This is a genomic window from Fluctibacter corallii, from assembly GCF_025751585.1.
Classification (GTDB): Bacteria; Pseudomonadota; Gammaproteobacteria; order Enterobacterales; family Alteromonadaceae; genus Fluctibacter_A; species Fluctibacter_A corallii.
Genome location: NZ_JAOWKX010000006.1, coordinates 70,770 through 128,440, shown reverse-complemented (window position 1 = coordinate 128,440; position 57,671 = coordinate 70,770). Strand labels below are relative to the sequence as shown.

The following is a 57,671-nucleotide window of genomic DNA, read 5'->3' as shown; positions in this document are numbered from 1 at the left end:
TGAAAAAGGCGAATTAGATTTCCCCAGAGGCTACCACTTTGAAATCGGCAGCGGTTTTGGTGAACCGGGAGCATGGGTATCGGGAGACTTAGATGGCTATGGCGCTCCTCTTAAAGCCAGTGTAAGAGAGCATTACGGTGCATACGTCGGATTTGCCCTACGTGGAGAAATGTTGCCCAACAAACATTCATACATGGAAATTGACGATAAGGTAACCGACAAATGGGGTATTCCCGTCGCTAAGTTTCACTTTCAGTGGGCCGAACACGAGCTTAAACAGGTTGAACATGGCCTAAAAACCGCTAAGAAAATTCTAGAAAATATGGGGGCAAAAGTAGGCGAGTTGCCGCCAGCTGAAAAAGCAATTTCTCGCGGAGGCCAGATTATTCACGAAGTGGGCACAACGCGTATGGGCAGTTCACCCAAAGACTCTGTCACAAATCAATGGGGACAAACGTGGGACTGCAATAATCTGTTTGTGATGGATGCTGGGGTTTTTGCTTCCAATCCGCATAAGAATTGCACGTTAACCATTATGACGCTCGCTATGCGTAATGCGTCTTGGTTAAGTGAGCAACTGAATAAGGGAGTCATTTAACATGTCTGAATTACAGCGTCACTTTATGTATCAGCCCGGACTGTCTCGCCGAGATTCGCTTAAAATTATGGGTGCAATCATTGCTGGTACGTCACTTGCCACGATGACAGGCTGCTCGGGGGCAGATCAGATTGTTAGCGGCCGTTCAGCCCATTGGCCAGACTTAACATTAGAGCCGATTACCGCAAAAGGGTACGGTACCGATCCCAATTTGGTTATTCCGCCCGAATCGCCATGGCCGAGAACAATGACGCCCGAGCAGTTAGAAGCCACTGCTATTTTGGCCGATATTATTGTGCCAGCGGAAGGTGGATTTCCGTCTGCGTCCAAGGTGAATGTGCCCGATGTGATTGACGAGTGGGTGAGCGCGCCTTATTCAGGGCAACAACGCGATCGCATTACTATTTTACACTTCTTAGCGTGGATTAACGACGAAGCCACCCTTCGTTTCGAGACGCCTTTCTTGTCGCTTGCTCAAACGCAGCGAATGCAAATCATTGATGATATCGCCTTCAGGGATAAGGTTAATGAGAAGGTCGAGCGTCCAGCTCGTGCGTTTTCACGATTGCGCAGTTTGGTTTTATCTGCCTATTTCTGCTCACGAGAAGGATGGCAAGATATTGGCTACAAAGGCAATGTTGCCATTGCTGGAGATTATCCGGGGCCGACTGAGGAAGCCAATGCTCACCTTAACTCTGCACTTCAAGCGTTGGGACTGACTGCCTATGCGTATACTGACGCGTAGCTGAATACGCTGTTTTTCTCAAAAAACACTCGGCTTTTTTTAAAGATCCTCAATGGTTGTGCATACAATGATTGAGGATTTTTTATGCCTGAATGATTTGTAATGTTTGGTCGTGTCTCGCAATTGTGATGCAAAGGGCGTGATGCAGGCGTGTACTTTTGCGTGGCGTCACCGACCAAAATATATACCCATTTATAGATAACAATACGGCATAAGATTCAAGTTACGTTCTCAATGTAATACACTGATTCCGGCTAAGGACTAACGTTCTTATTTAAAATCATTGTCAAGGAATTAAGACATGCGATATGCGCTTGCTAAGGGATTGGGCCTTTTCTTAACGCTAATCTCTCTATTTGTTTATGCCGATAATGTTTCGCTAGTAGAAGACGCTACCTTTATTCGAAGTAAAGGAGCTCCATCAACTGAGCATCTGGAGTTTGCCGGACATCCCTCTTCTAGGTACGTCGTTATGCAAGTGTATAATGGCGGGCTAAACCATAGTTCTACGCGCGTATCTGCGGCAAAAATCTGGTTAAACGGCAAGCGCATATTATCGGAACGTGATTTCAATAAGCAGGTGACATTGATCGAACGGCGGGTTTCTCTGCGTGATGTCAACCAACTTGCAGTGCAACTGAAAGGCACGCCAGGCGGAACGTTGGTTATTAACATAAGAGGTGAAATTGACAATCGATTACCCGTAATATCGTCTAAACCTGTCATGCAGGCGCAGGAAGATAATGAATATGGTTACCAAGTACTGGCCACTGATGCAGATGCACTCAACACTTTATCTTATGCTCTAAATAAAGCGCCTCAAGGAATGACAATTAATGGGGCATCGGGGTTGATTACATGGTTACCTCGTCAGCAAGATGTAGGGGCTGTCGAGGTGTCTATTTCTGTTAGTGATCCTGAAGAAGGAGCAGTAACACAATCTTTCCAGTTAACTGTACGTAATCAAAATGACTCGCCGAATATTACTTCAGCGCCATTAACACACGCGACAGAAGGTCGTGTTTATCAATATCAAGTGGTTGCGGAAGATGAAGACATAGAAGATACATTACGCTACTCACTTCAAAGTGCACCGAACAGTATGCAAATTGATGCTGCTACAGGGTTGATAACATGGTTGCCCGAAGATTCAGATGTTGGAGAGCGTTCCGTCGTTGTAACGGTAATGGATGCTGAAGGCGCTTATGATAGTCAAGCCTACACTGTCAATGTTTCAAATATTAATGATGCCCCGTATTTTACGTCTTTGCCGATAACACACATAAATGAAGATGCCGCGTATGACTATACGGTAACCTATAGGGATAAAGATATTGGTGATGAGGTGACGCTATCACTAATTAATGGCCCAGCAACGATGATGTTAGCGCCGACAACCAATAGTCTGACTTGGTTTCCTGTTCAGAAAGATGTTGGTATGCATAAGGTTGTCCTTAGGGTAGAAGATATAGCAGGAGCTTATGAAGAGCAGTGGTTTACGCTGACAGTTGCAAATGTAAATGACGCTCCTGAAATAGTGACAATCGAGCCTCAACAGATTGAAGCAACGCAAACCCTATCTCTACATATTGAGGCGACCGACGAAGATGGCGATAGTTTAACGTATAAACTCATAAATGCCCCACAAGGCGCTGTCATTGAAGATAACACGGGTAAGTTTAGCTGGACTCCTGAAGTGAGCCAGCAAGGACATTATCAGATTACGATTGCGGTTTCAGACGAACAAACAACCACCACTACAACATTTGACGTTGAAGTTATCGAGCCACCATTTAGTGCCCCAGTGTTTATCGATGATCCTAATTTGGTTACCGTGACAGGAAAGCCATTTGTTTATCAAGTTCAGCTTGAACAGTTTGAAAACGTGACGTTCCAATTGGATAAACAACCAGATGGTGTATCTATCAACGCTGCTACTGGCGAAATTTCATGGGATGCGCCCAGTGAGGGAGTATATTCGTTTGATGTCAAAGCCAGCATTTCAGAATCAATATTTACATCACAATCATATCAACTGAGCGTACTAAACGCTGAGCCTAGCCATGAAGGTTCAGATTTTTGGCTGGCATTTGGAACCAATCATTTATCTTCACACTCAGGAAACTTGTTTCTGTATGTTTCCTCTCAGCATCATGCCCAAGGAGTAATTGACGTTCCATTACAAGGACTATCTTTCCCATTCAATGTTGAGGCTGGGCAAACAAAACGCATTGATATTCCCCCTGAGGTGTATGCGAAAAACAGCCTCAAACGTTCTCAGGATGTTGGTATTCACGTTACAACAGATAGAAACGTTGTGTTGTATGCGTTGAATCAAAAGCCCGATTCAATGGATGGTTTTCTCGTTTACCCAACTGATTCGCTTGGCAGTAGGCACAGGCTAATGACGTACGATGGCGGTCAAGTATATTTCGTCGCAACGGAAGATGACACGCAAGTCAGTTTGACCTATCAAGAAACGGTAAAGTTAGTTGCTGATGGCAGTATGGGCAATACGACAATCCAGAAAAAAGGTGACATGTTGACGGTCGACCTAAATGCGGGTGAAGTCTACAGCTTGGAAGCCAATCAAATGAGTGGTGGCACGCTGACAGGATCGTTAGTTGAGAGTAATAAACCAATAGCTGTGTTTTCAGGTAATGAGTGTGTTTTTGTTCCAACGGGAATTCAAGCATGTGACCATTTGATTGAACAAATGCCACCGACTAAGTATTGGGGGCTGACTTACTACAGTTCACCATTTGCCAAGCGTTTTGGTGGAGACACTTTCCGAATAATAGCTGATACAGACAAGACGGAAATTAGTATCAACGGTGAACATATCATTACACTAGACGCTGGCGAGTACGTGGAAGACACGCTAACAGAAAATGCTGCTTTTTCAGCTAATCATCCGTTCCTTGTTGCGCAATACTCTAAAGGACTTGAAACCGATTACGACCAAAATCAAGCGTTCGGCGACCCATTTATGGTTGTGTTAACGCCTAAGGAACAGTTAGTCAGCCAGTATCAATTCGCAACAACTGATCAGAATATTGATTTTAATTTCGTAAATATCATTATCGAATCACGTTTGCTGCCTAGTTTGAGGCTTAATGGTGCTGAAGTTGACGCAACCTTATTTACCGACGTCCACTCGACGGGGCATGTAGCAGCTTCTTTGCTTGTCGATGAGGGAGCACATAAAGTAACGGCAGATGGGCCATTCTCTGCCTATATCTACGGATACGGTGATGCGGATTCGTACGGTTATCAGGGAGGTATTCGATTACCAAGATTCTCCAATTCACTCGAACTTGCTGTTATTACGGACACGTCCGACGCCTATATAGGTGAGCAAGTTTGCATTGATATCAGTGTTAAACGTGATGCATTACCCCTAATTGGTGCTCGGATAGATATTGACACGCCTAACGCAGCTACAAAGCGTTCATACTATGTTACCGATTCAAATGGCAAATCAAATCACTGTTATTACGGTCTATTTCCTCAAAAAGAAATCATTGAGGTGTCAGTTGGTGAAACAACCACGGCGCTGACCATCGACTGGCAAGCAGGCTCTAGCTCAGAGAATCGCCCACCTCAAATTGTATCTATTCCGAAAACCAGTGTTCAGGTAGGGAATTCATATCAGTACGACGTGTTTGCTGTAGATCTTAATGCAGAGGACACCCTTACCTACGAACTGCTCAATGGGCCTGATGGAATGCAATTGGTTGGTTCACAGGTGGTTTGGTCGCCCTTAGCCACGGATGTAGGAAAGCATGATGTGTTGGTGGGTGTTGTCGATGCTTCAGGTCTAAGTGGTACACAAGCATTTACGTTAAACGCTTTTGTAGGGAACCGCGCCCCTGAGTTGGTGAGTGACATCACTCAACTTAAAGCTTACGTAGGCGTTTTTTACAATCAACGTATTGCTGTAAATGATCCTGATGGTGACACTGTATATTGTGATATCACGGGTACACTCTATCAGCGGGTTGCTAATCCAGGCACGTGTGCTTCTGGCGCGTTGTCTTTCTTGCCTAAGGAAAGCGACATTGGTATTCATCAAGTGACTATCAGGTTATTTGACAGAACGGGGGCGGTGTCAGAGTATTCTTACGAATTAGAGGTTGTGTTAAACAGAGCACCTGAACTCATCGCCTATCCTCAGGCATATGCAAAAGTCGGCGATAGTTATCAGTCTGAGATAAAGGTGTCTGACCCGGATGGGGATAACCTTGTCTATTCGATAACCCGTGTGTTTAATCCCGGTACAAATTCTCTCGCTTCTCCAGCCAATCTTACTATTGACGCAGAGACAGGTGTAGTGTCTTTTACCCCAAGCAATGAGCGATTGGGCACATACGAGATCACAGTTCGTGCATCGGACAATATCACTTCACGCCTTTTTACGTTTCCAGTCACGGTATCTGCTCAGGAGCAACCTTTTACCGCTGGTATTTCGCCTCAATCCCATTTTGTAGCACCTTCACAACCCATCACGTTATCTGCATCGGTTAGCGGTGCTGCAAGTAATGTAACGTTTGAATTAACCGTTAACGGAGAGCAGGTTGGCTTAGATGAAAACGGCACAGTTGTATTTGAAGATACGGCCGTCGTCGGATTATACGATCTTTCGCTTGTCGCTACAGACAAGAGTGGAAATATAGCAACAGCCACTGGGTATTTCGCTGTGAGCGACGGGTCAGATACGGTAGAGCCAGTTGCGAAAATGCATGCTCCTGAAGATACGTCAACAGTTACCAAACTCAGAGATATTGTAATTACGGCAACTGACAATCAGCAGTTAGCTGAATGGCGCTTATATAGCCAATCTGTCTCCAGCAAAAACAACCCCGTATTAATAGCGAGCGGGCGAACACCAGTAGAGTCACAGTCGGTGTATGAATTTGACCCTTCTATGTTTACCAATGGCATGTATCGCATTCAACTTGATGTCTTTGATACAGCGGGTAACCGAACTACTGACGTTGCTAATGTGTTGGTAGACGGTAATCTTAAAGTTGGCAATTTCACATACTCAGTTAACGAATTCACCGTGCCATTGGCCGGGTTACCAATCTCAATCACGCGCACCTATGACAGCCGAAACAAGGGAGAGTTTGGTGACTTCGGCTATGGTTGGAATCTAGACTATAACTTGGTTAAAACTGAAAAAAGCAGGCAGCTCGGAAAGGCTTGGCAACTCAATGAGTTTACGAGCGGACCGCTTGGTGCGCTTCGCACTTATTGTGTTCAGTCTCAGGGCGATATTCTGATTGCAGTGACCCTACCAAACGATGATGTTGAACGATTCAAAGTGAAAGCCAGCCCTGAATGTAATGAGGCAGTGCCAATTTTGGATGTTGCATTGACGTTCGAACCAATCGGCGATACACAGTCCACACTTGCTTTGAAAAACAGCCGACAGGTCAGGTTGGTCAATAACCACTTAGAAGATTTGGGAACAAGCTTAACTTATGACGAAAACGCGTTTGTTTTAACATCGCGAGAGGGGTTTCAGTACGACTTCGTTGCAGGTGGAAGTGTCTCTCAGATTGTTGACCCCAACGGCAATACGCTTACTTTCGACAGCACAGGTATTACTCACAGTAGTGGCAAGAAAATCACCTTTAATCGCTCGAGTGATGGCCGCATTAATTCTATTTTTACCCCAGAAAATAAGCGCTACACTTATTCATATTCATTTGATAAAAACTTGATTCGAGCTCTAAAGCCGGTACGTTCAGAGTTTGAGGAATATACATATAACTTCCGCCACGGGCTGGTTGATATTATCGACTCGCTGGGGCGTACGCGTGTTAAAAATATATACGGTAGTGACGGGCGTCTGATTGCCCAGGAAGATACTGACGGCAATCGCACAGAATTTGATCACGATATTTCGGGTCAACAGTCAGTAATAACAGACCGAAACGGAAATATCACAAGCTACTACTACGATGACAGAGGAAACGTTACCACCTTAGTTAATGCCTTAAACGAACGCACACATTACACCTACGACGCTCGGGATAACCAGCTGACAGAGACGAACTCTCTTGGTCACACAATCACACGCACGTTTAATGCGCAGAATGACCTGTTAACAGTAAAAGATGAAGAAGGCAACGAAACGCGCTACACCTACAACGAGCGTGGTCAGGAGCTGAGTATCACCGATGCCAACGGTAACGTGTTTAACAACACATATGATGCAATAGGAAACCTACTGCGTGTTGAAGACCCCAACGGAAATTTGGCTGGAAATAGTATTAATCACGCGGGATTGGTAACCCTGACTCAGAACGGTCTCGGTCATCAAACGAAGTTCAGCTATGACGAGCAGGGTAATAAGACCCGCCAAGACAACCCTGACGGGTCAGCTACGACTTATACCTATAATGGTGATAATCAACTTACTACCAAGATTTTGTTTCGAACCACGGCCGATGCCAGCATCAGTGAGGATGCCATTCAATACCGTTACGATAACGTAGGGCGTTTGACTAGTGAACAAGATGGCGAGGGATTGCTACAAAGTGTTAGCTACGATGCGATGGGTAACAAGCGCAGTGAATACGATGGGTTGGTTAGTCTTAGTCATGAGTATGACGTTTATCATCGCCTGCTTAAAACTCACTATTCAGACGAAAGCTTTGAACAGTTCACCTACGATCCAGAGGGGAACAGATTAAGCGAAACTGACCGAAATGGAAACGTTACCACCCATACATATGACAAGCTCAATCGTGTAGTAAAAACGACTTACGACGATGGCAGCTTTATTACAATGCGTTATGACGAAGCGGGCTACTTGGCTTCAGAAACAGATGAGAATGGAAGCACCACCACGTTTACGTACGATAAAGCAGGCCAAAGAATTACTACAACCAATGCGTTAGGCCAAGAATGGCACTATGCCTATGATGGTAACGGTAATGTAATCACTGAAATAGATCCGCTGGGCCGAACGACTTCTTATACGTACGACAAATTAGACAGGCGAATTAGCACCACGTTCGAAGATGCGACTTCGTTATCTGACGGTTTTGACGCCTTGGGTCGAAATATTAGTAAAACGGATCAGAATGCGCGGACGATTCACTACACTTACGATGAAATCGGTCGACTTACGCTAGTAAAGGATGGGCTAAATCAGGAGACGCGTTACCATTACGACGAAGCGGGCAATAAAATCGCACAGATTGATGCTCAAGGACGCAAAACCCAGTGGGAATATGACAGCCGCGGCAGAGTAACCGCGAGAATTTTACCGATGGGCCAAAGGGAAACATTTGAATATGACCGCGCAGACAATGTCATCAAACATGTCAATTTTAACGGCCAAACAATCAACTATAGCTATGAAAGAAGCGCTTCGCGTGTAATGTCAGTCAGTGGACCAGATATTCGTGAGACGTTTCGCTACGATGCAAATGGAAATCGCACCTACGCTAAAAACCACAGTGGCGAATACCATTATAAATATGACAATCGAGACCAGTTAATAGAAGAGGTACAACCTAACGGCGCCACTATCGCATATGGCTATGATGCTGCTGGTAACAAAACCAACATGACTACAACCTATGTTAATGGCGATGTGCGCTCGGAAACCTACTCCTATGATGCGCTGAATCGGTTAATATCGGTTACGGATAACGCGCAGCAAACTACCACCTTCGCGTATGATGCGGTTGGAAACCAAACACATATTTATTACGCGAACGGATTAACCAGTGTGACCGCTTATGATGCGCTTAACCGGCCAACCTCGGTTACCACGATTGATGCGGACGAGAATGTACTGACCAGTTATACCTATACGCTGGATAACACCGGTCGCAGAACAAGCATTGTTGAGCATACAGGCCGACAAAGCACTTTCACCTATGACGATGTGTATCGACTCACTGCAGAAACCATAACTGATGCCTTCAATGGCGATTACAATGCAACGTACACCTACGATAACGTTGGCAATCGGACAAGTAGCCTTATCAATGGTGTGAGTACAACATACACCTATGATGACAATGACCGTCTGCTCTCAGAAGGAGATAACCGTTATACGTACGATGCGCAGGGTAATCTCACCGAACAAACCGATGGCGCTATCACCAAAACCTATACCTACAACACCAATCAGCGATTGATGCAGTTTAGTGATAGTATCAGAACGGTAGAATTTGAATACAACGTGGATGCTATTCGTGTCGCCAAGTCAATTGACGGCGTTAACACTGACTATATTGTGGATAGCAATCAGGCCTATCAGCAAGTCATTGCCGAGCAAGACGCAAGTAATAGCATTCTCAAAGAGTACCTCTATGGAAATGACCTCATTAGTCAAAACGAGTCCGATGCTTATACATACTTCCACTACGATAGTTTAGGCACGACGCGAACGCTATCTGACAGTCAGGCACAAATCACAGACGCGTATACATACGAAGCATTCGGTACACTCCTGAATCAAACGGGCTCAACAGATAACGACTATCTGTTTACCGGTGAACAGTATGATTCTGAATTAGATAACTATTACCTACGTGCACGTTATTACGACCAGAATGTAGGGCGGTTTACGCAGATGGATACTTGGATGGGTGTTGATGATGAACCAATTACACTCAATAAATATATTTACGCCTATTCAGACGGGGTTAACTTTATCGATCCTACAGGGATGTTTGGTTTGGGAGATATAATGGCCGCTCGAACAACTCAGAATATATTGAGAAATATTCAGACAGTAGGAAGAGCAATACCTGGTCACTCAGGTGCTGTAACTGGGCGCAAGTTAATTTGGAATGGCGGTTGCTTTATCGTGGAAGAGCTAGCTGAAAGCTATATCTCCAGAGCGATTGGTCTTTATGTTTTTGATGATACGAAGATCAACAAACCATACGTTGGTCAATCTAGAGCTAACGTTGTAACACGAATAAGAGCACACTTTAGGAAGAGCAGAACTGATATTGCGAATTTAACCCATATTTTACCTGTAGAAATTGCGCCTAGTGTTGCCGACAAGTTAGATGATGTTTTAGATGCTTTGGAGCAGTCTTTCATTGACGATTTGGATGGGCCTGGAGGCAAATCAAGCGGGAAAAATTCTCGAGGGAAATCAGCGAACAAACGCAATCAGTTCAATACTGAAAAAAGAAAAGACCTTGCGAAGTTAATGAAAAAATTCAAAATATGCCCGACAGGATAAAGCAGCATGGGTAACAAAATAAGACATAAATATTTGGAGTCTCTTGATCTTAACGAGTTGCAAATACACGGTAAGTTAGAAAAAGAAGATCTTGAAGAAATCTTTTCAAATAACTTTGAATCAATATGGGTGCCGCATGAAGACGTTTCTATACTTGGGACGATCACGAAAGAGTTAAATCATGTGAAAGCAATAAGATACTGCCCATATGAGAATCAAGATATATCGTGGATAAATGAATTGCCGAATCTTGAATACCTCTATTTAGAGGGACCGATGAAAGGTGTAATTGATTTTAATAACTTCAAGAAAATAAAAGAGCTAGACATTGAGTTCTGTAGAACCACAAAGTCAATTCTTACTTCGTCAATTAAGCCAAAAATTTTAGGTTTAAGTAAATTTAAAGGTCCGCTTGAGAGTTTGCCGCACAGTTTATTCGAAAGTGTTAACAGCTTGTTATTAGCTTCTTCCTCGGTAGGCAATTTAGACGGGCTTTCAAAATTTTCGAATATAAGCTCTTTGACTCTTGAGCGAAATTTAAAATTAACCAATATTGATGGGTTAGCTTTCCATCCTGAGTTGAAAGAGTTTTATATTTCTGGCTCAAATAAGATTTCTGACTATTCGGTTTTGAGTCTCCTGACATCACTTGAAGAGTTTTATTTTATGAATAAATCTATTCCGTCTCTTAAATTACTCAAATCAGACAAGCTAAAGTTCGTTGAGTTAGGAGACTCAACAACAGTTGAAGACATGGACATCAAAGCTCTTTTGGAAATCCCGTCGATGAGAAGAGCTATTTTTAGCAAACGAAAAGGTTACTCGATGGGTGCTGTTGAAATGAAAGAGATCTTAGACAAAAGAAATAATTGTTAATTGCTAATTTTTTTAGACAAAATTTGACATTGAATTTGGTCCAAAATAACGTCCTTTTCTGGTCCACGCGTTTATCACCTTGCGGTCCAAAACCGGTTCTGCGCTGGTCCAGAAGGGGTAGATTTCCCCGCAGCGCGTTAATGAATGGCTAAAGATTCGAAGATGTTTGTTGGATAGCTCAAAGTTGATCGACCTCTGTGGCGGTTGTTGATGAATTTTTTATAAAAACTGTCTAGTAAAGTCTGGTCGATCATTCGGTACACTCCTGAACCAAACGGGCTCAACAGATAACGACTATCTGTTTACCGGTGAACAGTATGATTCTGAATTAGATAACTATTACCTACGTGCACGTTATTACGACCAGAATGTAGGGCGGTTTACGCAGATGGATACTTGGATGGGAAATACCCTGATACCAAGTTCGCTGAACAAATTTGTTTATGCCGAATCAGATCCAGTCAACAATTATGATCCATCAGGGAACTTCCTGGTTAGCTCTGGATTAAATAATACGATCAGATCCGCATTACTAGCGGCTAGGATTAATGCGAAATCCTATATAAGTATATTCTCCAATCAGGTTGGTAAAGCGCAAGTTAAACGTAACTTCAGTCAGCTAAATAGATACACAAGAAGAAGTGGCATTAAAAAACGTGTCAAAGATGAAATTCCAACCGGTTTAGAAGAGGCGAAAGTTATGTTAGAAGTAAAACTTGGAGCAGGAATAGGTATTGGATTTAATGTGAAAGTGCTACCTAGATTAATAAGGGCCTATGGCGAAGGTAAGTGGATTAAAAGATCTCATGACAATGGTCAGCCTGGTTCAGGTAAAAAGAATAAGAGGAAAGGTATCGCGGGGCGCCGTGTCGAAGTGCATTATTTTTATAATATTACACATCGATATGGTGTGGAATATTAGTTTAAAGTTCGATTGGGGAAATGATAAATGTCTATATATTTGGTAGCGAGTCCCTCATCAATAGATGAAATAATAGAATCACAAACAGATATAGGTTTTTGCAACTTAGCTAAATCTTACGATGGAAAATACGGAGTTTACGAATTAGATAAGCGCCTAGATTTTAACAGTCAGGAATTAACGTATCTCTCAAAAGATCAAGAAGAAAAGATAGAAAAGTTAAAGATATCTAATCCCGTTATTCTAGGCATGGTGAGAGATGAAATGTTAGTTGAAAAATACATTTCTCGGTCGAAATTTTTGGCGGATTACTTTGAAAATGTTTCCTATTTTCTTGGTCAAGGTATTAAATCTATTAGGGTCAAGTGTTTAATAGATATCGCCGATTTTGAAAAAGGAGAATTATGTTGGGGTGCAGTAAACATTGAGAATGGAAAAAAAACAGTTGAAGTGCTTTCTGATGATTACTTTTTATACGAAACAGATGGCAATGATGTTGAGATAATTTAATTATGCTTTGTATTTTATGCTTTCCAGAAATTTTGTTTATACAAACTGATACATGAAAATTACATATGAAGCTTGGCAGGATGATAATGGTGTTACCTTTGCGGACCAAGAAGGAATAAAGCAGTTTAAGGACAAAGGGTTATTTTTTGGGAAAGCGAAGTTGCTACACACTATAGTCGCGGATACACCAGAGGAAGCAATGGCTGCTCATCATATTAAGATGGGTTGGGAACCTTATAAACCACCAGAGGATTAGTGACTTTATATAGTAAGGCAGTAATTGCTAGCTGGGTACATCTGTAACATGTCTGGTCCAAAACAGGTTCCGTGTTGGTCCAGAAGGCTGGGATTTGCCACCTAGATAATCCCTGATTTTGGACCAGCATGTGCTAATTGTCAGTAACACGATGATTATTGCCTTGGACCAAGTGTGGTGAAAACTTTTATCTGCGGCGCGTTAATGAATGGATAGAGATTCGTAGATGTTTGTTGGATAGCTCAAAGTTGATCGACCTCTGTGGCGGTTGTCGATGAATTTTTTATAAAAGCTGCCTAGCAAAGTCTGGTCGATCATTCGGTACACTCCTGAACCAAACGGGCTCAACAGATAACGACTATCTGTTTACCGGTGAACAGTATGATTCTGAATTAGATAACTATTACCTAAGTGCACGTTATTACGACCGGAGCGTGGGTCGGTTTACGCAGATGGATACTTATCAGGGACGAATGGGCGAACCGCTTACCCTGCATAAGTACATGTATACTCATGCTGATCCTATTAATATTATTGATCCGACAGGGCATTTTTCGATTGCTTCAACGGTTAGGGCGCTGGATGCTGCTGCATCTCTGGCAAGCCGAGCAAGTGTCGCTGTCGACGTGTTCAGTTCGACAATGAATAGTGAAGAAGTTACTCCACAACAAGTTGGTATGGCGACGTTAGTTGGTATGAGTAGTTCAGCAAAATTAGTCAAGCTTTTCGCTAAAAAACTATGTTCAAAAATTAGGTGTATAGTTCCTATTCTTGATGATAAGCACATATTTCATGGTGAAATTAAAAGAAGAACTGCCCAAGGATTTCACAGCACGGCAATAGTAGGTACTCAGCATAGTGCAGGTTCATCGCATGTCTCTGAAGTGCTTTGGAAGAAACCTAATGGCGTCTATAAAGCATGGGTTAACGTTGCAGACTATAAGACTGGCAGGTTTAGAAGAAAGAAATCAACTATGTTTCCTGATTCTTGGAGTAGATCTGCGGTCGGCGCGTCTCTATATCTTGGCTGGCTGAAGAATAGAGCAAAAAGTAAGGGAACTTTAAATATGGGAGTTGTAAAAGTTCAGTATTACGTAAAAGATGGAATTTGGTTACAAGGACACCCGTTGAGGTAATTAATCTATATGTCTATAAGTGTTTATGAATACAGAAGTGAAGAGGAACATGTAGGTAATCTAATGTTAATTTCTTCTGAAAAAAACATGGTTGAAATAAAAGAAATATTAAAAGCTCTTTGGATTGAAGCGGAAAACTACAGCTCCGGTACACCAAATTCAAAAAAAGAAAAAGACTTTGAAGATTTTTACCAGTCAATATCGTTAGTAAAAATCAGTAAGGCAGAAAGTGAGTATAAAATATCTTCTGTAGTGAATAGGTTATCTAAATTTGAGCCTAAAACAAATGTTCGTTTAGATGTTGCTCTAGTCAGAAACATAAATTTTGAAGAGTCATATTTAATCGAGGAAAGTTTTTCTAGCCTTCTTATGCTTTTTATTGGTCAGCGAGAGTGCTACATGTTTTCTTGGGTTGATGTTATTTAAATTCGTTTTTTAAATGGATAAATTGCAGCTATCAATATATTCAGTTTGGTCCAAACTGGTAATACTCTAAGGCAAGCTATTACAAATGCGCAAGCTTTAGCAAGTGCACGTTGTGTTAGTGGAACTCAAGCTCGACACTGTAAACCCCGTCAATGTTGGAAAGGCCGGGCGTTAATTCAGTGCCCAAGAGGAAACAACTAACTTATGATAAATAAATTACTTATTCGTTTAGTAAAGGGGTCTTATGAGCCTTGAATTTTTGAATATAGATTTTGATCTAAAATCTAAAAACAATATTAATTTACTTGTGGGTGAGCTGAAAAGTAACTTAGTAGTAATGAACGAAGGCTTTTTAGAGGGTCACAGTCATTATTCTTTTGAATTGGCAGGCTTGAACGGTGATGAGCAGTATTTGTTAGATATGTATTTCTCAATATTTAATGATTTATCTGAAGAAGCAAAGATGCAATGGAAAAGCTGTGAAACCAAGAATTTTGATTTTGGATATGAAGGACATTTAGAAAAAAGCTCATGCCAAATAGAAATTAGTGATTCGATGATTTCCAAAATGAATAAAATGGGAGCTAGTTTTACGGTGACACTATATAAATCAGATGCCATAGAATAAATAGAAGCGGTAGAACAAAAACGCCATGAAATCGCAAGATATTTGATTAAAAGCAGTGTTGATGCAAGGATAGCAAATGACGATGGAATTTCTCACATGAGTTTATTGAAGAAGTGTAGCAGTGTTTTTCACGCTGTAATGTTTGTACCTTGATTGGTCCACACGTTTATCATTTTTTTAGTCCAAAGCGGGTTTCTGCTTGGTCCAGAAGGGTGGGGTTTTCCACGTGGATAAACCCTGATTTTGGATCAGTATGCGCTAATTGTCTTTGACACGATGATTATTGCCTTGGATCAGAGAGTGACAAACAATTGGACCAAATACGGCAAAAAATTTCCCCACTGCGCGTTAATGAATGGCTAAAGATTCGAAGATGTTTGTTGGATAGCTCAAAGTTGAACGACCTCTGTGCCGGTTGTCGATGAATTTTTTATAAAAACTGTCTAGTAAAGTCTGGTCGATCATTCGGTACACTCCTGAATCAAACGGGCTCAACAGATAACGACTATCTGTTTACCAGTGAACAGTATGATTCTGAATTAGATAGCTATTACCTGAGAGCGAGATATTACAACCAAGGAGTCGGGCGGTTTACGCAGATGGATACTTGGATGGGACGTCTAACAAATCCAATTACACTTAATAAATATATTTACGCAGATGCTGAACCATCAAACAAATTTGATCCAACAGGGCATTTTAGTATGGCATCGACTATGAGAGCTGTTGATATTACAGCTATGTTAGCGACGAGAGCGAACGTTGTAGTTGATGTGTTCAGTTTTGGCTACCAATGGCGGTGACAATGCCTCTCCATTAAACATAGGCTCTGGAATCCTTTTAGGGATGCTACCAGCCGCACCTGCATTAAAGATAATGCGACTTTCCAATAAGCGTAAAAAGGTTCATGGAAATAGTAAAAATAGTGGGAAGCGACAACATTTATATAGAATTGATGATGTACAAGACTTTGATATTTACAAATATGGTATAAGTGGTGGTGCGTTAAATAAAAATGGATCGTCAAAGAGAGCAAATGCTCAGGTAAATAAACTCAATAAAAAGGTTAGAGCTAAAAGGTATGTGTCAGTTGTGATGTTTAGTGACCTACCAAATAGGTTGGCCGCATTGGCTGCTGAGAAAGCGCTAGTTTGTGCATATTATAAAGCTAATGGGCACAATCCTGAAGGTAATAAACGGCCAACTTGCTATTAAGGTAAAACAATGAATAAGTACTTACGTGAAATCGAAATACATTTATCTAAGCATTTTGGAAAAGAGGCCGCATTCCAATTTGCTACAGATACTAAAGAAATATCGGATTATCTATATAAAACACTTAAAAAAAATGTAACAGGTAACTTCGGGAAAATTGTAGTTAAGCTTTCTCGAAAAGAGGTTTTGGATGAATGGAAGTCTCCAAAATACATTGATGATGTTTTAAGCGGTGTCTTCATAATTCAATTACCCTTTGAATATGATACTTATTGTTGCGCTTCAATTGAAAATAAAAAGGCAATGGTTTCGAAAATTCTACAGAAAGAGATAGCCACTCTGCCGAAGCAATGTGGTATTGATAAAGAGAATGCTCTTAAATATCTGAAAAATGCCCTGAATAAAGCTGGTTATTACTAGCCTTACATACTTCGGAATCAATGTTTTTAAACAAGCCAAGAATGTACAGGCTCGAAGCAGCCAGCACGCTACCGCCGGCAGAGTAAAGGCAAAAGCGTTCTTAAGTAGTTTTCCAGTCACAGTTCGTGACAATGGAAAGATTAAGGATGCACTAGATATCTTGGAGAAGTGGGTGTTAGAGGTACTACTTGAAGAAGCTGGATACGACAAAAGTGGAAAAATTAAAAATGCTCCTGTAGGTAACCAAAAGAATGTTATTGGTAAAAATAGACCCAAATTACAAAAAGCATTAAGCAAGGCAAAGTTATGCGGTTAGATAGTGGGGCAAGATTTGAATATAGAAAATCAACAAGTGGCCACCCTGATTACATAGTTAATCAAGATAAATACGCTAGAATTTTAAAATTACTTGTGAAGTGGGATGACCGTATATTCGAAGAGATTGAAGCGGGAAAATTCGCTAAGTTGGAAATAGATTATGGCGAGTGGGGCAATCTGGACTTTCTCTGTGATCCAAGGTTTAAAAACATCCAGCACCTTGGTATTTCGAGAAGTGCAGAGATTACCTCTTTGGACAACATAAATTGCTTAACAAATCTGAATAAATTGGGCGTTGGGCTATGGGATAGAAAAAAAAGTATTGTTTTATCTCTACCTGAGCTTAAAAAGCTGGATTCGCTTAGTGTTTGTGATGTTAATTTGGATTTCAATAATATCGCGTCTGCAAATTCAATTATTGATTTAGATTTGGCAAATGTTGGTTTAAAAGATTTGGGCGTTCTATCCCAATTTGCCAGCCTAAATGCTTTTGGAATTGGCAATGAATCCAAAATTAAAGATTTAAGTGGTCTTTCAGTGCTCAAAAAATTGAAATACTTAAATGTAGGCTTTTTACCATGTGAATCATTGGTGTGTATCGATGAACTCCCTGTTCTAGAAGAGCTATGGATTATCGAAATGCGCAAGCTGGAAAGTGTTAAAGTTGAGTCAGTGCATTCTATTTTAAATAACCTCTTTATCAACGCTTGTGGCCGGTTAAATGACTACAGCTTCATCTCCAAATTTATAGGTATTGAAAAGCTGGGAATTTCTTGTAAAGAAGTTAATTCATTGTCTTTTATTAAAGATTTGCCAAAACTTTGTTCCTTTCATTTTGGTAATAGCAAGGTAGTAGATGGAGACCTTTCTTTTTTAGATGTACACAAAGACACCGCTGATATCGGTTTTGGCAATAAACGGCATTACAACCGAAAAAGTAACGAATATCGGAACTCCTAATCTCACGATAGTTAGAACTCAAAGCAGAATTAACGATCGCTGTGGTCCAATCCGATGTCCTTTATTGGTCCACGCGTTTATCACGTTCTGGTCCAAAGTGGGTTCCAGGTTGGTCCAGAAGGGTGGGATTTTCCACATAGATAATCCCTGATATTGGACCATTGTGTGCTAATCGTCTTTGACACGATGATTATTGCCTTGGACCAAGTGTGGCAAAATTTTTATCTATGGCGCGTTAATGTATGGCTAAAGATTCGAATATATTTGTTGGATAGCTCAAAGTTGAACGACCTCTGTGCCGGTTGTCGATGAATTTTTTATAAAAACTGTCTAGTAAAGTTTGGTCGATCATTCGGTACACTCCTGAACCAAGCGGGCTCAACAGATAACGACTATCTGTTTACTGGTGAACAGTATGATTCTGAATTAGATAGCTATTACCTACGTGCACGTTACTACGACCAGAGCGTGGGTCGGTTTACGCAGATGGATGAGTTCGAAGGAGTAGATACAAACCCAGCGTCACTACATAAATATTTTTACGGTAACGGAGACCCGATAAATAACTATGACCCAAGCGGATATGTCACTCTTCAGAACATTGGTATTTCATTAAGAATCAATTCGATACTCGTTAAATCATCGACTTCTGCTATTGGGCGATCGGCATTAACGAATGCACTTACTGGCACTGGAGGAAGAAAAGCTTTTGGTATAGTTGGAAACGAGATAATTGGTTTAGCAAAGTTTACTTGAGATTTTACTTCAAGAAGCTGCTGGCAGGACTTTCAAAAGTGCTGCAACCAAAGGAACCGCTGCCCAAAGAGAGTTTGAAAACTTGATTAAAGGAATAAATAAGAAGTATAAAAAGTTTGGGTTGCGAGTTGTGTCCGAAGTATTTCGTGATAAAGGAACAGGAAGCAAGGTAAAACGCAGACATTCGGGTTCAATAGGAATTGGCGTAGTCATTTTAGATATTTGAACTGGCAAAACTTTGTTGGCATTCGATTTGAAAACGGGTAGAGGTGGCTCTAAAAAGAGGAATTCTAAGTTGACAAGTGTTTTTGATGGGAGTGACATAATTGAAATTCTCGTTACTAAGAAGTAGTAATATCTATGACTAGCTTTGAATTCGACCAAAGTTTGTTGGCTGATTTACGCCTTAACGGATTCGAAAACCTTAAGAAAAACAAGTTCGTTAATGTAACAAATGATTTACTTTTTCTTATTGAAATTTGTATATCAAGAAAAGATGTGTTTGTTTGGTATGGTTGCTTTCCACTAACCGAAAAGGACATTTGGCTAGATGCTGTAGTCGTTGGTGGAAGGTTCCCAACTGTCGAGGAAAAAAAGAGTCTAGATGATCAGATTACACTAACCCTTAGAGACGGCTTAACCAAGGCTTTTTCAGAATTTGAAAAGCTAAATACTTTAGAAAAATTGCAAGCTAGTATTAGCAAGGAGGCAAAACCATATTTTCAATATGTTAAGGGCATATGCTTATCCACATTGGAAAGATATTCCGAGGCGAACAGATGTTTTGATGTCTTCTTGAATTCTGGCCTAAAAGGAGAGCAGTTCAGAATTACATCAGAAATGGTCGAGTTGATTAAAGCTGATGCAATAAAGCCATTTCCAGAAGAGAACAGGATTAAAAACATAAAAAAACTAAGATTAAGCAAGTTTCTCAAATAAATTGCCCAATAACCTAATGATATTTGTCAGTTCTATTTTGTTGAGTAACTTTATTCGGGAGCACATTAATTAAACTTCCGGAATGTATTTTGGATCTTCGTTTGTGACCTTGCCAGGCCCAAACCTTTGTCCTTAGATGTTCCACACGTTTATCATTTTCTGGTCCAAAGCGGGTTTCGGCTTGGTCCAGAAGGGGGGGATTTCCCCGCAGCGCGTTAATGTATGGATAGAGATTCGTAGATGTTTGTTGGATAGCTCAAAGTTGATCGGCCTCTGTGCTGGTTGTCGATGAATTTTTATAAAAACTGTCTAGTGAAAGCTGGGAAGTCCAGAGAGCCATATTGGCTGTATTGAAGACATGATGTAGAGAGCTGTAACGGTTTTGAGAAAATGGCGTCCCCACCGCGACTCGAACGCAGATCTAAAGCTTAGGAGGCTCTTGTTTTATCCAGTTAAACTATGGGGACGTAATTGAGAGAGCATTATTACTCACTCAATCAATGATTTAAAGCACTACTGACGCGCGACAAAATCATTTGGCTGTATATTCGCTAACAGTGAACCATCAATTGATTTCACCACCGCGGAGGTGGAGTAGGTGCGAGAGACTCTTACGCGGGTGGGGTGCACTTGGTATTGATAATGGAGGGTTCCGATAGGGTCATAAAATTGACTGACCTGTAGGAGCGTGAATTCATCGCCTTGTTTGACCCCTGCATTGCTGCCGAGGTTAATGTGAATCTCTTCATTTTTAACCGCCAGTACGCGACCATATGCTGGCGTACAGCTGATTGATTCGTCTACATCTTCTACGATTTCTTGCAGAATACCGTCAACTTCTCGACCAAAGCGAGATGACCACAATTCTTGTGTGTTTACGTCAACTTCGATGTGTTGATCGAATTCCCACTGTGCTTGTGTTGCATAGCTTTTTTGTAAAATCCTGCCGCCAGTTTGGCCCTCGTAAAGCGAGACATTCAACTTAAAGTGACGCAGCGGATAGTTGTCTTCCCAAAATGATAGCTTATCTGAAATTGACTCTTCAGAGTGCTCTAAACTGAGCTCAGTAATGGCCGCAAGTAATACATACTGAGTATTATGTTTGCGGGCAATCTGCACCACATGTTGTTGCAAGTTAATAATATCTGGATTGAGGTAATAAGGCTCCAGTGAAGACATCTCCGCGTATTGCCCTTGATTATCAAACGTGGATTGCAAACGAAGCGGAATATGGGCTCCGATGCCATAGATATTGCCTACGGCTGCGTGCTCTCGGTGAATAATAGGAAAGCGCGCTGTGCTGATGGTTTTTTTGTAATCGGACGCAGGGCAGTTAGCACCTTGAGGGAAAATGTCGGCACGTATGGATACTGTCACGTATCCGTCTTCGTAAGACTCATGAATAAGCTCAATAGCATTCACTTCTCCATGACTTCGAATTTCTAAATGATCGTCTTTAAGCAGGCCATTCGCCATTCGTTGCACACTTCTTACCGACGCGCCCGAATACAACAATGCTTGCTTTATGGCTTCTTGTGTGGCCTTCTCGCGCGCAAACTCCCGATTACCATTTTCAATGATGGCCTGTCCGGAAGACTCAAACCAAATAGCAAACGCGTTTGCACTTATGCCCAAGCAAAATAAAACAGTCAGTTTTATGAATACACGTTGCAGATTCAATTTAGACACCTTTACCATACCTTTACCACTGTCTATTTTTCGGCGTTACTTAACATTAATAGAGCTTCAAGCACAAACCATACCGTATTGTCGGTAGGCTACATCTCGATAGCTTTTCAAATATAAGGAAAAATGAGAAAGCGGCACGTAACTTGCTGCTATTCACTCAAGAAAGCAGGCAGGGTTGAACACCTGCAATAGTATTGTAGTGGTCATATTCATTAATAGGCTACAAAGATTAACGCGGTGACAGTGTATGAGTTCTACATTAAAACTTCTTCCCATTTTATCGGCACTTCTGTTGGGAGGCTGCTCTACTATGTTTGACAAGCAAGTTGAGTGGGAAACCATTGAGCCTGAAACCTACCCTGTTTTGCAGGCAATTGGTTATGCGCCAATTAGCCCACAACGAGGTGGCGATACTACAACTAAGACCTTGATGGCAATAAAAGCCTCTAAGCTTGATGCCTACCGAGAGTTAACAGAGCAAGTGTATGGCCAAAAAGTTGACGGTAATCAGACTCTCGCAAATTTGGTATTAACAGATACTAGCCTTAAATCGTCTGTGGAAGGTGTGATCAGAGGAGCGCGAGTCATAAAAAGCTACCCTGTTGGGGAAGACACCTATGCGACCGAACTGGAGTTAGATTTCGGGCGTGTTTACGCTATTTACCTTTCTACAGCAAAGCCGAAACGTATTCGAAAAGTGCATTACTACTAGTAGTCGAGTGAAGTGTACTAAAGCGGAGGCAACGGGTCTCCGCTTTTTTGTGAATGAATCAGATTACCCTATGCTTCGATGCTAGGACCCGACATCCCCCCTTTGGGGCGGCCGCTTTTGTCATACGTCATTGATTCTTTCGCTCGTGATTCGAGCAATAAATTTTTAAGGTGGGTAAGGCGTAATTGCCCTTGTTCAATCGCGCGTTGGTTTATTTCAGTGCGATACTTACACTCTTCAACTAAAGCATGGGCTTTATCAAATAATGGTTCTAGCTCTGCCTTGAGATCAGCGTCATCGGTTTTTTGGTAAAGATGTTTGATTTGCGTATCCGTTTGCGCAATGTCGTCGAGATTATGTGCTTTTTCTTCCACGAGTTTCATTAACGACTCGGGCTCTCTCGCGCTAATAAGATGCAGCTCGGTATCGAGCTGCACTTGAAGTGTTTCGAGTTGCTGAATTTGACCTTCTATGAGCTGTTTGAGGTTATTAGGCATAGGTTATTCAGTCTCTAACTAACGTTTGAGGCCAAAAATCTCCCCTTCAAGCGTGCTGATTTTTTGAGCCAATGCTTCAGGGTTGACTTTATATTCACCGCTTTGTATCGCCTTTTTCAGCTTATCGACTTTTTCTTGGTTTACAGGTGCGTCTGAACTGCGCTTTTGAACCTGCGATAATTGCTGAGCTGACTGAGTAAGCGATACAGAGTCAGTGCGTGGAGCCGTAGTAGCCACCTGCGCTTTTTGCGTTGCCGCTGCAGCCTGTTGATTGGCTGTTTGGTTTTGCGCCTGTTGCTGTTGATTCAGTTTTTGATTATCGATTGGGGCCTTGTTAATGCCGCCATTGATATTGTTGATAGCCATAATAACACCTAATACCTATTTAACCTCGTACCTTGTATCGGCCGACTTAAGGATAACTTTAACAAAAAATTGAAAAAAACTCATTAGGTAACGCAGCTATCTCTTTAAGGCTTAACCTGAAGTATAGAGTTTGTCTGCGAATAATGCACCTGAGACCTGTTTTAAATGCTAACAACGACTTCAGTTGGGTTGGTTACCCGACCATACACTTGTTTATTAGAGCGCGAGTTACGGATACGAATTGTCTCGCCAACCACGCCGTCTTCCTCGGCGATTCCTTGTGTTTTCAATACTAATCCGGCTGCATCAGCCTTAATCACGACTTGATCGCCTTTGCACACGTAGCAGAGAAGATCGGGTGACACTGGTGCGCCAGCGCGGCTTCTTCGCTTGATACGTGCGCCAATGACATTCTCTTTATCGGCAAAAGTGGTAAATCTTAACTGTTTTTTGTCAATGTCTACGACTTCCACGTGCGCGTCAGTCAAAATTGTGCCTGGGCTGACCATGGTTTTCAGCACCACAACGGGTTGAATGACAACGGTTCTTACCATGACATACAAATACCAATTATTTGCAGGGCAGGATGCCTTTACCGCAAAGTTTGATTGTTGTAGAGCGTCGTGGGAGGCAGAATAAACAAATTCTTCAGTACAGGCTGGGATTTGAATCCGAGGATCAATGTTTGACACGTGCACTTTTAGCGCTGCCTGATCAAAAGAGGCTAAATTTCTGTAAACAAATTCCTCTACCGAGTCGATAACATGTTGTCTCACCGAATTATTTTGGGTCTCAGCATAGCTGACACTTGGCAAAATAAGCGGAAAAAGACTCAAAAGAAGAAAAAAAATCTGTATTCTCATAATGCTAGGTAATTTTTTCATGTTCACTTGCCGTCATTTTGTCTATGCTTAATTCCATAGATCGGAAAAGTCTGTGAATGTGTCAAAATTCAGGCGCATTGTGAGGTACAAGCGCGTTAATTTTGCTTTCTTTTCGATTAACGCAAACATTGTGCCTAGTTTGAATATTTTTGGGGTGGTGTATGTCAGGTATTTTGGATTCAGTCAATCAACGAACGCAGTTGGTAGGACAGAACCGTTTAGAGTTATTACTGTTTAAGTTAAATACGCGACAACGGTTTGGTATCAACGTGTTTAAAGTGAGAGAGGTCCTGCAGTGTCCACCGTTGACCTCAATGCCGAAACTCAACGCGCTAGTCCGCGGAGTTGCACACATTCGTGGACAAACCATTTCTGTCATTGACTTAAGCATGGCGACGGGCGGTAAGCGCATAGAAGATTTAAAAAGCGCGTTTATCATTATTGCTGAGTACAATCGCTCGGTTCAGGGCTTTTTAGTGGGTTCTGTTGAACGCATTATTAACACCAACTGGGATGCGATTATGCCGCCACCACAAGGAACCGGACGTGCAAGTTATTTAACGGCCGTTACGGAAGTGGAAGGTGAATTAATTGAAATTCTTGATGTAGAAAAAATTCTTAATGAGATTTCACCATTAGATACTGATGTAAGTGAAGATGTAGTCAGTGATTTTGACAAGGAGAAATACGGTAGCAAAATCATATTTATCGCTGATGACTCTTCAGTTGCACGAAATCAGGTTAAAAAGGCACTCACCACATTGGGACTTGAAATAGAAGCAGCGAAAAATGGTCTTGAAGCCCTTAATCGTTTGAAAGAACTGGCTGCCGAAACGGGTAACGTGACAGACAAAGTAGGCGTGCTGGTATCAGACATTGAAATGCCAGAAATGGACGGCTATACCTTAACCGCAGAAATTAAAAATACACCAGAGCTTAAGAACCTCCATGTGATACTTCATACATCACTCAGTGGCGTGTTTAATCAGGCGATGGTGAAAAAAGTGGGTGCTGATGATTTCATTGCGAAATTTCACCCGGACGAACTTGCATCAGCAGTACAGAAATGGATAGAGCCGTAGAATAACAAACGGGTAATTATATACGTGGAAATGACAGAAGTTTCGTTGCAAACGTACAACGAATTTGGACAATTTCTAGAACGCAAGTGCGGTATTGTTCTAGGGTCCAATAAGCAGTATCTTGTTCGTAGCCGCCTTATGCCATTAGTGAGAGAAAAGTCTCTGCCTTCTCTCACTGCGTTGATAGACACCGTGATAAAAGAACGTGATCGAGAACTCGTCGAAACCGTTCTTGATGCCATGACGACAAACGAGACCCTTTGGTTTAGAGATACCTACCCATTTGACTTGCTTAAGCGTTCGTTATTGCCAGAGATTGCAACACGCGCCAGGAGTGTAAAAATTTGGAGCGCTGCATGTTCTTCGGGGCAAGAGCCTTATTCAATAGCCATTACGCTGGCAGAGTATCGACAAGCCAATCCCGGTGCTTTTAAAGATATGTCGTCTATATTAGGTACGGACTTATCGGCCGATATGCTCAAGAGGGCGAAATTAGGTGAATATGACAGTTTGTCGATTGCCAGAGGATTGTCGGAAGAGCGAAAGCGTCAATTTTTTGAGTCTTTGCCTTCCGGCGGCTACCGTATTTCTGACGAAATTAAACGGCAGGTGACCTTTCGACCTATTAACTTACTCAACCCTGTGTCAGGTATCGGTAAGTTCGATATTGTGTTTTGCCGCAATGTCTTAATTTACTTTTCGGCTGAGGTTAAACGCAAAATCCTGCAACAAATTGCCGCCTCACTCAATGAATCAGGCGTCTTATTCCTCGGGGCGTCAGAGTCTATTTCTGGTTTAAGTGAAGACTTTGATATGGTGCGTTGTAGCCCAGGCCTCTATTATCGTAAGAAAAACAGGTAGTTGCTCTAACTACCTGCCTTTAAATTTCATCTTATCTTCCGCATTGGCACACTGTTTGCTGTAAATTTCTCGTAAAGAGGAGAAGTTTATGGCAATCAGTCTCGATAGATTAGCGGGCTTTCATCATAAAGCCATTCAAATACGCACTGACCGTATGGAAGTGATAGCAGGTAATCTTGCTAACGCCAATACGCCAGGGTACAAAGCGCGAGATATCGATTTTCAAAGTGCGATGAAATCAGCCAAATATGCGCAAAAGCATTCTTTGGATCGCACCCATGAGCGCCATTTTCCCGGCTCTATGCAAACAAATTCTGAACTTCAGTATCGTATTCCAGCGCAACCAGACACGGGCGATGGCAATACCGTTGAAGTGCAAACAGAGCGTAATCAGTTTCTCGATAACGGTATGCGTTATCAGGCAGGCTTACAGTTTCTTGATGGCAAGTTTAAAGGCATGAAGAAAGCGATTGGTGGAGGTCAAGGCGGATGAGTTTATTTAATGTTATGGATATTGCGTCGACAGGTATGCATGCTGAAGGTGTGCGCCTTAATACCACGGCCAGTAATATCGCTAACGCTAACAGTATTAGTAGTAGCTACGATGCGACCTATAAAGCTCGTCACCCGGTATTTGCAGCAGAGATGGATAAAGCCTCAGCGCAGCAGGGCTTGGGAAGTGGAGTCAAAGTACTGGGTGTCGTAGAAAGCCCTAAGCCACTACAAATTGAGTATCGTCCCGGTCATCCTCAAGCCGATGAAAACGGTTATATCTATAAGCCCAATGTCAACGTGGTTGAAGAAATGGCAGACATGCTGTCGGCATCAAAGTCTTATGAAACGAATGTTCAGGTCGCTGATACCACTAAACGTATATTTCGTCGTGTATTAATGCTAGGGCAAGGCCGATAGTGGCTAAGTTAAGCAGCAAGAGGGCAAGCTTGTGACTACAGTAGACAACAATAGCGTAACTAACAAAGATCTCTATTGGCAGGAAGAAGGCGTCAAAATAGATGATGGTAGTCGTCAAAAACTAAGCCAAGAAGACTTCTTTGCCATGCTGACCGAACAGTTAGCCAATCAGGATCCCACCAAGCCCGTAGACAATGATCAGATGGTTGCACAAATGACCAACTTTACCATGGCTGAGGGCATCAATGATCTGAATGAAAAGTTTGAGGCGTTCTCTGCTTCTATGACATCAAATCAGGCATTGCAGGCATCAAGTTTGATAGGGCGACAAGTATTGTTGCCAGGCAATGTTGCTCCACTGCAAGAGGGAAGTGCGGGTATTTCGGGTGTAATCATCAACGAAAAAACCACGCAGGAAATGGAAATTTCTATTGAAAACGCGGCGGGTGAAGTGGTTAGAACGATGAAGTTAGGCACCCAGCCTGCTGGCAATATTGAATTTGGTTGGAACGGCAAAGATGCAGAAGGCAATCAATTGCCAGCCGGCAACTATGTGATCAAAGCACAAGGTTCGGTGAACGGAGAGCAAACTGCTATTCCAACAGCGATAAACCGTCAGGTGGCAAGTGTCAGTTTGGCGGGAAGTAATCAAGGTATTATTTTAAATCTGAATGGTGATCAGAGTGTGAAACTCGATGATGTCATTCAGATTGGCGGCTAGTCCGTATAACTGGTGACAGGAGAGAGTGAACAATGTCTTTTAATATAGCGTTAAGTGGTGTATCAGCTGCGCAGAAAGACCTAGATGTAACAGCAAACAATATTGCCAACGTAAACACGGTGGGCTTTAAAGAGTCTCGTGCGGAATTTGGTGACGTATATGCTGCGTCTTTACTTTCTGGTGGTAAAACGAAAGTAGGTGACGGGGTTTTGACACAGGATGTTGCTCAGCAATTTTCTCAAGGAAGCCTACAGTTTACCAATACTGCTTTGGATTTGGCGATAACCGGTAACGGTTTTTTTGCGACTGTACCCGAGCGTAGTTCTCGTGACTTTTCATTTACCCGTGCAGGGCAGTTTAAACTGGATTCTGACAACTTCGTGGTGAACTCCAGCGGTGATAACCTGTTAGGTTTTCCGGTGAATCCAGATGGTACGTCTGCATCTGTGGCATTGAGTACTACGGTGCCAGTAAGAATTCCTGATTCGTCAGGCTCACCACAGGCAACGACTGAAACACGTCCACGTTTTAACCTACCAGCGGGTGCTGATTCAAAAGATATCACGCTGTTTTCTCCAACTGACCCGAATACCTACAACGCAGCGACATCCATTACCATTTATGATTCGTTGGGTGATAATCATGAAATGACGTATTATTTTATGAAAGATTCGACGGCCGTAAACGAATGGGTGGTGGTAACGTATGTTGATAATCAACCGATTGATACCGTTGATTCAACAACTAACACAGTTCCTGGTCCAGGTGGTCCTAATGAAGCAGGAACAGCGACGGGTAACGCGATCAACGGTTTCCGAATGGAGTTTAGTAGCGGTGGCGATTTTATCGGTATTCGTGATGCGGCAAATAACCCGCAGGTGACAGGGGATATAGTGAGTGAGCCGCTAGGTAATCCACCGTTAACCAATGGTTCGGATGTGACCCAAACCATTACAACGAACTTTTCTTTAGACCCCGCTTTAGCGACGCCTGATGAACCTACACAGTTTGCATCGAACTTTGAAGTAACATCGTTAGAGCAAGACGGCTTACCTGTAGGGCGCTTGACGGGGATTGATATTGGCCCTGATGGCTTGGTTCGAGCGACCTTCTCTAACGGTACTTCAGAGCCTATCGTGCGAGTGGCACTGGTACGGTTTGCCAATGAGCAAGGCCTGACGCAGCAAAGTAATACGCAGTGGAAAGAGAGTATTTTGTCTGGCGAAGCACTAGCGGGTGAAGCGACAACCGGAACCTTTGGTGAAATTAACTCGTCGGCGCTTGAGCAAGCGAACGTGAATCTAACAACGGAATTGATTGACTTGATTATCGCTCAGCGTAACTTCCAGGCTAATTCTCGGGCATTGGAAGTGAATAACCAGCTCAACCAGACCATATTGAACATCCGATAACCCCTCATTTTGAAGGCCGCTTAGCGGCCTTTTTTCTGTCTACTTCCTCAGTTTGGCTTCATTTTAATCACGTTGGCATCTAAATTGCAGCGTATTTAGTTAAGTATTAACGGTAGTCAGAAAGTTGTCATGGACAAATTACTCTACATCGCCGCCAGTGGCGCTAAACAAGATTTACTCGGCACGGCAGTAAGAGCGAACAACCTTGCCAATGCACAAACCACAGGCTTTAAAGCGCAGCTTGAACAAGCGCGTGCGATGCCAGCCTTTGGAGAAGGCCTGCCCACCCGTGTTTTCGCAATGACCGAATCGCCCACCAACAATTATGAAGGTGGTGCGATGGTGAAAACGGATCGTGAGTTGGATGTGGCAATTCAAGGCAATGGTTGGTTTAGTGTTATCGATGCTCAAGGCAATGAAGCGTACACCCGTGCTGGCAGTTTACAAGTTGGACCCGATGGTGCGCTCAAAGATGCTCACGGCAATTTTGTTGTGGGTGATGCTGGCAATATTTTCTTACCGATACCTGTTTCAAATATCAATATTGCGACGGATGGAACCTTGTCAGTCAGGCCACAAGGTGCGCCTGTCACTGTTTTGGAAGAAATCGGCCGCTTAAAGCTGGTTAATCCTGATGTTCAGAATTTACAGCGTGGAAATGATGGTTTGTTTCGCCTGAAAGACGGGCAAATCGCAGATGAAGATCCCGATGTTCGTGTGATGACGGGCATGTTAGAAGGCAGCAACGTGAATGCTGTTGATGAAATGGTTCATATGATCAGCCTGCAACGGCACTACGAAATGCAGGTGAAACTCATGAAGAAAGCCGACCAAATGGATATGCGCGGCAATCAACTAATGCGTATTTTGTAATGCGCATTGAGATAACGTTTATAGGCGTGGAGGTATAAGATGCATCCGGCACTTTGGATTAGTAAAACTGGGTTAGACGCGGCACAAACTGACGTTGCCGTCATCTCTAACAACTTGGCCAACGCCAGTACCGTAGGCTTTAAAAAAGACAGAGCAATTTTTGAAGATTTGCTTTATCAGAATATCAACCAACCAGGTGGGCGCTCATCTGCTGACACGGAGTTACCCTCAGGGCTCATGTTGGGAGCGGGAAGTAAAGTGGTAGCCACTCAAAAAGCCCATACGCAAGGTAACATGCTAACCACAGACAATGCGTTAGATATGTCAATTCAAGGTCGAGGCTACTTCGAAATTTTGCAACCTGACGGTACGATCGCCTACACCCGAAATGGCCAGTTTACGTTGAATGATCAGGGACAAATAGTCACACCCGGCGCGGGCTTCTTATTGCAACCTGCGATTAATGTGCCCGAAAATGCGCAGCAGATCACCATTTCACAAGACGGTCAGGTTTCCGTCGCGGTTCGAGGTGAAGCTGAGCCCGCCATTCTTGGGCAGATTAACTTGTCAGATTTTATTAATCCAACAGGCCTTCAGCCAATTGGGCAAAACCTTTATGTTGAAACTGCGGTGAGTGGCGCGCCTATTCAGGGTGTACCGGGGCTTGAAGGCATCGGCAGCATTATTCAGGGTGCATTGGAAACCTCAAATGTTAACGTAACCGAAGAACTGGTCAACCTGATAGAAAGTCAGCGTTTGTATGAAATGAACTCAAAGGTCATTTCTTCGGTAGACCAAATGCTTGGTCAGGTTATTCAGCAACTATAGTAGGTAGCATTATGAAAATCATCGGCTTGATCTCTTTGATTGTTTTACTGGCTGGATGTCAGGCCACTGATCGTGTGTCTCCTTTACCTAATGATCCGTTTTACGCTCCCGTCATGCCTGAAGAGGCCATGCATAAAGTGGCCGAAGATGGATCTATTTTTCAGGCAAGTAACGCAAGTAGCCTGTATTCCGATGTTAAAGCGCGCAGAGTGGGTGACATCATTAGCGTCACGCTTCAGGAAAATACGAGCGCGAACAAGTCGGCAGGAACGAATACGAGCCGTGACAATGCGATCAATTACGATCCCATTATTGGCTTAGGTGGCAATCCTCTTAGGATTGGAAGTGAAAGTATCCAATTAGGCATCACGTCTTCTGACAGCTTTGAAGGCGATGCATCAGCCAATCAAAGCAACAGCTTGTCTGGCAGCATCTCTGTCACGGTTGTTCGTGTTTTGCCCAACCAAAATTTGATGGTTCGTGGTGAAAAATGGCTGACGCTTAATAATGGTGATGAATATATTCGTTTAACCGGCATTGTGCGTCCTGCGGATATTAGTCCTGACAATGAAATTGTCTCTAACAAAGTGGCCAATGCACGAATTCAATATAGCGGTACGGGCACTTTTGCCAATGCGCAGAAACAGGGCTGGTTGACCAAATTTTTCCAATCTGAGTGGTGGCCGTTATGATGTGGTACCGTCGTTACCTTACGGTGGGTTTGCTGATTGTTAGCTGCATATGTATAAACTCAGTGAGCTATGCACAGCGGATTAAAGATCTTGCCAGTATTCAAGGTGTGAGAAGTAATCAGCTGGTAGGTTATGGGTTGGTTGTGGGATTGCCAGGAACCGGCGAGCAAAGCCCGTTTACAGAGCAAAGCTTTCGTACCATGTTGTCGAATTTTGGCATCAAACTCGACAATAGCGTTAAACCTAAAATCAAAAATGTTGCCGCCGTTGCCGTACATGCCGACCTACCTGCATTTATCAAACCCGGGCAAACTATTGATGTGACAGTGTCTTCCGTTGGTGAGGCCGCGAGTTTGCGTGGCGGAACATTACTACAAACCTTTTTGAAAGGCCTTGATGGCAATATTTATGCAGTGGCTCAAGGAAGTGTCGTGGTCAGTGGTTTTGGCGCTGAAGGCGCTGATGGTTCGCGTATTGTGTCAAATACACCGACGGTGGGGCGCATTGCAAACGGTGCTATTGTTGAGCGCGGTGTAAAAAGTGGTTTAATGCAAAATGATTTTCTTACTCTAAACCTGCACCGACCTGACTTTTCAACTGCAAAAGCGCTGGCTGATACCATCAACATGCGCCTTGGCGCAGACCCAAGCAAAGGGTATGCACTCGCCACACCGATTGATGCTGCATCGGTTCGTGTTACAGCACCGAGAGATGTAGGGCAACGGGTTGGTTTTGTTGCCACTATCGAAAACTTTAATTTTACACCTGCAGACGCGCCTGCTCGGGTGATTATCAATAGTCGCACTGGCACCATTGTTATCGGTCAGGATGTAAGGCTGCTGCCGGCGGCGATTACCCATGGTGGACTTACTGTTACTATTACCGAAACTCAAAATGTTAATCAGCCTAACCCGCTTGCAGACGGGGATACGGTGGTGACTACTCAGTCTATTGTAGATGTGAATCTAGATGATACCCGCATGTTTAAATTTGAACCTGGCGTCACTCTCGATACGTTAGTTCGTGCAGTTAACGAAGTCGGGGCAGCGCCGGGAGATCTGATGGCAATACTTGAAGCGCTGCAACAAGCGGGTGCGCTTCAAGGTGAGTTGATTGTGATATAGGCAGAGGGCGAGCGATGGACTTTTCTTCAAATATGCAAAATCAGCTTGAGATGTCGCGAAATGTTCACGACTTCAAGGGGATCGATAATCTTCGCCGAGCTGCACAAGAAGGTGATGAAAGTGCGTTAAAAGAAGCGGCGCAACAGTTTGAAGCGATATTTGTTCAGATGATGCTTAAGTCAATGCGTCAGGCACAGGATGCTTTGTCAGATAAAGACAGTCCGTTCAATAGTCAGCAAGTAAAGTTCTATCGCGACATGCATGATCAGCAACTTGCCGTTGATTTGGCCAGTTCTGGTAGCATGGGCTTAGCCGATCTTATCATTCAACAATTGAGCCCAAATAAAGAAGGTTTCACGCCCGCGAGTATCATTCGACAAGATGGGAACTTATCTTCATTGTTATCAGAGAATCGCGTGAATCGTCGCGACAAACCAGCGTCTCCATTGGCATTGTCTGATGTTGATAATGCCTCAAATTCGCAGCCTGCCAAGCGACAAGTTTTTGATACACCTGAAAGTTTCATCGATGCCTTGGTGCCTGTAGTCGAGCAAGAGGCTGCAAAGCTGGGCTTGGATCCTCATGCCTTAGTGGCGCAAGCTGCCGTTGAAACTGGCTGGGGCAAGCACATGATTCACGGCACGAATGGGCAGAACTCCCATAATCTATTTGGCATCAAAGCCAATCAGGGTTGGCAGGGCGAGCGAGCGCATGTGGATACGCTCGAGTATCGCGATGGCGTAGCGAAAAAAGAAAAGGCGCACTTTCGTGCTTACGATTCTTTTGCAGACTCTGTAAAAGATTATGTGAGCTTTGTGTCGGAGAATCCGCGATATAAACAGGCTATTCGCCAAGTTGAACAGCCTCAGCAATATTTTAGCGAACTTCAAAAAGCGGGTTATGCAACCGATCCGAACTATGCAGATAAAGTGATTAGTGTGCTTAATCATGTCAAAAATCACATTGGCTCAGCGCTGACTGGACGCTAAGGAATAATCAATGATTCGCAATACCGATTTATATACAATTGCTCAGTCAGGGTTACGCGCTAGCAATACACTCCTTGATACCACGGGTCATAACATTGCCAATGTAAACACAGAAGGTTACGTACGTGAACGTACGACCTTTGTGACTCAACTTTACGGTGGAGTCGGACGTGGTACAACTGAGCGCGTTATCAATACCTTTGCCCAAAATCAGCTTCGACGCGATATTACTGAGGTCGGTGAACATGAAATTTATTCACAGCGCACATCGACGGTTGATAATTTGTTTGCCAGCGAAGCCAACAGTATTTCAAAAGCGCTGAGTCGTTTTTACGCATCAATTCAAACTGCAACAGATGAGCCGACAAATATGGCTGCCCGTCAGTTAGTTCTCGGAGAAGCGAATTCTCTAGTGGGGCAAGTGGGTACGATGTCTGAGTTTTTGAAAACCAAGGAAGAAGAGCTGAACCTTGAGTTGGAATCGACGATAAATCGTGCGAATTCATTGATTGAATCCATTGCGAAGCTTAACGACAAAATACGAGTTCTAGAGGCTAATAATAGCTACGAAGAGCCTGGTGCGCTCAAAAATGAGCGAGACAAGGCAATACGAGATTTGGCTGAAATTATGTCGATTGAGACTCGTCAAAGCGGAAATGACGACGGTATTACTATGGTCAACCTGACCAGTGGTGAATCTCTTGTTCTGGAAGATGGCACATTTAATTTATTTGGATTAAACGGTAACCCCGACATTCAGTATAAGAATCTTGAATTGAGAAGCACAGGTAAACCCACGTCGCTGCGTTTAGCTGAGGTTGATGTTGGTGGGAAAATGGGTGGGCTATTTCGTTATCGTAGTGAAGTACTCGATCCCGCTCGTCGTGAGCTTGGTCAGATTGCGTTGTCAATGGCGGCAGCCATGAATGAACAAAACCGCTTAGGCATGGATTACGACCAACAACTTGGCAGTAATATATTTCAGCTTCCTACCGTCTCTGGGTTAAATTATGCCGCCAATTCCAGCCTGGCATTGACGGCCAACGCGCGGGTGTCTGAAGACGGCGCGCGCGATTTGACCAGCGCGGATTACCAAGTCACCATTGACGCAGTAACGCCCGGTGCACCGCCGACGCTAGACGTTACCGTTGCGTTACTAAACCCCGATGGTAGCCCTGTAACCGATACCGCAGGCACCCCAATTACGCAAACCTACACGGGGCTGACAGCACAAGCGGGTACGTTTGAAAAAGTGTTAGGTGGGATTGAAATTGAGTTTCCTGATGGAGCGGGTTATGCCGTGGGAGACCAATTTTTGTTTCAACCTACTAAAGATGCAGCGGCTGATCTTGAAGTACAAATGACCAGACCTGAAGATATTGCATTGGCTTCGCCATTTCGCGTCGATGCGAGCATCAATAACTTTGGTGATGCCGAATTGGTATCAACAACGGTCACTAACACGGTGGTAGATAATACGGCACCGTTCGACCCTGATACGTCGGCATTTGATGGCGCAGGTGGTATTCAAGGTCCTGGTGTTGCACCTGGTGGTTTGGTGGGAGCACCTGCTTCAGTTGTTTTTACTTCAGCTACGTCTTATGAAGTACGAGATAGTGCCAACAATGTGATCGTGACTGTGGCCGGGGCAACAGACTTAAACAATTTACTTCAACAAGCTAAAGGCGCGCCGGGTTACCCCGCTGCGTGGACCGCGTTGAATGATTACCCTGGCTATGACTTTAGCCTTCAAGGGGTACCCAAAGCCGGTGATACATTTAACATTTCATACAATACCGATGGTCTGAATGATAACCGTAATGGCCTTGAGCTTGCCAATTTACAGAATAAAGATGTTGTGCTGTCGAGTAATAATGGCACTACCAGCCGTTTTTCCTTCCAAGAGAAATACGCCAATATTGTCAGTGATATTGGAGAAAAGGCCGCGGTGGCCGATATTTCATTAAAGGCGGCGGAAGCGATGAAAGATCAATCGAAAAATTGGTTTGAATCGGTATCAGGCGTTAGTTTAGACGAAGAGGCTGCAAACTTGGTGCGATATCAACAAACCTATGCAGCGTCTGCTAGAGTATTAACTACGGCACAAACTCTTTTCGACACAATACTTGGCGCGGTTCGATAGGTGACGGGAGGGCATTTCTTTGCGTATTTCAACGAATCAACTTTTTGATAGAAGCATTAAATCTGTATTGGATAATCAGGGAGATATCTCTGACATTCAGCAGCAACTGTCTTCTGGAAAAAAACTTCTGCGGCCTAGTGATGATCCTGTGGGGGCCGCGAAAGTGGTGCGACTTACTGAAGAGCTGGATCAGATTGAGCAATTTAAACGCAACAATGACCTCCTTAAAAGTTCGTTAGATCAGGAAGAGGCGGTACTTCGTAACATCAAGTCATCGATGGACAAAGCGCGCCAACTCATGGTGCAAGCAGGAAATGGCATTTACGGTGATATTGATCGTGAGGCCATCGCAATCGAAGTTGGCCAAATTCGCGATGAAGTGTTTGACTTAATGAACAGCCGTAATGCTAATGGTGAATATATTTTCTCAGGGTATCAAACCGGTACGCCTGCGTTTATTTACGATCCGACAGCGACCGGCAATAAATACCAGTACCAAGGGGATGATGGCGTTAATAAGATCCAGGTGTCTGAAAACGTCAATCTTCAAGCAAATAGTAATGGTAAAGAAGTCTTTGAAGATGTACTTGCGCGTTTGAAAACATCAATCACAGCGTCTACTGCGACGAGTGCTTCATCAACGATTACGCAACAAGCCGCTTTTGATCAATTTCATAAAGATAATTACGACTTACTCACGCCAGCGAATAATGATTATCGGATTACCGTATTGCCAGGTGGAAACCAGGTACAAATCGATAATATCGGGACAGGTGCCACTGTCGGTACAGTCGGCTATACATCTGGCGAGCCGTTCACCTTTAAAGGCATTGAGTTTAATATAACAGGTGGGCCTGGTAATACCGTCGACTTTACTCTTCAGCCTCCGGAAAAAGAAAACTTTGCAGAAATCCTGAACGATTTTTACATTGCTTTGAATGACGACAATATGACTGAAAAGCAGTTCAGAGAAGAGTTAAATGATGCATTGGTGGGCACAGATAATGGTTTAGTGTCGCTAGCAAATGCGAACTCTGGATTGGGTGGCAGGTTAAATGTTGCCAGTTCTGTGTACGTGTCTAACCTTGATTTGGAAATTACCAATAAGCAGGCTCGTTCGGATATTGAAGATGTTGATTATGCGGAAGCTGTGTCTGAGCTGAGTAAGCAAGAAACTGCGCTGCAAGCGGCACAAGCTACCTTTGCACGGGTTACAGGGCTGTCACTTTTCGATTATATCTAGTACGTTTACAACAATAAACGACACACTTTAATGTGTTATTGAGTCAGTTCAAAAAAGGAATATGAATGAGAGCTTTGATGGTGGTCGGCGAAAACCGCTACGGCGTAGTATCGTCGTTTGTGAATGGATTAGCGGATGCCCTCAAACAGAAAAGCATCGATGTCTCATTGTTATCAGTAGAAAATGACACGTGCGTTGCTGATTCTGTATTAGCGTTAGAAAGCGGAATCGATTTCGACTTTGTAGTGAGTTTTAATGGCCTAGGCTTAGACTTACAGGTTTCGGGTCAGCGCGACTATTTGAAGCACGTTGGTAAGCCGATTTATGTGTTGCTAGTTGATCACCCATTACATTTGTTTTCTCGCTTTTATGGTGCAAACGTAACCGTGCTGTGTGTCGACCAAGAGCACGCTGCGTTTTGCCAACTCTGCGGTATTGATGCGTTGTATTTTCCTCATGCGGCAGACGAAAACTGGTTGGCTGAACCCGTGACAGGCTTTGAGGACAAAACCGACGAAATAATCTTTCCCGCTTCCCATTTCTCTTTAATGCACTGGCGAAAAAAACTTGAACCCGTATGGTCTCAGGTGGGAGAGATGATCGACGGCACGCAGTCAATTACGCGCTTTATGCAAGCCATCGGTATTCTGCCTATTGGCGAGCACGCAGCCACAACGCCGCTAGATGAAAATCTTAAAACCGTATGCATGTTTGTGGATTTTTATCAACGAGCAAAAAAGCGACGTGAGGCGTTACACCATGCTGAAGAAAAAGGCGTGCGTTTGACGGTCGTTGGCGCAGATGCATCTAGATATAAAGAAGTGAGTGACTTTCATCATTATGAAGATGCAATGCCGTTCTCTGATTTATGTTTACGTATTAAACACGCTCGCTACGGATTTCATAACTCGCCTGGCTTTGAAAGGGGGCTGCATGAGAGGTTGATGATGCCGTTGGCATTAGGCACATTGACAATTATCGATGACGTTCCTTTTGCTCAACACGCAATACATCCAGCGCTGCAATATTTGAATTTAGCTTCCTTCAGCCCTCTTGATGGCGACAGTTACGTGAATATCCAGCACATATTACGTGCCGAAATTGCGCAAAATCATACATGGAATAACCGCGCTGATACGCTACTTGCTCACGTTAACAGTAAAACCGCATAAGCGCTTACCCTACCAATCTTTGGGCTTTATCATGTCATGCCCGACTACAATGCGAGTTGAGCAAGATACACATTAGTTTTGCCTTCATGTGACGAATAGTAGCTCACATAGAGTGTATCGTTCACCTTAACGAGCCCTGGATAGCTGCAATCGCCGGCAGAGGGCAATGTGATCAAGTGGGTAAGTGATTTGTCTTTTAAGTTTAACGTCCAAATGGCAGTGCTTATTTGGTCGTATTCCCATTGCCTTCCCGCTACGAGGCAATAGTTATCATCTAGCGGCAACATCACAGGGCCACCGATATACTGATGCAGATCGTGCCATGTCCATTTTTTAAAAGGCGCAGACGCAATGCCTAATTGGGCTGTGCAAGTATCTGCGTCGCGTCTTACCAGCGCGTAGCATGTACCCAACGAATCGAACATCATATCGCTTTCATTCGGATACCCTAAACCTTGTTTTTCTTTACTCAATACATTTTTCTCGAAGCAGTAGAAGCGACGCTTCGGGTGACCTTGATATAAATGAATGGCTTGGGCTGAGCGGTTGTACGCTAACCCATACGCCTGGTTTTGATGCCACCGAATACGCCAAAGCCACCAGTATGCGTCACCGAAAAAGCGTGGAGACGACCAACTCGTGCCATCGGCAGAGCTCCAACATACGGGCTTACTTTCACTCTGCGTGCGTGCATACGCGATGAGTAAAAGTTGATTGTCTGGCGTAATGGTTAACTTCGGATCACGAAGATCACATTGCCACCAATTGATTTGGTTTTCTGCGACCACATTACCACTCAAATCAAGGGTTAAAATGCGAATGTTGCCATCTCGGCTAACATGATTCGTCGCCTCTCTGTAGCAACAAAATAGTTGATTGTTAAAGTAACAAAGATCGGTAAATCCATTGTGTTGATCACGTCGTCCGACGGCGGTTATTGATTTTATTTGCATTTTTTTCACATCTCCCGAGCTTTTCTGATCTTTAATAAAATCATAGGCTTAAATCATTCAAAACGGCAAGTCTCTGCCTCAAGGCACAAAATAGCGGCAAAATATGTTAAAGGCTTTTTTTTGACCGTCGATAAACATAAACGAGAGAGCCAGTAACAACATCCTACTTTGTAAGTTGTTGTTCTATTTAGTGTTATTAAACCACCGGATTGTATTCGGTTGCCAGCGAATGCTGGACTGAGAGTGTAGGAGACTTCCCATGACATTATATGTCAACACTAACGTGTCGTCTTTGAATGCGCAACGTCAATTATTTGATGTTACGCAAAGACTTAACACGTCATTTGAACGTTTATCATCAGGTTTTCGTATTAACCGTGCTGCAGATGATGCTGCGGGTTTGCAAATCACTGACCGAATGACATCTCAAGTTCAAGGCCTTGATCAGGCTGTAAGAAACGCAAATGATGCGATTTCACTAACACAGACTGCTGAAGGTGCGCTGCAAGAGGTGACAAACAGCTTACAACGTATTCGTGTGCTTGCCGTGCAATCACAAAACGGCATCAACACCTCTGCTGACCGTGCAGCGCTACAAAAAGAAGTATCTGCGCTGAAAGTCGAAATTTCTCGTGTCGCGACCACCACGCAATTTGCAGGGGTAGACTTATTAACCGGAGGCTATTCTGCTGCATTCCTTGTTGGAGCAAATGGTGGTCAAACAATCAGCGTTAACTTGTCGCGCTCTGGTGGTTTCGGTACGTCTGGTCTGAATTTAGGTACGAATACCGTTACAACGGCAGCCAATGCATCAGCAATGCTGACAGCCGTGGATTCTGCAATATCAACAATTGGTGCCACGCGCGCTGATTTGGGTGCACTACAAAACCGTTTTCAGTCAACCATTCGAAACTTAAGTAATATTTCTGAAAACGTATCGGGCGCACGTTCACGAATTCGTGATACTGACTTTGCGGCAACGACTGCAGAGCTAACACGTAACCAGATCATTCAGCAGGCGAGCCAAACCGTTTTGGGGCAGGCAAACCAGCGACCACAGGCTGCGTTGCAGTTATTAGGATAAGATCTCGCGGGTGAGGGCGTCAGGAGGTAGTGAATTCGTGATTAACCTTACCCGTTTGAGAGTTTCGCTCACTCTCTCCTAACGTACGAGCGGTTGGCCGGACTTGATTCGGCCTTTTTCTCACTTCATGCTTAAATTTATCTTTAGCTTCTATTTTACTACGTTATCTCCATCCATTTAATCTTAATCAGTAATTTGGCAAAACTTTGCCTGCCTGTCAGCTCAGTGTTTACAGGATATTTGGCGCTTAAGGCATGTTTCTACCGCCTTTTGATAAAAAATGGCAAATTTCATTTAAGTTATTTTTCCTGCCGACGATAACTATTCATGAGAGGGCAGTGTCAATCTCCCAGTGAATACCGGGCTGATTGCACCATAAAGAGTAGTTTCAACTGGTGTATCAAATTTGCTTGCCAAAGCCGATTATTCCAGTTGCCGACCAAGTCAGTCGGACTGAGAGTGTAAGAGAGAAGTATCATGTCTTTATATGTAAATACCAACGTTTCATCTTTAAACGCACAACGTCAACTATTCGACGTGTCTCAGCGTTTGAATACGTCATTTGAACGTTTATCATCAGGATTTCGAATCAACCGTGCGGCAGATGATGCGGCAGGTTTACAAATTACCGACCGTATGACATCTCAAATCCAGGGATTGGATCAGGCGGTAAGAAATGCGAATGACGCAATTTCTTTAACCCAAACGGCCGAAGGTGCGCTTCAAGAAGTAACATCTAGCCTACAACGAATTCGTCAGCTAGCCGTGCAATCTCAAAATGGTATTAACACGTCAGCTGACCGTGCCGCACTGCAAAAAGAAGTGTCTGCACTTAAAACTGAAATTTCACGTGTTGCGCAAACCACACAATTTGCGGGTGTAGATCTACTTACTGGTGGCTACTCAGCGGCATTCCTTGTTGGCGCAAACGGTGGTCAGACGATTTCTGTTAACCTATCTCGTACTGGCGGATTTGGTACGTCTGGCCTGAGTCTTGGAACGAACTCTGTTGCAACCGCAGCGCAAGCGTCTGCCACATTAGCAGCAGTAGATGCGGCTATTTCTACAATTGGTTCAACGCGAGCTGACTTAGGTGCGCTTCAAAACCGTTTTCAATCAACGATTCGTAATTTGAGTAATATCTCTGAAAACGTATCTGGTGCACGTTCACGTATCAAAGATACTGATTTTGCGACAGAAACTGCGGAACTCACACGTAATCAGATAATCCAGCAGGCGAGTCAGACTGTATTGTCTCAGGCAAATCAGCGTCCCCAGGCTGCACTTTCGCTACTTGGATAATAAGATACAACGCGCACATGTGATTAGTCACTGATATGTGCAAACTGAGCCAGACTTTACGTCTGGCTTTTTATTGAAAATCACCTTTTTAGATCATTTTTGTTCCAAAAAGGGAATAATGTCGTGTTACTGAATGAATATTTTTATTCATTTTTTGCATGAGGCGATAACTTTCCGCATTTTTTTACCTTGTGGTAAAAAAATGCATTTAATAAAATCTAATTAAAACAATACGTTAAACTTATTAGGGCAAATAATTACCGTTTTGGCTCAAAAAGGCAATTATTTGCCTAAAGTTATTTTTTAATCAGGCGATAACCTTAAATGAGAGGCCAGTGCCAATCTCCATTTCTAAACAATTTGGTGATTGCACTACCAGTGTAGTTTCAACTGACATTCGTTAGTTGCCGGCTGATAGGTCGGACTGAGAGTGTAAGAGGTAGTACCATGTCAATGTATGTAAACACTAACGTTTCATCTTTGAATGCACAGCGTCAATTATTTGATGTGTCGCAAAGATTGAATACGTCTTTCGAGCGTCTTTCATCAGGTTTCCGTATCAACCGAGCAGCTGACGATGCTGCAGGTTTGCAGATTACTGATCGAATGACATCTCAGGTTCAGGGTTTGAATCAAGCTGTTCGTAACGCGAACGATGCGATTTCACTTACGCAAACCGCGGAAGGTGCAATGCAAGAAGTGACTTCTAGCTTGCAACGTATCCGTCAGTTAGCAGTGCAATCACAAAACGGTATCAACACATCTGCTGACCGTGCTGCACTTCAAAAAGAAGTGTCTGCACTCAAAACAGAAATTTCGCGTGTAGCGCAAACTACACAGTTCGCGGGTGTTGATTTACTTAAGGGTGACTACTCTGCGGCATTCCTAGTGGGTGCGAATGGTGGTCAAACAATTAGCGTTAACTTGTCTCGTTCAGGCGGTTACGGTACGTCTGGTTTAGGGTTGTCGACCAACTCTGTTGCCACAGCTGCGCAAGCATCAGCTACGCTAACTGCGGTAGATGCGGCGATTTCGACGATTGGTTCAGCGCGAGCTGATTTGGGTGCGCTTCAAAACCGTTTCCAGTCAACCATTCGTAACTTGAGCAACATCTCTGAAAACGTTGCGGGTGCACGTTCACGTATCAAAGATACTGACTTTGCATCTGAAACCGCAGAGTTAACGCGAAACCAGATCATTCAGCAGGCAAGCCAGACAGTTCTGTCTCAGGCGAACCAGCGTCCTCAGTCAGCATTGTCGCTGCTAGGATAATTATTGAGAAATCACGCTCGCTCTCTCAATTGAGCGTGATATTTCAAAAATAACACTTTTTAGCTCAATTTCTCTCCTAACACATTTGAGCAGAGGCCAGCACTACGCTGGCCTTATTTATTTAAGTTATTGAAAAATATAGATATTAAAAAATAGTTAAATTTTTTTCTAAAGGAATTTTTACATCCTAACGATAACCAGAGCATAAGGCACTGATACAAAAATAATAACAAGCAGGCCTACAAAGTAACGTCATAAAAGCAATAAAAATCAGAACGTTACATGACACGAAAGTGTCAACGTTAATAGCAAATAATAAAAATACATGCCGTTAACGTGAAATAAAATCGTTAGGAGAAAAAAATGAGTTTATACGTTAATACGAACGTGTCTTCGTTGAACGCTCGTCGTCAACTATTCACGTCTAATACAGAGCTCAACACAGCGTTTGAGCGTCTATCCTCAGGCTTTCGCATTAACAGTGCGAAAGACGATGCTGCCGGTTTGCAGATTTCTGACCGCATGACATCTCAGATTATGGGATTGGACATGGCAGTGAGAAACGCAAATGATGGCATTTCACTATCGCAAACGGCTGAAGGTGCACTCCAGGAAATCACGGTTGCATTGCAACGTATTCGTGTCTTGGCGGTGCAGTCACAAAACGGGATTAATTCGTCAAGTGACCGTCTTGCGCTTCAAAAAGAAGTATCTGCACTGAAACTAGAGATCAGCCGTATAGCGACAACCTCACAGTTCGGTGGTGTAGACATTCTTGTTGGGAATTATTCTGCGGTATTTTTGGTGGGCGCAAATGCGGGCCAATTTATCAGTGTAAATATTTCCAGAACTGGTGGATACGGCGCTTCGGGCTTGTTCAATGGACAAAATGTCTCTGTTGCCACTGCACCTCAGGCATCAGCTGCTATGACTTTTGTTGATGCAGCGATTTCAATCGTTGATGCAAAGCGTGCCGATCTCGGTGCAATACAAAACCGTTTTCAATCCACAATTCGAAACTTGAGCAATATTTCGCAGAATGTGTCTGCGGCAAGATCGCGAATTCGTGATACAGATTTTGCCACCGAAACGGCAGAACTGACCCGCTGGCAAATTATTCAACAGGCGAGTACAACGGTGTTGAGTCAGGCAAACCAAAGACCACAAGCTGCATTGAGTCTGCTGGGAGGGTAATATGATAAAAATCAATAGGTTAGATACGCACATGCGGGGGCAGGCTGCAATCTAGCAAGATAGAGTTATCACCTAATGTGGGGGCAGGCGGTGATAGAAAGAGACAATGCTGTGAGCGACAAATCGGGTTAAGAGAAAAGTGCTTTTTTGCCTTTCATCAAAGAAACATTTCTCTCTTGATCTGCAAAAAATAGGAAAAGAAGGATCGGTCGAATTGCAAAATGTGGGGGCAGGCTGCAACCGACCGAAGATAGAGACAATGCCAGGTAAGGCGCAAATCAGGTTAAGAGAAAAGCGCTTTTTTGTTCCTGAGAGGAACAGTCGACTGGCGGAAAAGACGCCAGGAGGTAGTGAGAGGTATTGAGGTATTAGGCCATCAATCCCGACAGTCGACCCGAGCTTACGCTCACTCTAACGTAAATTTGCAGGCTTAAGCCCAGCAAAAGTGCCAGTCAGAAAACTGACTAACACTAAAAGTTTAGCACATAGTGTGCCAACAAAATTTAAATGCTGAAATTTATTAAGCACTTATGCCTGATAACAATAAAAACATAGGCTGTTGTGCATGTTAGGAGAGAACAATGAGCTTATATGTAAACACGAATGTGTCTTCGCTAAATGCGAGACGGCAGTTATTTACCTCGAGTAATCAACTGAATACTGCATTCGAGCGACTGTCTTCAGGATTTAGAATTAATAGTGCGAAAGACGATGCGGCAGGGCTGCAAATTTCAGACAGAATGACCTCCCAAATTATGGGCTTGGATCAGGCCGTTAGAAATGCCAATGACGGGATCTCTTTGTCTCAAACTGCTGAAGGTGCGTTACAAGAAATAACCACCGCATTACAGAGAATTCGGGTGCTGGCGGTGCAGTCTCAAAACGGGATTAACTCGTCGACTGACCGATTAGCGCTGCAAAAAGAAGTGTCGGCATTGAAGTTAGAAATTAGCCGTATCGCGACCACTACGCAGTTTGCTGGCGTGAATGTGCTCAATGGAACATATTCCGCGGTATTTTTGGTGGGCGCTAATGCCGGGCAATTTATTAGTGTCAACATTTCTCGGCCTGGTGGCTTTGGCGCATCGGGGTTGTTCAACGGACAAAATACGTCGGTAGCAACTGCGCCCCAAGCATCTGCGGCAATGTCATTAGTAGACGCGGCAATATCCATAATAGATGCTAAACGGGCTGACTTGGGTGCTATTCAGAATCGCTTTCAGTCAACGATTCGGAACTTGAGTAATATTTCGCAGAATGTGTCTGCGGCAAGATCGCGAATTCGTGATACAGATTTTGCCACCGAAACGGCAGAATTAACCCGCTGGCAGATCATTCAGCAAGCCAGTACAACGGTATTGTCGCAGGCAAACCAACGTCCCCAAGCAGCGCTAAGTTTGCTAGGTGGCTAATTAACATAATGATTTCGAGAGGGTAGGAATTGAGAGGCCAACCCTAAGGTGTCAAAGGTATGACACTGGCAAATCCAAGGAGGGAAAACGCCGACTAACAGGACTGAGAGTGTAGAAGTATGGTTGAGAGGCCAGTGTTCATTCTCTAACCCTGCCAGCCGGACGGAAACTGAATTTGCTCTATCTCCTAACGTGAGCAAGTTGGTCGGGTCATTTGGCCCGGCCTTTTTTATTTTTACAATCAAGTCGTCAATTTATTGTCTTTTTTATCATACCTGATTATATCTGCCAATACCTAAGCAGTTTGTGTGCCATACTTTTGGTACATCACCCTTTTCATCTTAAATTTACGCTAAATACTACGAAAATCGCTGTCCGTAGACATATATCCTTCCTTTGCGTTGCTGCATTTAGCAGATTCACTCATATAAAAATTGAAAAATAAAAGTGTTAAAAATCAATTGGATATAAATATTTTAATCTTTTTTCTAAAAAAAATGAAAAAAAAACTAAAGATGCTTCAAGTCATGTCGATAACGATAGCTGAGGGGAGTTTTAAACTTTTTTGAGGTTTTTGAAGTGAGGTTGAGGTACCTGACTTCAAAAAATTGAGGCAGCGAGTAGAGCGGGGGCTCGAAAGCTGAATTGAGGCGAACTGTTCGGTGGTGTGAGAAGCCCAGGCCAGTTCTCAGGAGGTATATTATGACTTTGTATGTGAACACGAATGTGTCATCTATCAATGCTCAACGTCAATTGTTTGATGTAGGGCAAAGACTGAACACGTCATTTGAGAGATTGTCGTCGGGCTTTCGTATCAACCGTGCCGCGGATGATGCGGCAGGTCTTCAGGTTTCTGATCGTCTAACCAGTCAGATTCAGGGCTTGAACCAAGCTGTACGTAATGCAAACGATGCGATTTCTTTGACGCAAACGGCTGAAGGGGCGTTGGCAGAGGTAACCACGTCACTTCAACGTATTCGTCAATTGGCGGTACAGTCACAAAACGGTATCAACTCGTCGTCTGACCGTGCAGCACTTCAGAAAGAAGTATCCGCACTGAAGTTAGAAATCTCGCGTATCAGTTCTACCACCCAATTCGCGGGTGTTGATCTGCTAACGGGTAGTTATTCTGCGGCCTTCCTAGTGGGTGCGAATGGTGGACAGACGATTTCAGTCAACCTTTCTAGAAGCGGTGGCTTTGGTACATCAGGGTTGAGCCTTGGTTCGAACTCTGTTGCCACTACAGCACAAGCCTCGGCAACATTGACTGCAGTCGATGCGGCAATTTCTACTATTGGTTCTGTTCGAGCCGATTTGGGTGCACTTCAAAACCGTTTCCAGTCTACTATTCGTAACTTAAGTAGTATTTCTGAAAACATTTCTGGTGCACGTGCACGTATTCGTGATACCGATTTTGCGGCAGAAACTGCAGAATTGACGCGTAACCAGATCATTCAGCAGGCATCATTGTCGGTGTTAAGTCAGGCAAACCAGCGCCCACAGTCGGCACTGTCGTTGCTAGGCTAACAATATCCGAACAGATCGCCGCTGGGTTTAAAGTGAGAGGGATACTATACTTAGGTAAGTGTCCCCTCATTCTTCTGAGTGGAGGTGAAAGGTGGAAGTAAATATTTCACAAGCTGGTCAGAATTTTGCTTTAAGGTCTACGTCTCAGCAGGAGCCGCGCTCCGATATTGCTGCTGAGTCAGAAAAAGAGCAGAAAGTAGCGCAAGCTGAATCTGAGAAAAAGAGTAAAGTTGAGGCAGATTTTGCCGATACTAAAGAGAATGTTGAAGTTAATGCTGGCTCGATAGAAAAAGCCGTTGCAGAGATCAGTGAGTTTGTTCAATCAAACAACCGTAGCCTGCAATTTTCTGTAGATGAGGCCAGCAAGCGACAGGTTGTCAAGGTCACGGATTCTGAATCAGGTGAAGTGATCAGGCAAATACCTTCAGAAGAGGTACTGGCGCTGTCGAAACGGATTAAAGAACTGCAAACAGATGTAGGGACAGCCGTAGGAGTGCTATTCAACAAGCAAGTTTAATGTAATGTGAGAGGTTCGTCATGACAATCCAGTCATTAGGTGTTGGTTCTGGGTTAGCGTTAGATGATTTAGTTAATCAGTTAATTGAAGCTGAGCGTAAGCCCAAGCAAGATAGGCTCGATAACAAAGAGAAATCACTTGATGCGACTATATCGGGTATTGGCAAACTAAAGTCTAAGATGAGTGACTTTTTAAAGTCGGTTGATGACTTGCGAAGTGACTTCAACCTGAAAGGCCGAGAACCTAAAGTTACGAACCCAAGCGAATCTGTCACACCTTTCACTGCGGAAGCCTCTAATAGTGCCTTAGAAGGTGACTATAAGGTTGCGGTTACGCAATTAGCAAGTGGTAGCCGTATTGAGACAGCTGACGCCGCATCAGGTGGATATGCAAACTCCAACTCTAGTGTATTGAGCGCAGGCTCGGGTAGCCTAACATTCAAAATAGGCTCTACGGGTGACAGCTTCTCTGTCAATGTTACAGCAGGTATGTCCCTTACTGATTTACGTAATGAAATCAACAAGGCCAGCGGTAATTTTGGTGTTAATGCGAACATTATCGACACAGGTACGGCTACCGGTGGTGCAAAGCTCGTGTTTTCATCGTCAGTGACTGGGGCAGGTAATGACTTACAAATTGTCAATGATAATGACATTGCAGAACTGCAAAAGGTTGCCACGACAGATTCAACCGAGACGGCTACATATCTGACTCCCATTAAAAGTGCGCAAAATGCACAGGCTACCATCGATGGGATTCTCGTCGAAAGCCAGACAAATAAGTTTAACAATACCATCCAAAACGTTTCTTTCGAAGCGACGGAATTGTCTCCCAAAGATGCGACGAATAATTTTCAAGCATCAACGTTGTCTATTGGTTATGACAAAGAGGGCGTTGAAAAGAAAATTCGAGACTTCGTCGAAAACTTCAATGCGCTGAATAAGGAAATTAAAACACTGACAAAGTACGGTGAATCTGAGCTTGAGGAAGACGGGGCTTTGGCTGGTGACTTTATGGTAAGAAGTATCCAGACTGGGCTTGCGAATATTGTCAGCTCAAGCGTGGAGTCCTCTGCGTTAGGGGGATTATTTCAGATAGGTATCCAATTTAATGATGATGGCGACTTGGAGATTGGTACGACGTCGGAATTTGGTTTAAAAAGCGGTGAAGATCGCCTAAAAGACGCACTAGATAACAACTTTGACGAAATTGCTAATCTTTTCTCGAATACAGACGATGGTGTTGCTAGAAATCTTTACGACTATGTAAAAGAGTACACTACCTTTAGCGGGTTATTGTCGTCGCGTGAACGTTCAGTAAAAGATGAGAAAGATCAATTGTCTACTGAACGTGAGCAATTTGAATTGCGTATGTTAAGCTACGAACAAATTTTACGTGGCAAATACTTAAACCTCGACCAAACAGTCGCGAGACTGAATCAAACTGGTAATGCCCTGATGGCTGCGCTAGGTGGGTTATAAGGAGACTGTACAGTGGCTTTGAAAGGCATTAATGCATATAAAAAAGGTAGCTTGAAGCAAGATATCGCTAACGCTGATCCGCATAAGATAACACTTATGTTAATGCAAGGTGCTCTTGATCGCATGGCATACGCGAAAGGTTGTATGGAACGTAAAGATTTCGAGGGAAAATCTGAGCATTTATCTCGTGTCTCTGCCATTCTAATTAACCTTCGCGACACGCTTGACTTTTCAGTGGAGAGTGAAGTTACTGACAATTTGTTTGCGTTGTACGATTACATGATTCAGCGCATTACTGACGCTAACATTCAGAATAACTTGAAGATTATGGATGAAGTGATTACTCTTTTACTACCTATTAAAAATGCGTGGGCGCAAATCCCTGAAGATGCAAAACAACAGGCATATGAAGCGCAGCGTCAAAAACGACAAGCCGTGTGAAAATAAATCTACATTTAGATCATGACTCAACTCCTGATTCCCTTCGCATCGTAAATCAGGAGATCTATGAAGCTTTAGAACTAGAAGAAGTCGATGAGGCTTCAGTACTAAGTATTATTGAGAAAAGACATCATTTGATTGAATCAATTCTGGCTTCCTTGCCGGAGGCGGAGAAGCGAGAATTTGCTAAATCTGAAATGCAAGCGAACAAAGTATTAACTGAACATGTTAAGTCCTTATTATCTGAGTCATTGTCAAGTATAGCCTCTCTCAAGCGCGGTCAAAAAGCAGTAAAAAAATATAGATAAAATATGCTTAAGAATATTCGATATCACCTCGCAGAAGATGCCGAACAAGTTAGGTTAGAAGAAGAGTTTGCAAAATTTATAAGTGAAAAGCAAAAAGTAAATATTAACTCTTTTTTAAGAAATATTCCCTCTTTAGTCAGCACCATCCAAAATAGAAAAACACAAAATATCGCGCCATTTGTTAATAAATGGGGGGAAGCTAACATTGTTGATTTTAGTACAGGGCGGGCATTGTATGGCCTAAAACCGAAGCTTGAAATTAGTAGTCAGGTGGATGCTTTTTTCAATATGTGCTTAAAAGTGGATATAAATGACACTGCTGAAAAAACGCGCTCAAGTGACTGCGTAGATGTCCCCGATTCTCTTAAAGATATCGTAACTCATTTTGATAAAGTTAAAAGTGATGAAATAGAGTTACTGATCGTGATGGGATTAGGAGTAGGTCACCACATTGAGTTCTTACTAGATAAGATTCGAGTACGAAATTTAGTGATCTATGAGCCTGAAGAGCAATATTTTTTATGTTCTTCAATGATTGCTAATTGGGATACGATTTTTAAAAAAGTGAGACAGCAAGGCTGTTCAGTTTTTTTTCAAATTGGGAAAGATAGTCGAGACATTATAGACAATGTAAAAGAGCTTAAAGATAACATTAATTTTGATTCATTCTTTATCTATAAACATTATAACCATCCCGTTTTTGATTCTGTATATAAAGACCTAAGTAGAAGAGCTTGGGGGCAAATCGAGCGTGGTGGAATTTCTTTTTCAACGACCGAAATTTCAGCTGACTTTTGTGAGGTATGGTCTAATAATATTGAACTTGCAAGTTTTAATGATGTGGAGTCGAGTCGGTCTACGTACGATAAAAACATACGTGCCTTTGAAAAATACTTTCCTAATATTGCTGACGAATTTGCAAATTATGAACCAAAATACTGGCTTCCACTTGAAGATAAAAATGGATGTGTGAATCTTCTAAATTATAATAAACTCACATTTTTGTATGGTGATAACCCTAAAACAGAATGTGAATTAGAATTAAACGAGTTCAAAAAAAATCCAAACATTGATGGTCTTGTAATCGATTATCATGGGAATAAGCTTAAAGACTACTTACATTATAGATTTGTAAAAAAGACGCAAAAAGTCATATCCAAGCTTAAAGAAGAAAAAGCGGATTTACCCGAAGACATTAAATCGTTAATTTTCTTTGGAATAGGCTCTGGATATGGGTTAGAGAGTATCCTGCAATCTCATAATATTAAAAATGTTTTTATCTGTGAACCTAATAGAGATTTTTTCTATGCATCACTATTTTCTATTGAGTGGTATTCTATTTTAGAAAATATTGATAAGAGCGAGCATAGAATTTATATCAATATCGGTGATGATGGTACGAGCTTATTTCGAGATTTATTGAATCAGTTCTATTCAATTGGTCCGTATATACTCGCCGAAACGTATTTTATCAGCGGCTATTACAATGCTTTGCTTAACGAGACAATGGCGCAATTAAGAGAACAACTTCAGGTTGTGATTGCGATGGGGGAGTACTTTGATCATGCCAGGTATGGGATTTCACAAACCCGGATAGGGATTAAACGACAATTTCGTCATTTAATTCGTAACCCTAGCGCTTGCCTTTCCATTGAAAATAAGGAAGTGCCTGTTATTTTAGTAGGAAACGGTCCATCTTTAGACTCTAAAATATTGACTCTTAAATCTTTGGTGGATAAAGCGATAATTGTCAGTTGCGGCACGTCACTTCAGGTCTTACATAAAAATGGCATTACACCGGATTTTCATGCTGAGATTGAACAAAATCGGGCGACTTTTGATTGGTGTTCTAGAATCGGTAGTCATGATTATCTGCAAAAAATAGATCTTATTACATGTAATGGTGTTCACCCTGATACAGCAGCTCTGTTTAAAGAAAAGCTTATTGCATTTAAAGAGGGAGAGTCATCTACAACGTCTATCCTTAGTGTCGCTGGAGAAGAGCGTTTTTCCGTATTGAAATTTGCATTCCCTACTGTAACGAATTTCAGTTTAAATCTTTTTAAAACGCTCGGTTTTGTTGATATATATTTAATTGGTGTTGATCTTGGATTTGAGCATCCTGACAATCATCACTCGAAACAGAGCGGATATTACAGTGATGACGGAAAACCGCTATATGATTTTAAAGCATCTACTAATACGTCGATTGCAATTAAAGGAAACTTCGTTCCTTACGTATTTACGAAGCATGAGTTCAGAGTTGCAAAGCACATAATTGAGCAAACATTAGAATCTTATTCTGGGAGTTGTTACAACGCGGGAGAGGGGGCGTATATTGCGGGTGCAATCCCGTTACGAATAGACGACTTTCTGATTACATCATCGCCTGAATTGAAGAAAAAGACTGTCGAAAGAATATTGGATGACTGTTATCAACTCATCGACTTCACCCGTTTTGATGAGGAGTTCAATGCTAAGTATTCTGCTGCCACCTTAGATAAAGAAATTTCAGCAATGATTACTCTGACTGAATCTGAAATTTCTAATTTGTCTGAAGTTGAAGAGTATATCGAACGAGTGAAGTCTATGATGTTTGCATCTTACCAAAATGGTGCTTCACTTCTTTTCTATTATCTTTACGGTACGATTAACTTTGTCAATGTGGCATTTACTAAGTTACTGAGAACGGCATTGAGTGACAAGGAAAAGCTGGAACACATTAATCAGCAACGTTTGCGTTGGTTGACGACTTTCAAAGATATAAAAGAAGCTGTTTTAAATTTTAATTTAGATACTGATTTTTGCTCTTCTCTATCCAGTCATCGAATTGAAAAGAAGTTACACGCTCTTTTGAAGAAAAAGCATGTAATTGTGCTTTCTGAAGAAGCTAAGATGATTGCTAATTTTAAGCGATTGTCTAATTATTACGACTTTAAATTAGAAGTAACCGCAATTAATTCTTTGCAAGTAGGTACGGAGTGTGATCTGCTAATAGTTGATATTAATGACTCCGCTAATGTGACTAATGAAATATTGAATGTAAAGAGTAAGGTAGATTTTGTAAAAGGGATTGTTTGTGGAGAGAGTGAATACTCATTAGCACGTTGCTTGAAAATGATAGATTTAGATCCTCGCTTGTCTGTAATGCAAGGCTTTCAAGGAAAGGATTGGTTATTTGAATTGAATCCTGATATTGAAATATTGAATGGGGATAAAATGCGTGCATATTGCATGCTGATGTATGTTTTGTCTGCCGATAAATACAAACTCTTTTATCCTAAAGTCGAAGTTTTTGAAGGTGCGACTAGTAAGAGAAATACGATAGAAAATGAGTCTTTATCTAACCAATTTAATACTACCTGGTTGGAGTTTTCTAGTTACTATGCTTTACCAAGAGATGACGCAACCTTGTTAGATTCTCTGGAAAATCGTGCTAGACAAAACACCAGAGCTCCGCAACCGGATGAGCTGATACTTAATTATATACCTGAAGAGCTTGTCGTTGCTTCGATAGAACGAAATTTTTCAGATTGTGAAAAAAGAGTTGAGTCTTGGAAAGCGGAAGCTGATAGGAAAATAGAGTAATGTTTAATAATAAAGCAATTTTAATTACCGGTGGCACTGGCTCTTTTGGGAAGCGCTATATCACGCATATTCTTCAACATGCTAAGCCTAAACGACTCATTGTTTATTCGCGTGATGAGCTTAAACAATTCGAGATGCAGCAAACTTATAATGATCCTTGCATGCGTTATTTTCTGGGTGATGTGCGAGATAAAGATCGCTTAAAAGCCGCCATGAGAGATGTGGATTATGTTGTCCACGCCGCAGCACTTAAACAAGTGCCGGCTGCTGAGTACAATCCAAATGAATGTATCAAAACTAACATTCACGGTGCGCAAAATGTTATTGATGCTGCAATTGAAGCGAAAGTTAGCCGCGTAATTGCGTTGTCTACAGACAAAGCGGCCAATCCGGTTAATTTATATGGTGCTACCAAGCTAGCCTCAGACAAGTTGTTTGTTGCCGCCAATAATATATCTGGGGCAAAAGGCCCGCGATTTGCTGTTGTTCGTTATGGTAACGTGGTCGGTTCAAGGGGATCCGTTGTACCATTCTATCGTTCACTGTTGGCCCAAGGTAAAACAACCTTGCCTGTTACACATGAAGAAATGACGCGATTCTGGATAACGCTAGACCAAGGCGTAGAGTTCGTAATGAATAGCTTCCAGCGAATGCAAGGTGGCGAAATTTTTGTTCCGAAGATCCCGTCTATTCGAATACTTGACTTGGTTGAAGCCATGAGTGGTCAAAAACACTATGACATTATCGGTATTCGTCCGGGTGAAAAATTACATGAAGTCATGGTGCCAGAGGAGATGGCTCATCATTCAGTAGAATTTGACGACCACTACGTAATTACGCCAGCGATTAAGTTTTTCGACAAAAATGTCGATTATAAAAAGAATAAGCTAGGGGAGCGTGGGAAAGAGGTGGCAGATAAGTTTGAGTATCATTCTGGTACCAATCCTCACTTTCTTACCGTCGATGAACTGCGAGCACTAGATAAAGAAACCTTATGAGCTATGTAAAGAGACACTTACCTTATGGTAAGCACTCTGTCGAGTCAGATGATATTTCATCTGTTATTGATGTACTGGAAAACCAGTTCTTAACTCAAGGTTCTGTTACGCCTAAATTTGAACGTGCGCTTTGTGAGTACACAGGTGCTGGCTTTGCCGTTGCAGTCAACAGCGGAACATCGGGTTTGCATATTGCATGTTTGGCTGCGGGTATTAAGTCTGGTAGCTTGGTTTGGACGGTGCCTAATTCATTTGTTGCTAGCGCCAACTGTGCACTTTACTGTGGTGCCGACGTCGACTTTGTAGATATCGATCCTAGTACCAGAAATATTTCCATTGAGGCATTATCACGTAAGTTACAACTCGCATCAGAAAATGATGCGTTACCTGATGCCCTTGTGGTGGTTCATTTCTCTGGCATGAGCAGCCCAATGCGGGAAATTCGAGCCTTAACTCAACCATACGGTATTACCGTGATTGAGGATGCAGCCCATGCATTGGGTGGAACCTATGATGGTAAGCCTATTGGGTGTGGGATATTTAGTGATTTTGTTGTCACGAGTTTTCATCCTGTTAAGTCAATAACAACGGCCGAGGGCGGCGCGGTTCTGACCAATGATAAAACGCGTTATGAACAGCTACGACTATTTTCGAGTCACGGCATTACAAAAGACAGAAGCAAAATGCTGTCTACAGACCCTGAACCGTGGTTATATGAACAGCATCTGCTTGGCTTAAATTATCGTTTGAGTGACGTGCATGCCGCACTTGGATTGTCACAGCTAACAAAGCTGGATAAGTTTGTGGAAAAACGTCGCCAGATCGCGGCCGAGTATTTCGCTCAATTAGCGCACCTGCCGTTGATTTTGCCTGTTAGAGAAGCATTGGATGAAAGTGCGTGGCATATATTTGTCGTTGAAGTAGAGAATGGTAAGCGTCGCTCTGTATTTCAACACTTAGTTGATAAAGGTGTGGGGGGGAATGTTCATTATATTCCGATCCACCTACAACCTTTTTATCAACGTTTGGGCTTCAGAGCCGGCAGTTACCCACATTCTGAGAAATATTATGAAAATGCGATAACTATTCCTTTATTTCCTGACATGACTGCCGATGACATTACCTACGTAGTTACTATGCTCGAAGAGGCATTATCTTGAGTCAGCTTAAAAATCTCGCCATTATCCCCGCGAGAGGTGGCAGTAAACGTATTCCTGCTAAAAACATCAAAGAGTTTGCAGGTAAGCCATTAATTGCTTATTCCATTGAAGCCGCTAAACAATCTGGTCTGTTTGAAAAAATCATTGTTTCAACAGACAGCGAGGCAGTAAAGGAGGTTGCATTGCATTACGGTGCAGATGTTCCTTTCTTGAGGCCCGAAAATTTGTCGGATGATTACACCGGCACGCGACCTGTTACTGTTCACGCTATCGAGTTTTGCCAGTCGCGGTTCTTTACACCCGATTTTGCTTGTTGCATTTATGCTACTGCGCCGTTTTTGCAACCCGATTTCTTAAAGCAGGGGTTGGACGCGTTGACAACAAAGCAAGATAAATCCTTTGCTTTTTCTGTAACCAGCTATCCTTTTCCTATACAGCGCGCGTTAAAAATGACTGATAAGCAAGGGACTGAGGCCATGTTTCCTGCATCTATCGGCAAACGCTCGCAGGATTTGGAAGAGGCTTACCATGATGCTGGCCAGTTTTATTGGGGGCGAACCGAAGATTATCTTTCAAGTAAAACGATATTTAGTGATCACAGTATTCCAATCGTTTTGCCTCGCCATTTAGTACAGGATATCGACACGCCTGAAGATTGGTATCGCGCAGAATTAATGTATCAGGCTTATGTCAGAGGAGTTAAACATGACTGACATGCGTCAAAGTGACAAAATTTTAATCATCCGCATGCAGGATTTTGCTGATGTGTTGAGTATTGGGGTTCCTGCCATTCGTCATATTAAACAATCCCATGAAGAATCAGACGTACACTTTCTGACCTTTGGTCATGCGGCCGACATGGTTGCGTTAGCAGAGCCTAACATTCAAGTACACAAGTTAGAAACGCACCAATGGCCTCCACATTTGCTACAGGCGATGGAATCGTTTCTGGGATTGGCAGAGCAAATTATTGGTGAGGGGTTTACCAAGATTATTAATCTTGATACCTCATTTATGCCGTGCTTTTTAGCCAAATTTCTAAAAGATGCAGGTCAACGTGTTGAGGGCAACTTTATCACACTGTCTGTGCAAGAGTTGATAGAGCAATTTCAAGCGCAAACGTTAAAGCCTGAGTACGTCACCGATCCTACGATGTATATGCAGAGCACATGGTTCGGCATGACGCGATGGTACACCGAGTGGTGGCATGGCGAGTACTTGCCAGAAAATGGTTATCCAGAATTTTATCTTCGCAAATGCTGTGATTTTGAAGATATTCAATTTGATATGTCGGTTGAGGTGAAGCCTGATGAAAGTGTTAAAAGCGGCAATGAGAAACCCGTGATTGCACTTGCTACCGATTCGCTGCAAGAGGGTGTGCATTACCCTTATGGTATGCAGCTGAAAATTGCATTGAAAGAAGCAGGGTTTTCAGTTTGGGAAGTGCCGAATCAAATTGAAGATGCGACAGCTGTGCTGGCCAAATTGAGCGCATCAAGTTTGCTTGTGTGCGTGCCTGGTTCAGCCCATTGGCTTGCCGCGAGTGTTGGGTGTCCAGTCCTCTCTATTACGGGAGCGATTGACCCGCGTACACTCATGCCAGATTATGCTACAGAAGAGTCTGATGAATTAGTTACGTCAGAATCATTGGTTGAGAGTGTTCTGTCGATTTTCGATGAGCCGGTTCACGATGACTGATATTTTCATTGGCGATCGAAAAATTGGTGGGGAACAACCACCTTTCATTATCGCGGAGCTGAGCGGTAATCATAATCAAGATTTTGACCTTGCAATAAAAATGGTAGATGAAGCAGCAGCATGCGGTGCTCATGCAATTAAATTGCAAACTTATACTGCTGATTCTATGACGCTTAATGTGAAAAATGAAATTTTCACCATCAATGAAGCCGACAGTCTTTGGTATGGTGAGTCTTTGCATGCGTTGTACCAAAAAGCTGCTACGCCCTATGAGTGGCATGAGCCTCTGTTTGAACGTGCAAAATCTCATGGATTATTGGCATTTAGCTCACCGTTTGATGAAGACGCCGTGGCTTTTTTAGATGAGTTACAGGTTCCTTGCTTCAAGATAGCGTCATTTGAATTGACTGATATTCCACTTATTAGGGCCGCCGCGAAAACGGGTAAGCCATTGATTATGTCTACAGGAATGGCGTCACTTACTGACATTGAGGAAGCAGTGAATGCAGCCAAAGCGTGTGGGAATGACAGTATTATTTTACTAAAATGCACGAGTACTTACCCTGCCAAAGCCAGCAATACGAACCTAAACACGATTCCCACAT

General features: G+C 42.8%; 54 protein-coding genes and 1 tRNA gene (2 of these 55 cut by a window edge). 48 read left to right on the top strand and 7 right to left on the bottom strand.

Annotation, left to right across the window (positions count from 1 at the left end; translation table 11 throughout):
• From OE749_RS12475 to OE749_RS12405, 16 genes are all read left to right on the top strand, one after another.
• On the top strand, nt 1-598 hold the final stretch of the coding sequence (locus OE749_RS12475; protein ID WP_263712799.1) for a GMC family oxidoreductase. Its footprint begins 1,082 nt before the window's first position; 598 of the gene's 1,680 nt are visible here — the last part of the coding sequence; its start codon lies beyond the left edge, outside the window; it ends in the stop codon at nt 596-598.
• A 1-nt stretch (nt 599) separates the two neighbouring features.
• Nucleotides 600-1,343: a gluconate 2-dehydrogenase subunit 3 family protein gene (locus OE749_RS12470; protein ID WP_263712798.1), complete on the top strand. Its 744-nt coding sequence runs from the start codon at nt 600-602 to the stop codon at nt 1,341-1,343.
• 301 nt (nt 1,344-1,644) lie between these two features.
• Nucleotides 1,645-10,569, top strand: coding sequence for a putative Ig domain-containing protein (locus OE749_RS12465; RefSeq protein ID WP_263712797.1), 8,925 nt, complete (start codon nt 1,645-1,647; stop codon nt 10,567-10,569).
• Nucleotides 10,570-10,575: 6 nt separating this feature from the next.
• On the top strand, nt 10,576-11,445 hold the full coding sequence (locus OE749_RS12460; protein WP_263712796.1) for a leucine-rich repeat domain-containing protein: 870 nt from the start codon (nt 10,576-10,578) through the stop codon (nt 11,443-11,445).
• Between the two features lie 214 nt (nt 11,446-11,659).
• Nucleotides 11,660-12,367 (top strand): RHS repeat-associated core domain-containing protein, encoded by a 708-nt coding sequence (locus OE749_RS12455; RefSeq protein ID WP_263712929.1) that lies wholly within the window; start codon nt 11,660-11,662, stop codon nt 12,365-12,367.
• A 27-nt stretch (nt 12,368-12,394) separates the two neighbouring features.
• The gene (locus OE749_RS12450) at nt 12,395-12,877 is read left to right on the top strand and encodes a hypothetical protein (RefSeq protein ID WP_263712795.1); all 483 of its coding nucleotides are present in this window, start codon (nt 12,395-12,397) and stop codon (nt 12,875-12,877) included.
• Nucleotides 12,878-12,929: 52 nt separating this feature from the next.
• Nucleotides 12,930-13,133, top strand: a complete 204-nt coding sequence (locus OE749_RS12445) for a hypothetical protein (RefSeq protein ID WP_263712794.1) — start codon at nt 12,930-12,932, stop codon at nt 13,131-13,133.
• 278 nt (nt 13,134-13,411) lie between these two features.
• Nucleotides 13,412-14,269 (top strand): RHS repeat-associated core domain-containing protein, encoded by an 858-nt coding sequence (locus OE749_RS12440; RefSeq protein ID WP_263712928.1) that lies wholly within the window; start codon nt 13,412-13,414, stop codon nt 14,267-14,269.
• A gap of 9 nt (nt 14,270-14,278) precedes the next feature.
• The gene (locus OE749_RS12435) at nt 14,279-14,695 is read left to right on the top strand and encodes a hypothetical protein (RefSeq protein WP_263712793.1); all 417 of its coding nucleotides are present in this window, start codon (nt 14,279-14,281) and stop codon (nt 14,693-14,695) included.
• Between the two features lie 244 nt (nt 14,696-14,939).
• Nucleotides 14,940-15,323, top strand: coding sequence for a hypothetical protein (locus OE749_RS12430; protein ID WP_263712792.1), 384 nt, complete (start codon nt 14,940-14,942; stop codon nt 15,321-15,323).
• Nucleotides 15,324-15,748: 425 nt separating this feature from the next.
• Complete coding sequence (locus OE749_RS18610; RefSeq protein WP_404828177.1) at nt 15,749-16,126, top strand: RHS repeat-associated core domain-containing protein; 378 nt, start codon at nt 15,749-15,751, stop codon at nt 16,124-16,126.
• On the top strand, nt 16,107-16,538 hold the full coding sequence (locus OE749_RS12425; RefSeq protein ID WP_263712791.1) for a hypothetical protein: 432 nt from the start codon (nt 16,107-16,109) through the stop codon (nt 16,536-16,538). Before OE749_RS18610 ends, OE749_RS12425 begins: the two co-directional genes overlap by 20 nt.
• A 9-nt stretch (nt 16,539-16,547) precedes the next feature.
• On the top strand, nt 16,548-16,958 hold the full coding sequence (locus tag OE749_RS12420) for a hypothetical protein (protein ID WP_263712790.1): 411 nt from the start codon (nt 16,548-16,550) through the stop codon (nt 16,956-16,958).
• 172 nt (nt 16,959-17,130) lie between these two features.
• The gene (locus OE749_RS12415; protein ID WP_263712789.1) at nt 17,131-17,274 is read left to right on the top strand and encodes a hypothetical protein; all 144 of its coding nucleotides are present in this window, start codon (nt 17,131-17,133) and stop codon (nt 17,272-17,274) included.
• Entirely contained in the window at nt 17,265-18,236 is a 972-nt protein-coding gene (locus OE749_RS12410; protein WP_263712788.1) for a leucine-rich repeat domain-containing protein, read from the top strand. The genes OE749_RS12415 and OE749_RS12410 overlap by 10 nt, the downstream gene beginning before the upstream one ends.
• A gap of 312 nt (nt 18,237-18,548) precedes the next feature.
• Complete coding sequence (locus OE749_RS12405; RefSeq protein WP_263712927.1) at nt 18,549-18,992, top strand: RHS repeat-associated core domain-containing protein; 444 nt, start codon at nt 18,549-18,551, stop codon at nt 18,990-18,992.
• Nucleotides 18,993-19,001: 9 nt separating this feature from the next.
• Here OE749_RS12405 and OE749_RS12400 read toward each other — a convergent pair whose 3' ends face one another.
• Nucleotides 19,002-19,316: a hypothetical protein gene (locus tag OE749_RS12400; RefSeq protein ID WP_263712787.1), complete on the bottom strand. Its 315-nt coding sequence runs from the start codon at nt 19,314-19,316 to the stop codon at nt 19,002-19,004.
• Nucleotides 19,317-19,352: 36 nt separating this feature from the next.
• Between OE749_RS12400 and OE749_RS12395 the strand changes: the two genes are divergently transcribed.
• Nucleotides 19,353-19,931 (top strand): hypothetical protein, encoded by a 579-nt coding sequence (locus tag OE749_RS12395; RefSeq protein ID WP_263712786.1) that lies wholly within the window; start codon nt 19,353-19,355, stop codon nt 19,929-19,931.
• A 391-nt stretch (nt 19,932-20,322) separates the two neighbouring features.
• On the opposite strand, the gene OE749_RS12390 is transcribed toward OE749_RS12395, so the two are convergent.
• Nucleotides 20,323-20,398 (bottom strand) — tRNA-Arg (locus OE749_RS12390).
• Nucleotides 20,399-20,444: 46 nt separating this feature from the next.
• On the bottom strand, nt 20,445-21,620 hold the full coding sequence (locus OE749_RS12385; RefSeq protein ID WP_263712785.1) for a flagella assembly protein FlgT: 1,176 nt from the start codon (nt 21,618-21,620) through the stop codon (nt 20,445-20,447).
• Nucleotides 21,621-21,867: 247 nt separating this feature from the next.
• Here OE749_RS12385 and OE749_RS12380 point away from each other — a divergent pair, with 247 nt between their 5' ends.
• Nucleotides 21,868-22,332: an LPP20 family lipoprotein gene (locus OE749_RS12380; RefSeq protein ID WP_263712784.1), complete on the top strand. Its 465-nt coding sequence runs from the start codon at nt 21,868-21,870 to the stop codon at nt 22,330-22,332.
• Nucleotides 22,333-22,400: 68 nt separating this feature from the next.
• Here OE749_RS12380 and OE749_RS12375 read toward each other — a convergent pair whose 3' ends face one another.
• The 3 genes from OE749_RS12375 to flgA form a co-directional block, all read right to left on the bottom strand.
• Nucleotides 22,401-22,829: a flagellar protein FlgN gene (locus OE749_RS12375; RefSeq protein ID WP_263712783.1), complete on the bottom strand. Its 429-nt coding sequence runs from the start codon at nt 22,827-22,829 to the stop codon at nt 22,401-22,403.
• Between the two features lie 18 nt (nt 22,830-22,847).
• Nucleotides 22,848-23,195, bottom strand: a complete 348-nt coding sequence (gene flgM / locus OE749_RS12370; RefSeq protein ID WP_263712782.1) for a flagellar biosynthesis anti-sigma factor FlgM — start codon at nt 23,193-23,195, stop codon at nt 22,848-22,850.
• Between the two features lie 161 nt (nt 23,196-23,356).
• Nucleotides 23,357-24,079 carry a flagellar basal body P-ring formation chaperone FlgA gene (gene flgA / locus OE749_RS12365; protein WP_263712781.1) on the bottom strand — a complete coding sequence of 241 codons (723 nt, stop codon included), beginning with the start codon at nt 24,077-24,079 and terminating at the stop codon, nt 23,357-23,359.
• A 161-nt stretch (nt 24,080-24,240) separates the two neighbouring features.
• On the opposite strand from flgA, the gene OE749_RS12360 reads away from it, so the two are divergent.
• From OE749_RS12360 to OE749_RS12295, 14 genes are all read left to right on the top strand, one after another.
• On the top strand, nt 24,241-25,161 hold the full coding sequence (locus OE749_RS12360; RefSeq protein WP_263712780.1) for a chemotaxis protein CheV: 921 nt from the start codon (nt 24,241-24,243) through the stop codon (nt 25,159-25,161).
• Nucleotides 25,162-25,191: 30 nt separating this feature from the next.
• Nucleotides 25,192-26,022: a CheR family methyltransferase gene (locus OE749_RS12355; protein WP_263712926.1), complete on the top strand. Its 831-nt coding sequence runs from the start codon at nt 25,192-25,194 to the stop codon at nt 26,020-26,022.
• Nucleotides 26,023-26,110: 88 nt separating this feature from the next.
• Nucleotides 26,111-26,515, top strand: coding sequence for a flagellar basal body rod protein FlgB (flgB, locus tag OE749_RS12350; RefSeq protein WP_263712779.1), 405 nt, complete (start codon nt 26,111-26,113; stop codon nt 26,513-26,515).
• Nucleotides 26,512-26,934 (top strand): flagellar basal body rod protein FlgC, encoded by a 423-nt coding sequence (flgC, locus tag OE749_RS12345; RefSeq protein ID WP_263712778.1) that lies wholly within the window; start codon nt 26,512-26,514, stop codon nt 26,932-26,934. Before flgB ends, flgC begins: the two co-directional genes overlap by 4 nt.
• 31 nt (nt 26,935-26,965) lie before the next feature.
• Nucleotides 26,966-27,655, top strand: a complete 690-nt coding sequence (gene flgD / locus OE749_RS12340) for a flagellar hook assembly protein FlgD (protein ID WP_263712777.1) — start codon at nt 26,966-26,968, stop codon at nt 27,653-27,655.
• A gap of 32 nt (nt 27,656-27,687) precedes the next feature.
• Nucleotides 27,688-29,067, top strand: a complete 1,380-nt coding sequence (gene flgE, locus OE749_RS12335; RefSeq protein WP_263712776.1) for a flagellar hook protein FlgE — start codon at nt 27,688-27,690, stop codon at nt 29,065-29,067.
• Between the two features lie 129 nt (nt 29,068-29,196).
• Nucleotides 29,197-29,940, top strand: a complete 744-nt coding sequence (locus OE749_RS12330) for a flagellar basal body rod protein FlgF (RefSeq protein WP_263712775.1) — start codon at nt 29,197-29,199, stop codon at nt 29,938-29,940.
• A 39-nt stretch (nt 29,941-29,979) separates the two neighbouring features.
• Nucleotides 29,980-30,768 (top strand): flagellar basal-body rod protein FlgG, encoded by a 789-nt coding sequence (gene flgG, locus OE749_RS12325; protein WP_263712774.1) that lies wholly within the window; start codon nt 29,980-29,982, stop codon nt 30,766-30,768.
• Between the two features lie 11 nt (nt 30,769-30,779).
• Nucleotides 30,780-31,460 (top strand): flagellar basal body L-ring protein FlgH, encoded by a 681-nt coding sequence (gene flgH, locus OE749_RS12320; RefSeq protein WP_263712773.1) that lies wholly within the window; start codon nt 30,780-30,782, stop codon nt 31,458-31,460.
• A complete protein-coding gene (locus OE749_RS12315; RefSeq protein ID WP_404828174.1) occupies nt 31,457-32,584 on the top strand; it encodes a flagellar basal body P-ring protein FlgI in 1,128 nt (375 codons plus the stop codon). The genes flgH and OE749_RS12315 overlap by 4 nt, the downstream gene beginning before the upstream one ends.
• 14 nt (nt 32,585-32,598) lie before the next feature.
• Complete coding sequence (flgJ, locus tag OE749_RS12310; protein ID WP_263712772.1) at nt 32,599-33,573, top strand: flagellar assembly peptidoglycan hydrolase FlgJ; 975 nt, start codon at nt 32,599-32,601, stop codon at nt 33,571-33,573.
• A gap of 10 nt (nt 33,574-33,583) precedes the next feature.
• The gene (gene flgK / locus OE749_RS12305; RefSeq protein ID WP_263712771.1) at nt 33,584-35,716 is read left to right on the top strand and encodes a flagellar hook-associated protein FlgK; all 2,133 of its coding nucleotides are present in this window, start codon (nt 33,584-33,586) and stop codon (nt 35,714-35,716) included.
• A 19-nt stretch (nt 35,717-35,735) separates the two neighbouring features.
• The gene (gene flgL, locus OE749_RS12300; RefSeq protein WP_263712770.1) at nt 35,736-36,959 is read left to right on the top strand and encodes a flagellar hook-associated protein FlgL; all 1,224 of its coding nucleotides are present in this window, start codon (nt 35,736-35,738) and stop codon (nt 36,957-36,959) included.
• A 65-nt stretch (nt 36,960-37,024) separates the two neighbouring features.
• Complete coding sequence (locus OE749_RS12295; RefSeq protein WP_263712769.1) at nt 37,025-38,131, top strand: hypothetical protein; 1,107 nt, start codon at nt 37,025-37,027, stop codon at nt 38,129-38,131.
• 44 nt (nt 38,132-38,175) lie between these two features.
• On the opposite strand, the gene OE749_RS12290 is transcribed toward OE749_RS12295, so the two are convergent.
• Nucleotides 38,176-39,084 (bottom strand): hypothetical protein, encoded by a 909-nt coding sequence (locus OE749_RS12290; RefSeq protein ID WP_263712768.1) that lies wholly within the window; start codon nt 39,082-39,084, stop codon nt 38,176-38,178.
• A gap of 259 nt (nt 39,085-39,343) precedes the next feature.
• Between OE749_RS12290 and OE749_RS12285 the strand changes: the two genes are divergently transcribed.
• The 16 genes from OE749_RS12285 to pseI form a co-directional block, all read left to right on the top strand.
• Complete coding sequence (locus tag OE749_RS12285; protein WP_263712767.1) at nt 39,344-40,168, top strand: flagellin N-terminal helical domain-containing protein; 825 nt, start codon at nt 39,344-39,346, stop codon at nt 40,166-40,168.
• Between the two features lie 477 nt (nt 40,169-40,645).
• Nucleotides 40,646-41,470 carry a flagellin N-terminal helical domain-containing protein gene (locus tag OE749_RS12280; RefSeq protein WP_263712766.1) on the top strand — a complete coding sequence of 275 codons (825 nt, stop codon included), beginning with the start codon at nt 40,646-40,648 and terminating at the stop codon, nt 41,468-41,470.
• Nucleotides 41,471-41,917: 447 nt separating this feature from the next.
• Nucleotides 41,918-42,742 carry a flagellin N-terminal helical domain-containing protein gene (locus tag OE749_RS12275; protein WP_263712765.1) on the top strand — a complete coding sequence of 275 codons (825 nt, stop codon included), beginning with the start codon at nt 41,918-41,920 and terminating at the stop codon, nt 42,740-42,742.
• A 363-nt stretch (nt 42,743-43,105) separates the two neighbouring features.
• Nucleotides 43,106-43,936: a flagellin N-terminal helical domain-containing protein gene (locus OE749_RS12270; protein ID WP_263712764.1), complete on the top strand. Its 831-nt coding sequence runs from the start codon at nt 43,106-43,108 to the stop codon at nt 43,934-43,936.
• A gap of 581 nt (nt 43,937-44,517) precedes the next feature.
• Nucleotides 44,518-45,348 carry a flagellin N-terminal helical domain-containing protein gene (locus OE749_RS12265; protein WP_263712763.1) on the top strand — a complete coding sequence of 277 codons (831 nt, stop codon included), beginning with the start codon at nt 44,518-44,520 and terminating at the stop codon, nt 45,346-45,348.
• A 702-nt stretch (nt 45,349-46,050) separates the two neighbouring features.
• Nucleotides 46,051-46,875 (top strand): flagellin N-terminal helical domain-containing protein, encoded by an 825-nt coding sequence (locus OE749_RS12260; RefSeq protein WP_263712762.1) that lies wholly within the window; start codon nt 46,051-46,053, stop codon nt 46,873-46,875.
• 91 nt (nt 46,876-46,966) lie between these two features.
• Nucleotides 46,967-47,392 carry a flagellar protein FlaG gene (locus tag OE749_RS12255; RefSeq protein ID WP_263712761.1) on the top strand — a complete coding sequence of 142 codons (426 nt, stop codon included), beginning with the start codon at nt 46,967-46,969 and terminating at the stop codon, nt 47,390-47,392.
• A 20-nt stretch (nt 47,393-47,412) separates the two neighbouring features.
• Nucleotides 47,413-48,873, top strand: a complete 1,461-nt coding sequence (gene fliD / locus OE749_RS12250; RefSeq protein ID WP_263712760.1) for a flagellar filament capping protein FliD — start codon at nt 47,413-47,415, stop codon at nt 48,871-48,873.
• A gap of 12 nt (nt 48,874-48,885) precedes the next feature.
• Nucleotides 48,886-49,314, top strand: a complete 429-nt coding sequence (gene fliS, locus OE749_RS12245; RefSeq protein WP_263712759.1) for a flagellar export chaperone FliS — start codon at nt 48,886-48,888, stop codon at nt 49,312-49,314.
• A complete protein-coding gene (locus tag OE749_RS12240) occupies nt 49,311-49,622 on the top strand; it encodes a hypothetical protein (RefSeq protein WP_263712758.1) in 312 nt (103 codons plus the stop codon). The genes fliS and OE749_RS12240 overlap by 4 nt, the downstream gene beginning before the upstream one ends.
• A gap of 3 nt (nt 49,623-49,625) precedes the next feature.
• Nucleotides 49,626-53,210: a 6-hydroxymethylpterin diphosphokinase MptE-like protein gene (locus tag OE749_RS12235; protein ID WP_263712757.1), complete on the top strand. Its 3,585-nt coding sequence runs from the start codon at nt 49,626-49,628 to the stop codon at nt 53,208-53,210.
• Nucleotides 53,210-54,208 (top strand): UDP-N-acetylglucosamine 4,6-dehydratase (inverting), encoded by a 999-nt coding sequence (pseB, locus tag OE749_RS12230; RefSeq protein WP_263712756.1) that lies wholly within the window; start codon nt 53,210-53,212, stop codon nt 54,206-54,208. The genes OE749_RS12235 and pseB overlap by 1 nt, the downstream gene beginning before the upstream one ends.
• On the top strand, nt 54,205-55,368 hold the full coding sequence (pseC, locus tag OE749_RS12225; RefSeq protein WP_263712755.1) for a UDP-4-amino-4,6-dideoxy-N-acetyl-beta-L-altrosamine transaminase: 1,164 nt from the start codon (nt 54,205-54,207) through the stop codon (nt 55,366-55,368). The genes pseB and pseC overlap by 4 nt, the downstream gene beginning before the upstream one ends.
• Complete coding sequence (gene pseF / locus OE749_RS12220; RefSeq protein WP_263712754.1) at nt 55,365-56,081, top strand: pseudaminic acid cytidylyltransferase; 717 nt, start codon at nt 55,365-55,367, stop codon at nt 56,079-56,081. The genes pseC and pseF overlap by 4 nt, the downstream gene beginning before the upstream one ends.
• Nucleotides 56,074-57,066 (top strand): hypothetical protein, encoded by a 993-nt coding sequence (locus OE749_RS12215; protein ID WP_263712753.1) that lies wholly within the window; start codon nt 56,074-56,076, stop codon nt 57,064-57,066. Before pseF ends, OE749_RS12215 begins: the two co-directional genes overlap by 8 nt.
• A protein-coding gene (gene pseI, locus OE749_RS12210) for a pseudaminic acid synthase (protein WP_263712752.1) crosses the window boundary here: on the top strand, nt 57,059-57,671 show its 5' portion. The gene runs 440 nt beyond the window's last position; only the first 613 of its 1,053 coding nucleotides appear in the window; it begins with the start codon at nt 57,059-57,061; its stop codon lies beyond the right edge, outside the window. Before OE749_RS12215 ends, pseI begins: the two co-directional genes overlap by 8 nt.

Coding starts and splice junctions, on each gene's coding strand:
- fliD (WP_263712760.1), top strand. CDS start 47,413: ATGACAATCCAGTCATTAGGTGTTGGTTCTGGGTTAGCGTTAGATGAT.
- OE749_RS12215 (WP_263712753.1), top strand. CDS start 56,074: ATGACTGACATGCGTCAAAGTGACAAAATTTTAATCATCCGCATGCAG.
- OE749_RS12460 (WP_263712796.1), top strand. CDS start 10,576: ATGGGTAACAAAATAAGACATAAATATTTGGAGTCTCTTGATCTTAAC.
- OE749_RS12355 (WP_263712926.1), top strand. CDS start 25,192: ATGACAGAAGTTTCGTTGCAAACGTACAACGAATTTGGACAATTTCTA.
- OE749_RS12260 (WP_263712762.1), top strand. CDS start 46,051: ATGACTTTGTATGTGAACACGAATGTGTCATCTATCAATGCTCAACGT.
- flgA (WP_263712781.1), bottom strand. CDS start 24,079: ATGAAAAAATTACCTAGCATTATGAGAATACAGATTTTTTTTCTTCTT.
- OE749_RS12315 (WP_404828174.1), top strand. CDS start 31,457: ATGATGTGGTACCGTCGTTACCTTACGGTGGGTTTGCTGATTGTTAGC.
- OE749_RS12420 (WP_263712790.1), top strand. CDS start 16,548: ATGAATAAGTACTTACGTGAAATCGAAATACATTTATCTAAGCATTTT.
- pseC (WP_263712755.1), top strand. CDS start 54,205: ATGAGCTATGTAAAGAGACACTTACCTTATGGTAAGCACTCTGTCGAG.
- OE749_RS12265 (WP_263712763.1), top strand. CDS start 44,518: ATGAGCTTATATGTAAACACGAATGTGTCTTCGCTAAATGCGAGACGG.
- OE749_RS12465 (WP_263712797.1), top strand. CDS start 1,645: ATGCGATATGCGCTTGCTAAGGGATTGGGCCTTTTCTTAACGCTAATC.
- OE749_RS12360 (WP_263712780.1), top strand. CDS start 24,241: ATGTCAGGTATTTTGGATTCAGTCAATCAACGAACGCAGTTGGTAGGA.
- OE749_RS12285 (WP_263712767.1), top strand. CDS start 39,344: ATGACATTATATGTCAACACTAACGTGTCGTCTTTGAATGCGCAACGT.
- flgJ (WP_263712772.1), top strand. CDS start 32,599: ATGGACTTTTCTTCAAATATGCAAAATCAGCTTGAGATGTCGCGAAAT.
- OE749_RS12395 (WP_263712786.1), top strand. CDS start 19,353: ATGACTAGCTTTGAATTCGACCAAAGTTTGTTGGCTGATTTACGCCTT.
- OE749_RS12295 (WP_263712769.1), top strand. CDS start 37,025: ATGAGAGCTTTGATGGTGGTCGGCGAAAACCGCTACGGCGTAGTATCG.
- flgB (WP_263712779.1), top strand. CDS start 26,111: ATGGCAATCAGTCTCGATAGATTAGCGGGCTTTCATCATAAAGCCATT.
- OE749_RS12410 (WP_263712788.1), top strand. CDS start 17,265: ATGCGGTTAGATAGTGGGGCAAGATTTGAATATAGAAAATCAACAAGT.
- OE749_RS12450 (WP_263712795.1), top strand. CDS start 12,395: ATGTCTATATATTTGGTAGCGAGTCCCTCATCAATAGATGAAATAATA.
- OE749_RS12380 (WP_263712784.1), top strand. CDS start 21,868: ATGAGTTCTACATTAAAACTTCTTCCCATTTTATCGGCACTTCTGTTG.
- OE749_RS12280 (WP_263712766.1), top strand. CDS start 40,646: ATGTCTTTATATGTAAATACCAACGTTTCATCTTTAAACGCACAACGT.
- flgK (WP_263712771.1), top strand. CDS start 33,584: ATGATTCGCAATACCGATTTATATACAATTGCTCAGTCAGGGTTACGC.
- OE749_RS12275 (WP_263712765.1), top strand. CDS start 41,918: ATGTCAATGTATGTAAACACTAACGTTTCATCTTTGAATGCACAGCGT.
- OE749_RS12270 (WP_263712764.1), top strand. CDS start 43,106: ATGAGTTTATACGTTAATACGAACGTGTCTTCGTTGAACGCTCGTCGT.
- flgH (WP_263712773.1), top strand. CDS start 30,780: ATGAAAATCATCGGCTTGATCTCTTTGATTGTTTTACTGGCTGGATGT.
- OE749_RS12400 (WP_263712787.1), bottom strand. CDS start 19,316: ATGTCACTCCCATCAAAAACACTTGTCAACTTAGAATTCCTCTTTTTA.
- OE749_RS12445 (WP_263712794.1), top strand. CDS start 12,930: ATGAAAATTACATATGAAGCTTGGCAGGATGATAATGGTGTTACCTTT.
- OE749_RS12235 (WP_263712757.1), top strand. CDS start 49,626: ATGCTTAAGAATATTCGATATCACCTCGCAGAAGATGCCGAACAAGTT.
- OE749_RS12290 (WP_263712768.1), bottom strand. CDS start 39,084: ATGCAAATAAAATCAATAACCGCCGTCGGACGACGTGATCAACACAAT.
- OE749_RS12430 (WP_263712792.1), top strand. CDS start 14,940: ATGAGCCTTGAATTTTTGAATATAGATTTTGATCTAAAATCTAAAAAC.
- flgG (WP_263712774.1), top strand. CDS start 29,980: ATGCATCCGGCACTTTGGATTAGTAAAACTGGGTTAGACGCGGCACAA.
- OE749_RS12470 (WP_263712798.1), top strand. CDS start 600: ATGTCTGAATTACAGCGTCACTTTATGTATCAGCCCGGACTGTCTCGC.
- pseB (WP_263712756.1), top strand. CDS start 53,210: ATGTTTAATAATAAAGCAATTTTAATTACCGGTGGCACTGGCTCTTTT.
- OE749_RS12435 (WP_263712793.1), top strand. CDS start 14,279: ATGTCTATAAGTGTTTATGAATACAGAAGTGAAGAGGAACATGTAGGT.
- OE749_RS12330 (WP_263712775.1), top strand. CDS start 29,197: ATGGACAAATTACTCTACATCGCCGCCAGTGGCGCTAAACAAGATTTA.
- flgE (WP_263712776.1), top strand. CDS start 27,688: ATGTCTTTTAATATAGCGTTAAGTGGTGTATCAGCTGCGCAGAAAGAC.
- flgM (WP_263712782.1), bottom strand. CDS start 23,195: ATGGCTATCAACAATATCAATGGCGGCATTAACAAGGCCCCAATCGAT.
- OE749_RS12375 (WP_263712783.1), bottom strand. CDS start 22,829: ATGCCTAATAACCTCAAACAGCTCATAGAAGGTCAAATTCAGCAACTC.
- flgC (WP_263712778.1), top strand. CDS start 26,512: ATGAGTTTATTTAATGTTATGGATATTGCGTCGACAGGTATGCATGCT.